This window comes from Streptomyces sp. NPDC059248, from assembly GCF_042753905.1.
Classification (GTDB): Bacteria; Actinomycetota; Actinomycetes; order Streptomycetales; family Streptomycetaceae; genus Streptomyces.
Window position 1 is genome coordinate 1 of the sequence record NZ_JBHYZV010000015.1, and the last position, 56,332, is coordinate 56,332.

Genomic DNA, 56,332 nt, shown 5'->3' on the forward strand with positions numbered 1-56,332 from the left:
CCCGCTACGACAAGACGGCAACGATCTACCGGGCAGCCCTACACCTCGCGGCCATCCACATCTGGGCCGCGAGGTGATCGCTAAGAAACGCCCTAGCCGCGCCGGTGCTGCTCCGGGTCCCACACCCGGGCGCAGGCCCGGCACTCCAGCATGCCGTCAAGCCGGGTCCCGTTGTCCACGGTCGTCACCCGGAAGCCCCCGCACGCCGGACAGTTGCGGCCGTTCCGGTTGATCCACCGGAACTTCGGACGCCACTCCTGCATCGCCCAGACCGCCCCGAGGACCACCACGACCAGGACACCCAGCAGAATCCCCCCGAGCACGGCCCATCCCTTCACGGCCGGCGCGGCATGGAGACGTGCGACGGCCTTCGGTATACATGTGTACGGCATTCGACGCGCCGCATCGTAGCGCCCGGGGTCATGCCTCCCCCCGGCTCTCGTCCGCCCCGGCCTCCGGCGGCCGCGGAGGGTGCCGTACCTCGACCTCGATCCCGTCGGCGAACCGGTACGGGCGGCTGGTCAGCACATGCGGCAGCTGACGGCGCAGCCGGGACAGCTCGGCCCGTACGGTCACCGTCCTGGTGGGGTCGCCGAAGAGGTCCCGCGCGAGCTGGGCCGCGGTCCGCCCCTCGCGGTGGGCCGCCAGCAGCCCCAGCAGCTCCGCGTGCCGGGGGCTCAGCTCCTGCACCCAGCTGCCCGCCGCACCGTGCACGGTCGCCGACGCGTACCGGGGCCGGGTCAGGTCGACGACGATCCGGGCCACCGGACCCGGCCCGCCGGGCTCGGTCACCCGCACCAGCCAGCCGCCGGGCACCGGCTCGACGTCCGCCATCCCGAGGGACGCCAGCCAGAACCGGCCCGCCGACGGGGGCCGGGGCAGCTGGATCCGGCCCGGGGGCGGCGGCATCCCGATCACGGCGGCGGGCCAGCCGTTCCCGTCGGTGATCAGCGCCCGGCCGGTCATCCGGCCGAGCAGCGGCGACGCGACCGCCCGCAGCCGTTCCAGGGCCGTCTGATGGCGCTGCCGCAGCTCCGCCTCGGCGAGCCGGGCCACCGCGGTGACCAGCGGCAGGGTCGTGGGATGCAGGGTGCTCTGCGGTCCGCTGACATTGACCACTCCGAGGAGGCGCCCGTCGCGCGGATCGGTGACCGGGGCTCCGGCGCAGGTCCAGGAGTGGTACGCGGCCACGAAGTGCTCCGCCGCGTGGACGTGCACGGGCCGCCGGGTGACCAGGACCGTACCGACCGCCGTGGTCCCGGCGAGCGGCTCGCTCCAGTCGGAGCCGATGACGAAGCCGTGCGCGTCGCCCTTGCGCAGCACCGCCGTCGTGCCCTCCCGCCACAGCAGCCGGGCATCGGCGTCGGCGACCGTGACGATGTGCTGGGCCGCGTCCGCGATGGTGACCAGCGCCTCGCGCAGAACCGGCAGCACCGCCCGCAGCGGGGACTCGCCGCGCCGCCGCTCGATCTCCTCGCGGGGCAGCAGCCCGGCCCGTACACCGCGTTCCGTATCGAGCCCGGTGTCCAGCAGCCGTCGCCACGACGCGCCGATATCGGCCCGGGGCGCGAGCGCCGGACGACGCCCTTCGAGCGCGGCGTCCCGTACCCCTCTGAGCACCCTCCCGGCCTCCGCCGGATCCATGGCGGCGAGTCTGGCCAGGTCGATCGGGGTGGTCTGCACGACGCGGGGGTCCTCCTCGGCGCGGTACGGGTCAGGTACCGCGATGCGGCGATTTGCGGCAAGCGTTGCAACCCTCTGCAACTCTCGCGAATAGGTGTTCACCTGTACGAAAGTGATCAGCGCGAGGGGTGGTGCCGTGTCGGCGCAGCACCACCCCGACCATGATCATCTTTGCGTCCCGCGCCCGCAACCGCCGGGGCCAAACCCTTTTGACCACGGTACGGCCCCGGGGGCGCGACACCCTGGGCGGGTGCGCCCGCCCGGGAGACCGCGCGCACCGCCCGGCGGCTCCAAGACGCGGCTCGGCAACGGACCGCGCGCCGGCGGCTCGAAGACTCCGGCTCAGACGACCGCCCGCGCCCGCTCCACCACCGCCCCCGTCGCCAGACCGTGCGGCAGCGTGCCGAACGCCGCGCCCCAGTCCCCGCCGAGCCGCGAGGCGCAGAACGCGTCCGACACCTCCGGCGGCGCCCAGCGCACCAGCAGCGACCCCTGGAGCACCAGCGCCATCCGCTCCACCAGCCGCCTCGCCCGGCCCTCGGCACCCGCCAGATCGGCCAGCTCCGTCAGCAGGTCCTTGATCGCCCCGTCCAGCCGGTGGTCCGCGCCCCGGGCCAGTCCCACCTCCCGCAGATAGGCGTCGAGGGCCCCCGGCTCCCGGGTCAGCGCCCGCAGCACATCGAGGGCCTGGACATTGCCCGAGCCCTCCCAGATCGAGTTGAGCGGCGCCTCCCGCAGCAGCCGGGGCAGGCCCGACTCCTCCACATAGCCGTTGCCGCCGAGACACTCCAGGGCCTCGCCGACCATCGGCGTGCACCGCTTCGTCACCCAGTACTTGGCGGCGGGCACCGCGATCCGCAGCAGCGCCCGCTCCGCTTCCGTATCGGCGTCGTACGCGGCCGCGAGACGCATCCCCAGGACCGTCGCCGCCTCCGACTCCAGCGCCAGATCCGCCAGGACGTTCCGCATCAGCGGCTTGTCGATCAGCGGCCCGCCGAAGGCGCTCCGGTACGCCGTATGGTGGATCGCCTGCGCCAGTGCCTGCCGCATCTGCGCCGCCGACCCGAGCACGCAGTCCAGCCGGGTCGCCGCGACCATCCCGATGATGGTGGCGACCCCGCGCCCCTCGTCGCCGACGCGGCGGGCCCAGGTCGTCCCGTCGAACTCGACCTCGGCCGACGCGTTCGAACGGTTGCCCAGCTTGTCCTTCAGACGCTGGATTCCGAAGGTGTTCCGCGTCCCGTCCGCCAGCACCCGCGGCACCAGGAAGCAGGTCAGCCCGTCCGGCGCCTGGGCCAGTACCAGGAACCCGTCCGACATCGGCGCCGAACAGAACCACTTGTGCCCGGTGAGCAGGTACTCGTCCCCGCCGCCCGCAAGCCGTTCGGCCCGGGTGGTGTTCGTCCGGACGTCGCTGCCGCCCTGCTTCTCCGTCATCCCCATGCCGAACAGCACGCCCGGCTTGCGCGCCGCGGGCAGCAGCGCCCCTTCGTAGCCGTGCGACGTCAGCCGGGGCTCCCACTCGGCCGCCAGGTCGGGCTCGGCCCGCAGCGCCGGTACGGCGGCGTGCGTCATCGACAGCGGACAGCCGTGACCGGCCTCCCCTTGCGTCCACACCAGGAACCCCGCGGCCCGTCTGACGTGCCCGTCCGGGCGGTCCCAGGCGTTGGTGAGCCCGGCGCCGACGGCGTGTCCGAGCAGCCGGTGCCAGGCCGGATGGAACTCCACCTCGTCGATCCGGTTGCCGTACCGGTCGTGGGTACGCAGCTTCGGCGGGTTCTCGTTCGCCAGCCGCCCCCACTCCTGCGCCTGGGCCGATCCCGCCGCCGTACCGAGCTCCGTCAGCTCGGTACGGACCGTCTCCGCCAGCTCCGGGGCGACATGCCGGGCGACCGCCTCGCCCAGCGCACGGTCGGACCCGAAGACGTCGTATCCGACCAGGGGCGGAGCCTGGTTGGTCACTGTGTGGGTGCTGGTCTCCATGCCGATACGGTAAGGAGGTGCAGGCAGCAAATGAAACACCGGAACGGCATTCGGGGCGGCTCCATCGCGCCCGGGTCCTCTACCGCAACGTCTCCAAGCGGAAGATGGCCTGGCTGCTGCTGAAAGACACCGTCAACTCGTGCATCGAGTACCGGATCCTCGGCCTCGCGGCGGAGGCGGCGTTCTTCACCCTGCTGTCGCTGCCGCCCCTGATGCTCGGGCTGCTCGGCCTTCTGGGGTACATCGACTCGTGGACCGACACCACCACCGTCGCCTCCATCGAGAAGAACATCCTCAACGCCGTGGGGACCGTGCTGTCGGAGCGGGGCGTCAACGAGATCGCCAAACCCCTGCTGGCCGACGTCACCCACGGCGGCAGGCCCGACCTGATCTCCATCGGGTTCGCGATCGCCCTCTGGTCGGGCTCCCGCGCGGTGAACGTCTTCATCGACACCATCACCGTCATGTACGGGCTCGACGGACACCGGGGCATCGTCGCCACCCGGCTGCTCGCGTTCCTGCTCTATCTCGTCGCCCTGCTCATCGGGGCGGTGGTACTGCCGCTGGCCGCCGTGGGACCCGACCGGGTGGTCGACCTCGTCCCCTGGGGCACGACGCTCGTCATGATCCTCTACTGGCCCGTCGTCATCCTGCTGAGCATCGCCTTCCTGACGACGCTCTACCACGTCTCCGTGCCCGTCCGCTCCCCGTGGATCGAGGACGTCCCGGGCGCGCTGGTGGCGATCGGGATGTGGGTGGTCGGCAGCGCGCTGCTGCGGCTCTACATCACCAGCACGGTCGAGGGCCCGACGATCTACGGATCCCTCGCCGCGCCCATCGCCGTCCTGCTGTGGATCGGGATCTCGGCCTTCGCCGTCCTCGTCGGCGCGGCCGTCAACGCGGCGATCGACCGGGTCTGGCCGTCCGTCGCGACCGCCGCCGCCCGCGCCGCCAACGACCGGCTGCGCGAGGCCCAGGCGGTGGAGGTGCTGGCCAGGGCGCAGGCCGCGCGGCTCTACGACACGTACTCCACGGACGACGAGAGCGACGACGAGGGGGACGACGAGGGCGGCGGGACCGGCGACATGCCGTCGGAGTTCCCGGAGCGCTGGTCCCGCTTCCTGCCCCCGGACGATCTGCGGGCCCGGCTGCACACCGGCCCCAAGCCGCCCCCGGGCGCGGCGAGCCCGGGGCCGAACGACCTCACGGGCGGGCCCGCCCCGGCCGCGTACCCCAAGCCACCCCAGTACCCGCCGCGCCCGCTGCATCCCCCGTACCCCGGCCGCCCCTCCGTACCCAGGAAGGACCGGACCCCCGGGGACCGGCCCGAGACACCCCGCGACGACCGGCGGTAACGTCGGAACCATGGATCCCGTGTACACCGAACGGACCTCGGTGCTCCCGGGCGCGGTCGTCTGGACCAAGGGCCCCGCGCCGGCGGCCGGGATCCGCCCGGTGCTCCCCGACGGCTGTATGGACCTGCTGTGGACGCCCGGCAGGCTGTACGTCGCCGGGCCCGACACCCGGGCATACGTCCCGGCCACCGCGGGCGCGGGCGCCCGGTTCGTGGGCGTACGGTTCGCCCCCGGCACCGCGCCCGCCCTGTTCGGCGTCCCGGCGCACGAACTGCGGGACCGGCGCGTCGAACTGGCCGACCTGTGGGGCGCCGCCGGGGCCCGCCGCCCGACCGACCGGATCGACACGGCCGCCGACCCGGTGGCCGCCCTGGAGGCCCTGGCCCTGCGGACCGCCGCCGCCCGTGACGCCGAGGGCAAGGGCCCCGACCCCCTGGCGGCCCGGATCGTCGGCCTCCTCGACGGCGGCGCCACGATCGCCGCCACGGCGGACGCGGTGGCCCTCGGCCCCCGTCGGCTCCACCGCCGCTCCCTGGAGATCTTCGGCTACGGCCCCAAGACCCTCGCCCGCGTCCTCCGCCTCCAGCGCGCCCTCGCCCTCATCGGCCGGGGCATCCCCTACGCCTCCGCCGCCGCCCGCGCGGGCTACGCCGACCAGGCGCACCTCTCCCGCGAGATGCGCCTGCTGTCGGGCCTGACGCTCCGCGCCTACTGGGCGGGCGCGGAGCCGGTGCCCGTGCCGGTGTCGGCGAACAGGGACACGCCCATGCCGTCCGGATCGAGCACGACGGCGTAACGCTGCCCCCACACGGCGTCCCACGGCTTCAGGTGCGATGCGTACCCTGCCCCGACCAGCTCGTCGTGGAGCGCGTCCACACCGGTTGCCCCGTCGCACCGGAAGGCGAGCCCGATCCGCTCCCCACCGCTCGGCCGGGTCCAGGCCGGGTCGAACGAGCGGATGACCTCCTCGGTGTCCCAGAGCACCCGCACCCCACCGGACGTGGCGGCCTCCACATGCGGGGCCCCGTCGGAGTCGGCGGGAATGTCGAGCCCGAGGCGGCGGTAGAAGGCGAGTGATGCGGCCATGTCGGAGACGACGAGGCTGATGGCGTCGAGTCGTACGTTCATGCCCCTCACGGTAGGTGCCGGGCCCGGCCGGGTCTTGAACCTTTCGGACACGGGCGGGGCGGGGGCACGGACGGGGCGCGCCCCCGCCGGCAGAGTAGGCCGGCGGGGGCGCGGTCGTGGGGGTGACCCCGGGAACGGTCAGAAGGTGAGGGTCACGGGGTCGGCCGTGCCGGGCACCCAAGTGCCGCTGTTGTAGACGTCGAGGCCGCCTTGGGCCGTGTTGGGTCCTGATGCGGCCGGCCCGATGGTTCCGGAGCAGACGGCGCGCTGACCGGAGGAGACAAAGCGGTCCGCGCAGTGCTCCAGGCCACTCCAGGTGGAGTGCGTGGAGGCCCGTACCCGGATGGCGTGGGGGGCGTTGTTCTTGACCACGACTATCGGCCGAAGCTGATTGCCGACACCGACATCGACGCACGTCTGGAACTGGATGGAGGGCGACGTCGGGTGCAAGGTCTGAGGGCCGCACTGGGCGGTTAGCGGGAAGTTGCCCCATTGGCCCGTGCTCGCGGACGCCTGTGGGGCGGCGGCGAGGGTCAGTCCGACGGCGGCCGTGACCGCTGCCAGGGCGCCGGCAGTTCTCGACTTGAGCATACGAATCGTCTCCGATCGGGGCAGGGCGGGGCCGTCCCCTTCGGGGCGGCCTGTGTGGGATGTGCCGAGCGGCCATGAGAGGCTCGCGGGCCGGTGGCCCCCTCCGAAGGTGGTGAGCCGGAGGGGGCCACCGCCGTGGTGATGGAAGTGCCTTTCCAGGCGGACGGGTCTCGGTCAGCCGTTCATGTGAGCGTCTCGAGTCCCATCGCGGTGCCAACCACCGTTGTCCCAGAGATCGAGGAGACCCCAGCCGAAGTTGTCGCCCGGCCGGAGCGCTTCCGTGGTTCCCATGCAGGTGGTGCGCTGTCCTGCGCTGAGGAAGGTGTCGGGGCAGTACACCGGTGTGCCATAGGTGGAAGTGACACTTCCCTTCAGCCGGATGGCGGAGGTGGCGTTGTTCTTGACCACGAGGACCGGCTGGACGTAACTGCCGCTGCCGATGATGAAGCAGGCCTGGAAGCTGGCGTTCGTCGTGAGCCTGTGCGTCTTCGTCGGGCTGCACGTGGTGATCCAGTTGGTATTCCACGGCTTCCACACACCGTCGATCGCGGCGGCGGACGGGGCCGTGACGAGCGTCAGCCCGAACGCGGCCACGGCGGCTGTCAGTACACCGGCGATTCTCGACTTGAGCATACGAATCGTCTCCGATCGGGGCAGGGGTGCCATACCCCTTGGGGGCGGCGTGTGTGGGATGTCGGGTGACCGTCAGAGGGTCGGGGGTGGGGCCCCCTCCGAGGTGTTGACCGGAAGGGGCGCCGCCGTGGGGATAGGGGCCTATGGAGACGAGTGCGCGGTCAGACGCCCTGGATGGGAACGTATGCCGTCCTGTCGCCGTGCCAGGCGCCGTTGCTCATGAGATCGAGATCACCCCAGCCGAGGTTGAGCCCCAATCGGATCCCTTCCGTGGTTCCCATGCAGGTGGTGCGCTGTCCGGCGCTGAGGAAGGTGTCCGGGCAGTTCACCGTTGTGCCGTAGGTGGAGTCGGCACTTCCCTTCAGCCGGATGGCGGAGGTGGTGTTGTTCTTGACCACGAGGACCGGCTGGACGTAACTGCCGCTGCCGATGATGAAGCAGGCCTGGAAGCTGGCGTTCGTCGTGATCCTGTGTGTCTTCGTAGTGCCGCACTCTGTGACCCAGCCGTTGTTCCACGGCTTCCATACACCCTCGATCGCGGATGCGGACGGGGCCGTGACGAGCGTCAGCCCGAATGCGGCCACGGCGGCTGCCAGAACACCGGCGATTCTCGACTTGAGCATGAGAGACCTTCCTGTCGGAGCAGGGCGAAGCCAGCCCCAGACGGGGCGGCTCGTGATGGGTGCGTCGCGCGACCGTCAGAGGCTATGAGCTGTCATGGCCGCGCCGGGATCAACCGGATGGCCGATCCGAACGGGTGATGTACCGACGCGCCAGGCGTGGCCGAGTTCGCACTGTGGCGGGTGGGGCGGTCAATGGGAGGACCACCCGGGGGGACCCACCCCAAGGATCGAGGCTCCACCGATGACCGAACTCCCCACCGAGCCGCCCCCGGGCGCCCGGGACTCCGCCGGGCGGCGGGGGCGGGGGCGTACCGTCGTGGGCGCGCTGTGCGCCCTCGTCGTGCTGCCCGTCTCCCTCGCCGTCGGCTCACCGGCGGCGACCGCGAACCCCGGTGAGGGGCCCGTGCCCCAGGTCACCGGGCCGGCCGTCGCGCAGGGGCCGGGGCCCGTCGAGCCGCCTCCACCGGAGGTGCCGCGCCCCGATATCACCACCGCGGGTGAGCCGGACCCCGCGCCCGTGCGGCCGGTCGCGGTGGTGACCATCGGGGACGGGTTCCTCGCCGGGGAAGGCGCCCGCTGGGCGGGCAACGCGCAGGGGCTCCGGGACAACGGCGGCATCCCGCCGGAGCTGCGCGACGCCACGGACCGGACGCGGACCCCGGGCGTCGCCCCGGAGCGGATCTACACCTCCGACTGCCGCCGCTCCGACGTCCTCACCCTCGGTACGGGCACTCTCCGGCACCACAACATCGCCTGCTCGGGCGCCGGGACCGAGGCGCTGTCCCGGGCCGTCCGCAGCCACGAGGCGCAGTTGGAGCAGTTGCGGAAGCTGGCCGCCGAGTACGACGTACGGGCCGTCGTCGTCTCGATCGGCGGCGACGACGTCCGGCTGACGGACACCATGAAGGCGTGCGCCGAGCAGTGGCGGGCCGACCGTTACTGCTCCACCGACCCCCGGATCACGGACCCCGCCGCCGAACGCGTCGCCGCCGTGGAGGAGAAGGTGGTCACCGCCGTGGCCTCGGTCCGCGAGGCCGTCCGGGGCACCGGATCGGCGCCGCGGGTCGTCGTCCAGTCGTATCCGCTGCCGCTGGCCTCCGGCGAGCCGGGCGTCACGACCGTACTCGACGAGAACGGCTGGGACCGCTGGAGCGTCGCGGGCTGCCCCTTCTACAACCGCGATCTCCGCTGGCTCGCCACCGACGTCGGCGGCGCGCTCAACACCCGGATCAGGGCGGCGGCCCGGCGCTCCGGCGCCGACTTCGTGAACGTCGCCAGGCTCCTCGAAGGCCACCAGGTCTGTGGCGCTCAGCCGCTGCGTACCGCCTTCGCCGCCGACGGGACGATCGCCGCGCCGGCCGCCGACCGGGCCGAATGGGCGCGCTACGTACCCCGGACGGCGGCCGAGCCGCCCGCCGACGAGGCCCGGGAAGTCCTCCACCCGAACTATTACGGCCAGCGCGCGCTGAAGCACTGCCTCCAGGAGGTCGTCGCCCGGCTGGCGGCGGTGCCGGGGGCCGCGCCCGTCGAGGCGGGCTGCCGGGGCGGTGCCGGGAAGGCGCCGGAGCGGATCGCCGTCACCTTCCCGCCCGCTTCCGGCTGACCCGACGGCCGAGACACGTGCCGCGCCCCCGCCGGAAGGACCCGGCGGGGGCGCGGTCGTCGCGCGTCTCAGACGGTCGCCGGAGCGCTCACCGCCTTCCGGGTCAGCAGCCGCTCCGCCAGTTCGCCGAAGACCAGGCCGAACACCGTCCACAGCGCCGCCTGTACGGCGAGCGTCGCCAGCCGGAACTCCCACAGCACACCCGCCGGGAAGCCCTTCGGTACCTCGTCGAACGACGGCAGGAAGGCATAAGCGAGCCCCACGACCAGCACCAGACCGGCCGCCGCGGCGACGGTGGCGTTCCAGGTGCCGATACGGGGCGCCAGCCGGCGGCCCGCGATCACCGCGCCCACCGTGAGCAGCACGCTCAGCACCACCATGAGGAAGTAGAGCACCGTCCGCTGCCCGATCGTGTCGGGGTCGCCGACGGCGGGCGGATTGGGCGGGTACTTCAGATACGGGACCACGTACACGCTCAGCAGTGCGCCGACCGCGACCAGCAGGGCCGTGGCGCGCGGCCCGAAGCGGCCGGACCGGCCGAGGGCGACGCAGTAGGCGAGGGCCGCGATCCCGCCGACGGCGACCCCGAAGAGGAGGACGCCGGTGGCGAGCCCGGCGGTCGACTGCACGGCCCGGCTGACGAGTTCCTCGCCGCCGCCGTGGTCGTGGGCGCCCGCCTCCTCGAACGCGATGGCCGCGTCGACCGGGCCCTCGCCCAGGAAGTACGCGACGGCCAGGGCGCACACCCCGGCGATCAGACCCGCGAGCATGCCCCGGATCAGCAGGGCCCGTACGGTCGCCGAACCGGATGGCCGCGTGTCGGTGGCGGTTGCGGTTGCGGTGTCTGTGTCGGTGTCGGTGTCGGGGGGAGTCATCCGCCGTCTCTCTTCCGTACCGGGGATCAGTGGCACGGGAAGCCGAGCAGATGACGGCCGTCGTGCACCCACTCGTGCACGGTCTCGCCGGACACCAGGGCCACCGCGCCCTGCTCGGCGCCGACGAAGTACAGCAGGATCAGGGCCAGGATCCCGGTGAAGACGGCCCAGGGGGCGATTTCCTTGAGGGAGACGGGGGTGACGGCGACCGGCGCGGACGCCGGGGCCTGTGACAGCGGGGCAGCGGGTATGGCCGACTGGGCCATGACAACCTCCAGGGGGAACGACGCGTCCCGTTCGTGGTGCCGGAGACGAGGATGCCGGGTCTGACTTCCCGCGGGAGTGCGGGTACACAGTGGCGCGACCGTGCCGGATTCACACCGGACTTCCGTTCGCACCCTCGTCATGTACACGTGACCGTACCGCGCGCGAACGCCCGCCGCCATGGCGCGTATTCGACGGACCGGGGCCGGAATCCCCCGCCCCGGGCGGCGGGCGCGGAGGATGAGTCACGAGGGCACGGAAGCGGTACGAGAGGACGGTGTGGCGTGGGAGTGGTACGGGTGACCCTGCTCACGGCCGCGGCGACGGCCGCGGTGCGCGCGGCCCGATTCGACGCGGGCGAGGAACCGGACGAGCCGGGCCGGGCCGCCGCGCGGGCGGCGGCGGGCCGGGTACCGCGCGCCGGACGGATACTGACCGGCCCCTCCGCGCGCTGCCGGGTGACCTGCGCCGAACTGGGCCTCGGGCGGGAGGCCGAAGCCGAGACGGCCCTCGCCGACTGGGACCTGGGCCGCTGGCGGGGGCGGGGCCTCGACGAGACGGCCGAGGCGGAACCGGACGCGATCGCCGCCTGGCTCGGCGACCCCGCCGCCGCCCCGCACGGCGGCGAGACACTGCTCGCCCTGCGCGACCGGGTCGGCGGCTGGCTCGACGGTCTCGCCCACCGGCCCGGGGACCGCGTTCTCGCGATCGCCGAACCGGCGGTCGTCCGCGCGGCCGTGCTCCACGCCCTGGACCTCCCGCCGCGGGTGTTCTGGCGGCTGGACGCGCCCCCGCTGGCCCTCACCCGGCTGTCGGGCGACGGCCGCCGCTGGAACCTGGGGCTCGGCACACCCCCGGCTCCGGGGTGAGCCCGCGCCGGGCCCGCGCCGCGCCCCGGGGCGGGCGCCCGGGCGCGGGCGCCGCAAATCCGTGGCCGTGGCGCGCGTGCCCGTCTACGCTGCGCCGCGTGAACCCACCGAACCGCCTTCCCGAGTTGTACGTCGCCGTGGACGTCGAGGCTGACGGGCCGATCCCGGGGCCGTACAGCATGCTGTCCCTCGGGATGTCGGTCGCGGGCCGCCCCGACCTGGCGTTCTACACCGAACTGCGGCCCATCTCCGACGAGGTGGTCCCCGAGGCGCTCGCCGTCTCCGGACTCGACCGCGACCGGCTGCTGCGCGAGGCGCCGACGGCCTGGGTCGCGATGGCGCTGGCCGCCCGCTGGGTGGAGGGGCTGCGCGAGATCGGCCGCCCCGTCTTCCTCGCCGCGCCCGCCGTCTGGGACGGCATGTTCGTCCACTGGTACTTCGTCCGCTTCACCGGCGCCAGCCCCTTCGGCGCGACCGGCGCGGGGATCGATCTGCGCAGCTACTGGATGGGCCTGACGGGCGGCGAGTACCGCCGCTCCCACAAGAGCACCATCAAGGCGGCGACCGGCCTGAAGGGCCTCCCGCACACCCATCACGCGGGCGAGGACGCCGCCGAGCTGGCCGCGGTCTTCGACGCCGTACTGCGTCAGCGGCACGCCGCGCCGCCCGGCGAGTAGCCGCCGCCCGGGAAGACCCGGGTCCGGACCCCCGGAACGGCCCCGCGTAACGTCGGCGGGGATCCGTATACCGGCGAGGAGAGCTGACGTTTGACCGAGGAGGAGTTCACGGACTTCTACACCCGTTCCGTGCACCGGCTCACCGGCCAGCTGTACGTGATGACCGGCGACTTCCACGAGGCGCAGGACGTGGTGCAGGAGGCGTTCGTCCGGGCCTGGGGGCACCGGCGCGGTCTCGACGGGGATCTCGGGCCCGAGGCGTGGGTGCGGGTCGTGGCGTGGCGGCTCGCCGTCAGCCGGTGGCGGCGGGTGGTACGGGGGCAGCGCGCCTGGCGGCGGCGCGGGGACTCGGCGGTCAGCGACGGGCCGGGCCCCGGCCCGGTCGATCTGGAGCGGGCGCTGCGGGGGATGCCGGCGCGGCAGCGGCAGTGCGCGGCGCTCTACTACGTCTGCGATCTGCCCGTGGAACGGATCGCGGCCGAGACCCGGCTGTCGACGGGAACCGTGAAGACCCACCTCTCCCGGGCCAGGGCCAAGCTCGCCGGACTGCTCGACGACCATCCTGCGGAGACGACGGACGGGGAACGGCCGTGACGACCGACCACGACGAACTGGTGGCGGACCGCCTGCGGACGGCGGCGGACCGGGCCGCCGGGCGGGTGCGACCCGCCGGCGCGGCGGCCATCACGGACCGGGCCCGCGCCCGGGTACGGCGGCGGAGGGCGGTGGCGGGCCTCGTATGCGCCGGGGTGGTGGCGGCGCTGATCGCCGCCTGGCCGACGTCGTCGTCGCCCGGGCCGGCGGTTCCGGTGACGCCCGCGGATTCCCCCGGAACGGCCGGCCCTCCCGCGCCGGGGCCTTCGCCGTCGCGGTCGCTGTTGCCGACGCCGACGCCGACGCCGACGGTCCCGGGCCGCCCGGGGTAGCGGCTTTCCCCACACCCCGGGCGCGTGACCGTTCCCGCAGTTCCACGCCCCCAGCGCCTTGGTTACCCGGGCCGAGCCCGAGACCGGGCCCGTCCGGCGTCCACAGGTGTTCCTCGACCCGCGGCCCGGTGATGGGCTTGTCGCGCAGTTCCGCCCCCTACGCCTGGCGGCGTGGGGGGACCCCCAGCGCCCCTAAAGCCCTGGCTGACCGGTCATGTCATACGTGGATTTGGTGATCCGGGTCACAGGGTGTCAACCCGGTAGGGGCGAACGTACGTATGGGTGTCGAGTAGTCGACCGTACGAGGAGCCCGATGGCCGAGCAGTCCCTGACCGATGCCCGCCCGCCCGCCGCCAGGCCGGCCGTGGCGTCGCCGGTGCCCGGCCCCGGGAAGGCGTCCGGCGGGACGGCCGGCACCGTGCTCGGTGTGTACGCCGCGAGCGTCGCCGTCCATCTCGCCGTCCTCGCCATGATGCTGCCGCCCGGCTGGTCCCTCCGGGACCGGCTGCTCGCCTGGGACGCCGCGCTCTACGTCGACATAGCCACCGACGGCTATCCGTCGGGGTTCCACTACCGCGACGACGGTGAGCTGACCGGCAACAACCTGGCCTTCTTCCCGCTGTTCCCGCTGCTGGTGCGGTCGGTGCACCGGGTCACCGGGCTCGACGCGGGCGGGGTCGCGATCGCGGTGGCCCACCTCTGTCTGCTCGGCGCCCTGTTCGCGGTGCACGCCTTGCTGTGCCGGCTGTACGGCGAACGGATCGCCCTCACCGGGATCGTGCTGCTCGCCGGGGCGCAGCCCATGGCCGTCACCTTCCAGATGGCGTACAGCGAATCCCTTTTCCTCGCCCTGGCCGCCGCCGCCCTGCTCGCGGCGCATCGCGAGGCTTGGCTGACCGCCGGGTTCCTGGGGCTGCTGACCGGACTGACCCGCCCCGCGGCCTTCGCGCTCGCGGTGGCGCTCGTCGTCGCCGTCGTCCTGGCCGTGCGCAGGGACGGGCGGCTCCCGTGGCGCCGGGTCGCCGCGGTCGTCCTGGCGTGCGCGGGCACGCCGCTGTATCTGCTGTGGGTGGGGGAGCGGCTGGGGCAGCTCAACGCCTGGTTCGTGATCCAGGAAGCCGGCTGGGGGACCGGCTGGGACAACGGCGCGGCCTTCCTCTCCTTCCTGGCGGACACCGCCGAACGCGGCGAGGGCTGGGTGCCGGTGAGCACCGCCGTCCTGCTCGTGGCGGCGGTCTGCGCCACTGCGGTCGCCTGGCGGCGCGGCACCTGGCCGCCGCTGCTGGTGTACGGGACGGTGATGGTGGTGCTGACCCTGGCGCAGAGCAACTACTACCACTCCAAGCTGCGGCTCCTGGTGCCCGCGCTGGTGTTCCTGCTGCCGCTCGCGGTGGCGCTGGGCCGGGCCAGGACCCGTACCGCCGTCGTCGTCCTCACCGTCGCCACCCTCTTCGGCAGCTGGTACGGCGCCCATATGCTCACCGTCTGGCAGTACGCGATCTGACCCCCGGCCCCCGGCCCCGCCGCCCGGCGGCGGTCAGCTCTCCAGCGGCGTCACTGACAGATCGTCGCCGAGGGCCGTCGCGATCGCCGCCACCCGCGCGTGGTCGGCGAGCCCCCGCGTCAGATAGGCCACGCCGTGGCCCCGTTCGAAGGACCACCAGCCCGCCGAGCCGCCGATACCCCCCTTGGCGATCTTCGTCCGGTCCCGCAGCAGTCCGAGCGTCCAGGTCAGCTCCGTACCGAAGACCTCGTCATGGCCCGTCACCTGGGGCGCGAGGAACTCCCGGTGGACCTCCGGACCCAGCAGCCGTGCCATCGGACCGTCCTCGCCGGTGAGTCCGGCGAAGAACCGGGCGACGGACGAGGCGTTCGTGTGGAGGTTCACCGCGCCGAACGCCGACCGCCGCCACACGGCCGAGTTGACCGTGTCCGGGTCCAGCGGGCCCGCCGGGATCCGCAGCCACGGCGCCGAGGGCAGCTGCTCGGCCCAGCCGGGGTCGAGGTACTCCAGATCGGCGACCCTGCGCAGCTCCCGCTCGGGTACGCCGAACCAGGCGTCGAGCCCCAGCGCCGGGCGGACGACCTCGTTGAACAGCTCGCCCAGGGTGGTCCCGGCGCCCGCCCGCAGGGCGCCGTCGATCAGATGCCCGTACGTCAGCGCGTGCTCGCCGATCGCGGTACCGGGCTCGTACTCCGGCGCCGCCGCCGCGAGGCTCGCCCGCAGTGCCGCGCCGTCCAGCGGGTCGACGCCCCGCGCGGCTTCCGGGAACCGGGGCTGGCCCGCCCGGTGGGACAGCACCTGGCGCAGGGTCACCCGGTCCTTTCCGGCCCGCCCGTACTCCGGCCAGTAGCCGGCGATCGGACGGTCCAGCTCCAGCGCCCCGTCCCGCACCGCGACCAGGGCGGCGACGGCGGCGAACGGCTTGGAGACCGAATAGGGCTGGACCAGGGTGGCGCCGTCGAAGGGCCGGGTGCGGGCCGAGTCGGCCCAGCCGCCGGAGAGCCGTAGCACCTCGCGCCCCGCGCGCCAGACCGAAAGACCGGCGCCGGGTTCACGTCCGTCGCGGATCAATCCGTCGAAGGCCTCCCGTACCCGGACGTACGCCGTATCGGCGAAATCATCGCTCCGCATGACAACTCGACCTCCCATACCCCTAGGGGGTGTTGATGAAGATCAAAGATACCCCATGGGGGTATGAGGAGGTGGGGTCTTTGCCGGGGACCCTCCGTCGTGAATGATGTTCCCGGCACCTCCGGTCAGGACGGGGACCCGACAGCGCCAGGGGTTCGCCGGGGCGGTCCGACGCGTCACAGCACGGCACACACCAGAGGAGACCCATGAGCAGCTCGCCCCTGTCCCGCCCCGCCGCGACCGCCGCCGCGCTCGTCTGCGGTCTGGCACTCGCGCTCGCGACCGGCTATCCGGCCGCCGCGCACGCCGGAGTCACCGCGTCCGAACCGCGCGCCCTCGCCAAGAACGTGACCCTCACCTTCACCTCCGAGGCCGAGTCGGCGAAGGCGGGTCTCGCCAAGCTCCACATCGTGCTCCCGCAGGGCCTGTCGCCCGGCGCCGTCACCCTGAAGCAGGCCCCTAAGGGCTGGCAGTTCAGTCACGCCCGGGGCGGCTACACGGTCGGCGGCGCGCCCCTGCCGACCGGCACGGACGCGGTCCACAGCATCGTCGTGCAGCAGCTCCCGGACGCGAAGGAGCTGGTCTTCCGGGTCATCGAGACCTACGGGGACGGCTCCGAGGCCCGCTGGATCGAGGATCCCCGGCCCGGCACGAAGCCGGAGAACCCGGCCCCCGTCGTCAAGCTGAAGGCGAAGGCGGCGGGCGCCGTACGGGAGCAGGTCAGTCCGGCGCCCGCCCAGACGACCGCGCCCTCCACGCCGCCGACCGCCGACGCCTCACCGTTCCCCGGGGCGAGCGCCTCGCCGAGCGCGGACCACGGGGACCACGAGGCCCAGGGGCACGGGACGGGCGACGCGTCCGGCAAGGACGGCGGCGGCGACGGCGACGGCGACGGCGGCGGGAACGGGGCGGTGATCGCCGCCGTGGCGGGCGGGGTCGCCGTCCTGGCGGCCGGCGGGGTGTGGGCGTACCGCCGCCGCTCGGCCAACGGCTGATCTCCCGGCGGCCCCGGCGCGGATAGGCGACCGCCGGGGCCGCCGCGTGTCCCGGCCGTACGGGGGCGGCGCCTCCGGCTCCGTACGACCGGTCCTACCAGCCCGAAAGCGGCTGCTCCGTCCAGATGACCTTGCCGTCCGACGTGTAGCGCGTCCCCCAGCGGTCCGCGAACTGCGCGACCAGGAAGAGGCCCCGGCCGCCCTCGTCCGTGCTCGCCGCCTGCCGCAGATGCGGTGAGGTGCTGCTGTGGTCGGAGACCTCGCAGATCAGGGCGCGGTCGCGGATCAGCCGGACCCGGATCGGCCCCACCGCGTACCGGATGGCGTTGGTGACCAGCTCGCTCAGGATCAGCTCCGTCGTGAACGCCTCGTCCTCCAGGTCCCACTCCTTCAGGGTGCGCGCCACCCGGGCCCGGATCTCCGACACCGCGGACGGGTCGGACGGTACGCCCCACTCGGCGACCCGGGACGGGTCGAGTACCCGGGTCCGGCCCACCAGCAGCGCGACGTCGTCCCGCGGGTTCTCCGGCAGCAGGGCGCGCAGGACCGCGTCGCAGGTCTCGTCGGGGGTGCGGTCGCCGTGCCCGGAGAGGGTGTCGCGGAGCAGCGCCAGACCCTCGTCGAGGTCCCGGTCCCGGTCCTCGACCAGACCGTCCGTGTAGAGGACCAGGGTGCTGCCCTCGGGCAGCCGCAGCTCCAGCGTCTCGAAGGGCAGCCCGCCGAGCCCCAGCGGCGGCCCGCCGGGCACCTGCGCGAAGGCGGCGGTGCCGTCCGGATGGACCACCACCGGCGGGACATGGCCCGCCCGGGACATCGAGCACACCCCGGTCGCCGGATCGTAGATCGCGATCAGACAGGTCGCGCCGGTGATCGGGGCCTGTGCCCCGTCGCTGCCCTCCTGGTCGATCCGGCTCACCAGATCGTCCAGATGCCACAACAGCTCGTCCGGTGGCAGATCGAGGGTGGAGAAGTTGTGGACCGCGGTCCGCAGCCGCCCCATCGTCGCGGCGGCGTGCAGCCCGTGGCCGACGACGTCCCCGACCACCAGCGCCACCCGCGAACCCGGCAGCGCGATGATGTCGAACCAGTCGCCGCCGACCCCGCCGAGGCCACCGATGCCCGCCTGCGCCGGGCGATAGCGGTACGCGGCCTCCAGCGCGCTCTGCTCCGGCAGCCCGCCCGGCAGCAGGCTGCGCTGGAGCGTCACCGCCATCGTGTGCTCCCGGGAGTAGCGCCGGGCGTTGTCGATACTGACGGCCGCCCGCGCCACCAGCTCCTCGGCGAGGGAGCGGTCCTCCTCGTCGAAGGGCTCGGGGCGCTCCGAACGCCAGAACATCGCCACCCCGAGGATCGCGCCGCGGGCCCGCAGCGGCACCGCCACCATGGAGTGGAACCCGGCGCCGACCAGCCTGCGGGCCCGGGACTGCGACTGCTGCTCCCAGCCGGTGAAACCGGCCAGATCGGTCTCCAGCACCGCCTCGCCCTTGTTGATGCCCGCGCCCAGCGCCGTCGTCGGCAGGAAGCGGATCGTCGTGCCCAGCGGGAACAGCGCCGTGTCGTCGCGGGGACCGCTGAAGGCGGTACGGCGCATATCGGAGCCCGCGCCCGTGGGAGTCGGCTCGTCACCGCGCAGAACCGCCTCCGACAGGTCCACCGTGGCGTAGTCCGCGAACCGGGCGGCGGCGAACAGGGTCAGCTCCTCGCAGGTGTGCACCACGTCGAGGGTCGTGCCGATCTCCATGCCCGCGTCGTACAGCAGCCGTAGCCGCTGCCGGGTCACATCCACCCGGCCGCTGAGGGCCGCCAGCTCGGTGGTGTCCCGGATGGTGGCGACCGTGCCCGCGGGGCCGCCGTCCCGGTCGGTCGTGCGCTGGTTGACGGCGAGCAGCCGCGGCCCCACCCGGTAGACCTCGTCACTGGCGATCCGGCCCGACGACAGCAGCCGGGCCGTATGCGGGTCGAGATCCAGCTCGTCCACCGTCCGGCCCTCCACCTCGGCGGGCAGGTCCAGCAGTCTGCGGGCCTCGTCGTTGACGAGCAGCAGCCGCCGCTCGCCGTCGAGGATCATGACGCCTTCCCGTACGGCGTGCAGCACCGCGTCGTGGTGTTCGTACATCCGGGTCATCTCCTCGGGCCCCAGCCCGTGGGTCTGGCGCCGCAGCCGCCCGGTCACCAGGGCCGTGCCGACGGTGGCCAGCAGCAGTACGCCCGCGGCGACCCCGAACAGCAGCGGGAACTGCTCCTCGACCACCCCGCTCACATGTTTCAGTGTCACTCCGGCGGAGACCAGGCCGATGATCCTGCCGTCGTCGGCGTGCACCGGGACCGTGGCATGCACCAACTGGCCCAGCGGCCCGTCGACCTGCCCGGTCACCACACCGCCCTTCAGGGCGGGGGAGATATCGCCGACGTACGTCTTCCCGATCAGACCCGGGTCGGGATGGGTGTAGCGCTTGCCGTGGGCGTCGAAGACGACGATGAGGTCCACGCCCGCCAGCTTGCGGGCCGTCTCCGTCCTCGGCTGGAGGATCGCCGTGGGGTCCGGGCTCTCCAGCGCCGCCTGCATCCCCGGGGCGGACGCGAAGGTCTCCGCCACCGCGACGGAGCGCCGTCGCGCCTCCCGTTCGGCGTCCGAGTGCGACTGGAGGACGAGGGCGGCGATACCCGCGGTCACCAACAGGACCACGATCACGACCTGGAGCAGGAAGACCTGGCCCGCCACACTGCGCATCCGCAGGGCCCGCGGGGCCGGACCCGGACGCCGGGACGGGCGCGGGTGCCGGGGCGGGCGACCGGAGCGTGCGGCCATGACCTCTTTCTACACCTCCCGCATACGGTGGGCTATCCGCGCGCGGCGGACGGCGGACGGCGCCGTACGGGACGGCGCGGGGCGGCGGATACCGGCGGCACGGCACGCGGCACAGGACCCGCCGGGCCGTTCGGGTCGTACGGAGCCCGGGGCGGGAGCTGGTCGGACGCCCGGCCGCCGCACCTCCGCCCGCACCGGACGGGACCGTCCTCGCGGAGGAGCGGCGCCGGGCCGGGCGGGGCCCGAAGCCCCGCCCCGCGTCCGCACGGACCCCGGCCCGCCGATCCGTCCCTGAACCGGGGCCGGCCGGTCCGCGCGGCGCCACCCGGACGCGTACCCGGACCCGCGCCCGTCACACCCGGGCCGGTCACACGCGTATCGGTCACACCCGCGCCGGCCGTGTCCGTGCCCGTCAGACCCCCGTCGGGCGGGGATCCCCCGTCTGCGCCGGGCCCTCCGGCGCGACCGGCGCGGCCGGTGCGGCCGGTGCGGCCGGGGCATCCGGGACGTTCGCCGTGCCGACGGCGCCGTCCAGCATCCGGGCCTCCTGGTCGGGGGTACGCGACTCCAGGCTGAGAACCGTGGTCAGCGCCTGGGCCACCGCGGCGCCCGGGGCCGGGACCGGGGTCACCGCCCGCCAGGCCACGAAGCCGTCGGGGCGTACCAGCAGGGCACCGCCCGGCTCCACACCGTGTGTCACCGCCCAGTCCACGCCCTCCTCCGGCACCAGATCCGCGTCCGGGCCCCGGCCGAAGGTGAGGACCTCCAGCGGCACGGAGAGCCGGGCCGCGTCCTGGTGCGCCACCTCCCGCCAGACGGACCCCTCCGCGCACAGCAGCACCGGCACCCGTTCGTACAGATCGATCGTCGAGATCCGCTCGCCCGACCGGGTGACCCACAGATGCGGCGCCCGGGTACCGGGCGCGCCCGTGATCCGCATCGCGTCCGGCACCACCGGGGCGTCCGGGTCCGCGCCCGCCACCGCGCCGCGCGGATAGCCGTACCCCATCGCCACCGTGAGGACGTTCCCCCGGCGGCTGATCGCGGACGGCGCCGGGTCGTACCCGGGGTGGCTGTGCTCCGCCGACCTGGCCGACGCCCGCGCGCCGGTCGCCCGCGCCACCGGCAGCCGCTCATCGCCGTAGGTCTCCAGCAGCCCGGGACCGGCCCAGCCCTTGAGGACCGCCGCCAGCTTCCAGGCCAGATTGTGCGCGTCCTGGATCCCCGTATTGGAGCCGAACGCGCCCGTCGGCGACATCTCGTGCGCCGCGTCGCCCGCCAGGAACACCCGCCCCGACCCGTACCGCTCGGCGACCCGCTCGGCCGCGTGCCACGGCGCCTTCCCGGTGATCTCCACATCCAGGCCCGGAACGCCCACCGCCGCCCTGATGTGGTCCCGGCACCGGTCGTCCGTGAACGCCTCCAGCGGCTCGCCGACCTCGGGGTGCCACGGCGCGTGGAAGACCCACAGCTCCCGGTTGTTCACCGGCAGCAGCGCGCCGTCCGAACCCGGACTGGTCAGATAGCAGACGATGAACCGGCGGTCCCCGACCACCTCGGCCAGTCCGTGCGAGGTGAAGGTGACGCTCACATTGTGGAACAGCTCTCCGTTGCCGCTCTGGCCGATGCCGAGCCGCTCCCGGACCGGGCTGCGCGGCCCGTCGGCGGCGACCAGATAGTCCGCCCTGACCGCGAACCTGCGCCCGGTGGCCCGGTTCTCGACCAGCCCCGTGACCCCCTGCTCGTCCTGCTCGAACGAGCACAGCTCATGGGAGAACCGCAGATCGGCGCCGTACTCCCGGGACCGGGCGTCGAGCACCGGCTCGATGTCGTTCTGACTGCACAGGCACCAGCCGCTGGGACTGATCGCCCGGTGTCCGCCGCCCGGGTCGATCTCCCGGAACAGCCACTGGCCGTCGTCCCCGGCGAGCGATCTGGCCTGGAGGATCCCGTGGTTGCCCGCCAGCACCGCCGACGCCTCGCGGATCTCCCGCTCCACCCCCGCCACCCGGAACAGCTCCATCGTGCGGAGGTTCATCCCCCGGCCGCGCGGATGGGTGGACGTGCCGCCGTGCTTCTCGACCAGCAGATGCGGAATGCCGTGACGGCTGAGGAACAAGGAGGTGGACAGGCCCACCAGGGACCCGCCCACGACGAGGACCGGGACCCGGAGCGCCGGTGCCCCGGGGTGCTGTGCGGCGGCTGCGGTTGCGGGGTGCTTCGTGGGCTCTTCCATGCGTTCTGTGTGCCCGTTGCAGGAACGGTTCCCCCGCTCATTCACCCGCATGGTGCCCATCTCTCGCGCCACCTGTGACACCGGATCACGATCGGACCACGGGGAGCGTCCCGTCCCTTCGCGGCGGAGGGCGAGCGCGCCCGCGCGACCGGGCCGGCCCCGGGACCCGCGGACCGCCGCCCGCCGGTAAGGCCGGGAACGCCCGGCACGCCGGGAACACCGGGAACGGCGGCAACGGCGGGCGACGCCCGGGACGCGGCCCCGAACGGAACATCAGCACAGGTACAGGCGACGGACGTGACGACGGACGGACGGGCACCGGGCCCGCTGCCGCGGGACGTGGTCGCGAAGGAGTGTGAACACCGATGACCACCGTGTCGGAACGCATATCGCAGTCCGTCTTCGACGGCTCCAGGCTCCGCGTGATCCTCCTGCTCGACCTCTACGAAGGAGCCCAGAAGGAGTTCCTGGAGGCGTACGAGCACATGCGGAACAGTGTGGCCTCGGTACCCGGTCACATCAGCGACCAGCTCTGCCAGTCCATCGAGAACCCCTCGCAGTGGCTGATCACCAGTGAGTGGGAGAGCGCGCCGCCGTTCCTGGCCTGGGTCAACAGCGAAGAGCACGTGGAGACCGTGCAGCCGCTGCACAGTTGCGTACGCGACACCCGGTCCCTGAAGTTCAACGTCCTGCGCGAGACCGGACAGGCGTTCAGCGCGCATCCCGAACCACGCAGGCCCGCGGATGCCAGGGCCTCCGTCCGGGTCGGCGACGGAGTCGTCCGCCACGCCCTCACCTTCACCGTGAAACCGGGCAGCGAACAGACCGTCGCCAAGATCCTGGCCGGCTACAGCTCGCCCGCCGCCCGGGTCGACGACCACACCCGGCTGCGCCGTACGTCCCTGTTCATGCACGGCAACCGGGTCGTCCGGGCCATCGAGGTGCAGGGCGACCTGATGGCGGCCCTGCGGCATGTGGCCAAGCAGCCCGAGGTACGGGCAGTGGAGGAGGCCATCAACCCGTATCTCGAACAGGACCGCGACCTCGACGACGCCAACTCGGCCCGGGTCTTCTTCACCCGGGCGGCGCTGCCCGCCGTCCACCATGTCTCGGCCGAGTCCCGCCCGCCCGGCGAGGTCAACCGGCACGCCCTCTTCTACCAGGCGAAGGAGGGCTGCGGACTGGCCGTCGCCCGGCTCCTCGCCCAGCAGGACGAGCAGGCGGCGGCGCACGACCAGGACCCCATCGTCTCCTCCACCGTCTTCCACCGCGACGACATCGTGGTCCGGCTGATCGACGTCAGCGGGCCCATCGCGGACCACAGCGTCCTGGCGCTCGGCGTCCAGGGCGCCCGGAAGACCGCCACCCTCGCCAAGCTCCTCACCGACGGCGCGGAGCTCCCGCACACGGCCGCCGACATCGCCGAGGGCGACCCGGGCGTCGCCCGCTTCGTCACCCGCGCCGATATGCAGCTCATCACCGACCGGTTCGCCCCGGACGAGAACTGAACCCCCCGACGCACAGCCCGGGACCGGCCCGGCCGGGCCGCCCGCGGACCCACCGCACACCCGGCCGGACCGGTACCCCCATCTGGAGGAAGCCAGCATGACCACGGACAGCCCACGCATCGTGGACCTCAGCGACACGCAGCCCAACACCCGGCGGGGCGGCGATCTGCGCGCCCTGCTCACGCCCACCGCGGTGGGTGCCACGAGCGGGTTCATGGGCGTCGCCATCGTGCAGCCGGGTGAGTTCATCGCCGAGCACTACCACCCGTACTCGGAGGAGTTCCTGTACGTCGTCAGCGGGCTCCTCGAAGTCGACCTCGACGGCGAACCGCACGCCCTGCGGCCCGACCAGGGCCTGCTCATCCCCAAGGACATGCGGCACCGGTTCCGCAACGTCGGCAATGTCGAGGCCCGGATGGTCTTCCACCTCGGCCCGCTGGCACCCCGCCCCGACCTCGGCCATGTGGACACCGAGGTCAATCCGGCGGGCGCCCCCGCCGGACCCCCGGAACGGTCCGGAGCGGTGTCATGACCCGGCGGGTGGCGATCACCGGGGTCGGCGTCGTCGCCCCCGGCGGGGTCGGCGCCCCGGCGTTCTGGGACCTGCTGGCCGACGGGCGCACCGCGACCCGGGGCATCACCCTCTTCGACGCCACGGGGTTCCGCTCCCGGATCGCCGCCGAGGTCGACTTCGACGCCGAAGCGCTCGGCCTCGGCCGCGACGAACGGGCCCGGCAGGACCGCTATATCCAGTTCGCCCTGGTCGCGTCCGACGAGGCGATACGCGACGCGGGGCTCGACCCCGACCGTGAGGACCCCTGGCGGATCGGTGTCTCCCTCGGCAGCGCCGTCGGCGGCACCACCCGGCTGGAGCACGACTACGTCGCCGTCTCCTCGTCCGGCACCCGCTGGGCCGTCGACCACCGGCCCGCCGAAGCCCATCTCCACCGGGCTTTCTCCCCCAGCACCCTGGCATCGGCCGTCGCCGAACGGTGCGGCGCCAAGGGCCCGGTACAGACCGTCTCCACGGGCTGCACCTCCGGGCTCGACGCCGTCGGCTACGCCTTCCACGCCATCGAGGACGGCCGCGCCGACGTCGTCATCGCGGGCGCCTCGGACTCCCCGATATCGCCGATCACCGTGGCTTGCTTCGACGCCATCAAGGCGACCTCCGCCAACAACGACGACCCGGTGCACGCGTCCCGCCCCTTCGACGCCGACCGCGACGGATTCGTCATGGGCGAGGGCGGCGCCGTACTCGTCCTCGAAGAACTCGAACACGCCCGCGCCCGCGGCGCCCGGGTGTACTGCGAACTCAGCGGCTACGCCACCTTCGGCAACGCCTACCACATGACCGGGCTCACCCCCGAGGGCATCGAGATGGCCCGCGCCATCGACGTCGCCCTCGACCACGCCCGGGTCGACCGGACCGCCGTCGACTACGTCAACGCCCACGGCTCCGGCACCAAACAGAACGACCGTCACGAGACGGCCGCCGTCAAGCGGTCCCTCGGCGACCACGCCTACCAGACGCCCATGAGCTCCATCAAATCCATGGTGGGGCACTCCCTCGGGGCGATCGGCGCGATCGAACTGGTGGCCTGCGTCCTGGCGATGGACCGCCAGGTCGTCCCGCCGACGGCCAACTACGAGACCCCCGACCCCGAGTGCGACCTCGACTACGTGCCCCGTACCGCCCGCCCCCGGAAACTGCGCACCGTGCTCTCCGTCGGCAGCGGCTTCGGCGGCTTCCAGTCCGCGGTCGTCATGACCCGTTCCGGCGGCCCGACCCGTGCCGGGACCAGTGGGAGGACCTGATGGCCAGCGCGCACAGTTCGACGTCCCGGCGCCGCGGTGACCCGGCCCGCCGTACCGTCGTCACCGGTATCGGGGTCATCGCCCCCAACGGCATCGGGGCCGACGTCTTCTGGAAGTCGACCCAGGAGGGCATCAGCGTCCTCGACCGGGTGAGCCGGGAGGGCTGCGAGCAACTGCCGCTCAAGGTCGGCGGCGAGGTGCGCGACTTCGAACCCGGGGCGATGGTCGAGGACCGCTTCCTGGTCCAGACCGACCGCTTCACCCACTTCGGGATGGCCGCCGCCGATCTCGCCCTCGCCGACGCCCGGCTCGGCCGCGCCGACTACGAGAAGTTCCCGTTCGGCGTCGGCGTGGTCACCGCGTCCGGCTCCGGCGGCGGCGAGTTCGGCCAGCGCGAGCTCCAGCGGCTGTGGGGCAAGGGCTCCCGCTTCGTCGGTCCTTACCAGTCCATCGCCTGGTTCTACGCGGCCAGCACCGGCCAGATCTCCATCCGCGGCGGCTTCAAGGGCCCCTGCGGGGTGGTGTGCAGCGACGAGGCCGGCGGGCTCGACGCCCTCGCGCTCGCCGCCGGGGCCGTGATCCGCGGCACCGACGCCGTGGTCGTCGGCTCCGCCGAGGCCCCCCTCGCCCCCTACTCCGGCGTCTGCCAGCTCGGCTACCCGGACCTCAGCCACAGCGACGACCCCGACCGGGCCTACCGCCCCTTCACCTCGGAGGCCTGCGGCTTCGTCCCCGCCGAAGGCGGCGCCATGCTGGTCGTCGAGGACGAGCAGGCCGCGCTGCGCCGGGGGGTGAGGCCCCGGGCGTATCTCGCCGGACACGCCGCCACCTTCACAGGACCTTCCCGGTGGGCGGAGTCCCGGGAGGGGCTCGCCCGGGCGATCCGCGGCGCGCTGGACGCCTCCGGCGCCGCCCCGGAGGAGATCGACGTGGTCTTCGCCGACGCCATCGGCACCCCCGAGGCCGACCGGGCCGAGGCCCTCGCCATCGCCGACGCGCTCGGCGCCCACGGCAAGCGGGTCCCCGTCACCGCCCCCAAGACGGGGATCGGCCGGGCCTACTGCGGCGGCCCGGTCCTGGACGCCGCCGCCGCCGTGATGGCCATGGAGCACGGCCTCGTACCGCCCACGCCGAACGTCTTCGACGTCTGCCACGACATCGACGTCGTCACCGGCAAGGCCCGGCGGATGCCGCTGCGGACGGCGCTGGTGCTCAGCCGGGGCCTGATGGGGTCCAACGCGGCCCTGGTCCTGCGCAGTGCCGCGCCCGACTGAGCCCGTCCGGTACGGGACCGGGCCCGGGCAACAGCAAGGGCCCCGGCCCCGTACCGGACACCACGATCACCGGCCACCGGCCACCGGAGTCGGCCGGCCGGCCGAAGCACGACGAAGGAGTACCCCCATGAGCAGCCTGACCTCCGGCGCACTCGCCGAACTGATGCGCAAGAACGCCGGTGTCAACGTCGACCCCGGCGCCTTCGCCGACCGTCCCGACACCCCGTTCGAGGACTACGGCCTCGACTCGCTCGGCCTTCTCGGCATCGTCGCCACCCTGGAGAACCAGTACGGCCACCCGATGCCCCAGGACGCGGAGCGCTGCAAGACCCCCCGCGAGTTCCTCGCACTCGTCAACGACACCCTTCTCAAGAGCGGAGCCTGAAGTGCCCGGACATACCGAGAACGAGATCATCGTCGCCGCGCCCCTGGACCTGGTCTGGGACATCACCAACGACCTGGAGCACTGGCCGGAGCTGTTCAGCGAATACGCCTCGGTCGAGGTGCTCGAACGCAGCGGCGACACCACCACCTTCCGGCTGACCATGCACCCCGACGAGAACGGGAAGGTGTGGAGCTGGGTCTCGGAGCGCACCCCCGACCGGGCCAACCGGCAGGTCCGCGCCCGCCGGGTGGAGACCGGGCCGTTCCAGCACATGGACATCGAGTGGGAGTACTCGGAAGTCCCCGGCGGCACCAGGCTCTACTGGCGCCAGGACTTCGCGATGAAGCCGGACGCCCCCGTCGACGACGAGTGGATGACCGAGAACATCAACCGCAACTCCAAGATCCAGATGGCGCTGATCCGGGACAAGATCGAAGCGCGTGCCCGGGCGGGGGTGCGGCGATGAGCGCCGACTCCAGGGCCGCGACCACGGCGACCCCGTCGACCGACGCCGCCGGATCCGGTGCCCACCGGGCGCTGATCGTGGCGCGGATGGCCCCCGGCTCGGCCTCCGGGATCGCCGAACTCTTCGCCCGCTCCGACCGTGGTGAACTGCCCCACCTGGTGGGGGTGTCCCGGCGCAGCCTCTTCAGCTTCGGCCCCGATCTGTATCTCCATCTGATCGAGGCGGACCGCCCGCCCGGCCCGGCGATCGCGGCGGTCACCGAGCACCCCGAGTTCCGGGAGCTGAGCCGGGGGCTCAGCTCCTACGTCAGTCCGTACGACCCGGAGACCTGGCGGTCGCCGAAGGACGCGATGGCCCGGCAGTTCTACCGCTGGGAACGCGACTGACACGACCGGCGCGGCGCCTGCCGCACGGTGGCACGGACCGGCCCCGGGAACCCGTTCACAACGGGTTCCCGGGGCCGGTTCCGTACCGTCCCGCACTGCTCCACGGGCTACCCCACGGGCACGGGCTCGCGTTCGCGCTCCGGGACGACGGACTCGAAGGCGTGCAGATACGCGTTGACGGGGCGGATCTCGCCGAGGACGAGACCGGCCTGGGTGATCCGCTCCACCATGCTGTCGCGGGTGTGCTTGGCGCCGCCCACATTCATCAGCAGCAGCAGGTCCATGGCGGTGGTGAACTTCATCGACGGGGTGTCGTCCACGAGATTCTCGATGACCACGACCCGGGCGCCGGGCCGGGCCGCAGCGATCACGTTCCCCAGGGTCGCCAGGGTGCTGTGGTCGTCCCACTCCAGGATGTTCTTGATGATGTAGAGGTCGGCGGCGACCGGGATGTCCCGCCGGCAGTCACCGGGCACGATCTCCACCCGGTGCGCGAGATCGCCGCCTTCGCGCAGCCGGGGATCCGCCTTGGCGACGACGTCCGGCAGGTCCAGCAGGGTGCCCCTGACCTCGGGGTGCTTCTCCAGCAGGCTCGCCAGGACATGGCCCTGGCCGCCGCCGATATCGGCGACGGAGGAGACACCGGTGAGGTCGAGCAGATCGGCGACCTCCAGCGCGGACTGCCGGCTGGAGGTCGTCATGGCCCGGTTGAAGACATGCGCGGACTCGTGGGCGTCCTGGTGCAGATACTCGAAGAAGCCCTTGCCGAACAGCTCGTCGAAGACCGTGTCCCCGCTGCGGACGGCGTCGTCGAGACGGGGCCAGGCGGCCCAGGTCCACGGCTCCGTGCACCACAGGGCGATGTACTTCAGCGACTGCGGGTCGTCCTCGCGCAGCATCCGCGACATCGCGGTGTGGACGAAGGTGCCGTCGGGACGCTCGGCGAAGATGCCGTAGCAGGACAGGGCCCGCAGCAGCCTTCGCAGCGGACGGGGTTCGGCGGTGACGACGGCGGCGAGCTTGTCGACGGAGGTGGGCGCGTCGCCGAGGGCGTCTGCGACGCCCAGGCGGGCGGCGGCGCGGACGGCCGCCGCGCAGGCCGCCCCGAAGACGAGTTCGCGCAGCCGCATCGCCGGGGGCGGGGCGTTGTCGGCTCCGGCGATCTCGCCGGGCGTGGGTCTGGTGCCGAGGGTTGTCATGGTGTGTGCTCGTTCTCCTGCTCTCCCGGCGCCGGGCACCGGGTGGGGGCTGGACGGGTGGAGGCTTGACGGGTCGGGTCCTGATGGGGCAGGGCTCGACGGGTCAGCACAGTCCGGCGGGCTTGGACGACGCGCACTCGTTACGGGCGAAGGTGTTGCCCGAGCCGTTGCCGCGGTCGACGAGGTCGGCCGCCACATTGCCGGTCACCGTGTTGTGTTCGATGACGTTGTCGGTGTTGACGGCGCCGACATAGCTCTCGGCCAGCACGATGCCTCCGGCGAGGAGGGTGTCGCTCTGGTGCCCGCGGACCGAGTTGCCCTTGATGACGCTGGCGTCGGAGCCGGTCAGGACGATCCCGGAGCCCTGGATGGCGGGCAGTCGCGGAGTGGCCGGACAGAACTTGTTGTTCTCGTGGATGGTGTTGGAGCGGATGGTGATGTCCCCGGAGCCCGGTCGTGACTCGTCGCTGACGACGAAGATCCCGGCGCAGTTGGCGGTGATCTCGTTGGAGTGCGTGGAGACGTTCCGGATCCGCTTGAGCATCACCCCGAGGCGGTTGTCGGTCAGGGTGTTGTCCGCGACGACGGTGCCGCGGCTGTCGATGGCCGCCGCCTCGTGCCCGACGATATTCGTCAGCATGATGCCCGCGTCCCCGTTGCCGCGGGCGGTGTTGCCGCGGAAGACGGCCCGGGTGGACTTCTCCTGGCCGAGGCCCCAGGTCCCGTTCTTCTCGGCGGTCACGTCCCGGACGGTGAGTCCTTCGGTACGGGACGCCCAGAGACCGCCCTTGGTGAAGCCGGAGATCGTCAGGGACCGGATGGTCACCCCGGTGACGTCGGCGTCGTCCGTGCCGGTGACACAGATCCCGTTGCCCGCCTTCGCACAGGCGCTCACGGCCCGCTGCTCGGCGTCGGCGGGGGGCGCGATGACGGTCCCGGGGCCCGAGCCCCGCAGGGTGACGCCGGAGGTGGTGATCTCCACACTCTCGCGGTACGTCCCCGGGGCCACCACGATCGTGTCACCGGGACGCGCGGCGGCGACCGCGGCCGAGATCGACTCACCCGGCTGGACCGAGTGACGTCCGCCGTGGTGGGCTGGCGCGGCGGCGACCCCGGAGGCGACCGCGACGACGGCGACAGCGACGACACCCGCGCGCCGCCGGCCCCGAAGGGGTGATAGGTGGTTTTTGTGGCGTTTCGTCATACCGCCGAAGCTAGGGTCGTTTCGGAACGCCCGCCACATGGAGTGACCAGATGGCGGCTCGGTGTGCTGCGACCGGGTGTTTCGGGGGTGACGGGGTTCGGCGGTACGGGCGAACGCGGGAACAGTCGAGAACGCGCGACCGGTGCCGGGCCGGCCGGGTAGGGGAGTCCTCCGGCTCCCGCACGGGCCGCGCCGCGCCGGACGCGAGTACGTCGAGCGCCCCATGGCACCCGCGTGCCCAGGCCCTAGCCTGGGGTGCGTGGACATGACCGGATTACTTCTCAGTGCGGTCGGTGCGATCGCCGGGGTCGCCAGCTCCTACTTCGCCTATGTGGCGGTGCGCCATCAGCTCTCCCGGCGCCGGCGCCGTACCGGTCCGCCACCCGGTCCGCCCCCTGTTCCGCCGCCGCCCGGGGATCCCGGGCAGCCGCCGCGCTACGACGTGTTCATCTCGTACGGCTCCGAGGACGCCGACTGGGTGCGGTCGTTCGCGGAACGGCTGAGCGGCCGAGGGCTCCGGGTGGCCTACGACGAAGTCGTGGCCAGGCCGGGAGGGCTCCGGGTGCATACGGTCGAGGCGGCGATCCGCGCGGCGGCCCATGGGGTGCTGGTGTTCAGCCGGGCGTCGGTCGACGGCGGCTGGACCGGGCAGGAGTACGCCGCGCTGATGCAGCGGTCGATGGAGTCCGGGCGGCTCTTCATCCCCGTCGTCGTGGGGGACGTCGAGTTGCCCGAGTTCGCCGCCACCCGCTACTGCGTGGACTTCCGCGGAGGCGGCGACGACGAGTACGCCCGCGGCGTCGACGCGATCGCGTCGGCTCTGCGCGGCGCGTGAGCGACGGGGACCGTGCCGCCGGCCGCGGCGGACACCTCTCAGGCCGGTTCGTGAGGGGCTTCGGGAACAGCGCCGTCCTGCTCCGCCGCGGGAGGTGTGAGCGATGTCTGCCCGGCACGCTGCTTCGCCCCGTCGATCAACTCCAGGGCGCGCTGCATCGGCAGATACTGCAGAAGGGAACCGGCGTCTCCGCTGACGACCTGCGGCACATTCATATGCTTGAGCTCCGCCAGGAAGATCTGCATGGCGATCGCGTCCCGGCCGAGGAGTTCGATCCTGCGCTCCAGCTCGGTGACGTTCAGCAGCCTGTGGTCACGCTCGCTCTCGTTCTCCAGCCTGTTGATATCCCGTTGGATAAGGGCGTTCTTCCGCTGCTCCTCCAGTTCCTGGGTGCGTATCTGTTCCGCCGATACCCGCTTTCGGGCATTGTCGAGGTCTGCGTCCAGGGATTCGAATTCACCCAGATTGGTGCTCGCGGCTTCCACTCCCCACGCGGCGAGGGCGTTGCGGACCTGGGCCGCCAGATCCGTACGGATACTGGCGTACAGGGTGAGGAATTCCTCCACGGTGGACTCGGCGGCGATGCCGTTGAAATAGGTGTCGACGGCCCCGCCGAGTACCCGTTCGACGAAGCGCTGTACGGGCGCCGGATTGTTCACCAGGCCGCCCACCCCGGACGTCGAGGGATCGCCGAACTCGCTGACGAGCCGGGGAGCCGCCGTCTCCGGGATGTTCAGCGTCTGGCGGAGTTCCACCTGGAGCCGGTGTCCCTGGACGTTCACCATGATGCGGTCGAGCGCGGCGTCGTAGTTGTCCGCCTGGGAGCTCGCCTTCTTGCTCCAGTCGAGGATGAGCAGCCGGGTCGGGATGACGACGACACGGACGAACCAGGGATTGAGGGCGAAGACGGGGCCTTCGCCGAGGGTCTGCTCCTGGACTCCCCGCCAGCCACCTCCGGCGAGGAACACCCAGGGCAGCCGGAAGCTGCTGTGGCCCTCCACCAGCGGGCCGACACGGTGCTTGCCCCGTTCCGGCTCGGCCCCGTCGAGGGCGATCACCACTCCGGTGCAGCCGACGGGGATCAGGATGTCCTTGAGGTGGGCGGGGGTGAGACCCCCGGTGTCCTGGCCGGTCCTGCCCACGTTCTTCGCGGTGAGCACCTCGAAGAGATAGGGGTTGATGTTGTAGTGCGTGCCGCCGTTGAGGATGGCGAGCTGCCGGCCCTGTTCGCCGCCGCCGAGGAGGAAGGCCCCACCGTCCTGGAAGCTGTCGCACTCCACATGTCTCCCGAAGGGGCGGTCCGGCGGCCGGATGGCACCGTCCTTGGCGACGACCAGACCGATGGTGCCCGGTTCGATATAGGTCCGGGGCACGATCTCGACCTGGAACAGCTCGGGATTGATGTAGTACGCGCTGTCGCCGTTGAGGACGGCGAGCTGCCGGCCCTGTTCGCCGCCGCCGAGGAGGAAGGCCGCGCCGTCCTGGAAGTTGTCGCACTCCACGAACTGCCCGAGGGCGCGGTGCGGAGTCCGTCTGGCTCCCTCGGTCGCGGTGACCAGTCCGATGCTTCCCGCCGCGACACGGGTCAGCGGGACGAACTTCACCCGGTGCAGAAAGGGGGTGAGCCAGTACGGGCGGCCGGGAAGGAGCGTACGGGCCTGGATGCCCCGGGCCGGGTAGGGAGTGACCTTCTTGAACCGCTGATCCGACTGGGCGCGCCCGATACGCCGGTAGACGACGCCGAGATGGTCGGCGGGCACCACGCACCAGCCCGTCCAGGACCCCAGCTTGCCGGCCCCGTATCCGGCGATTGCCCCCGGCCGCTGGGGCCGGCGCCGTCGTCCGCGGCGCAGCGCCGGTGTACGTGCTCTCACGGCGGCCAGACCGATCACGACCCCACCGGTCACCACCAGGACCATCAGCAACTGGATCACCGAGCCCCTCCCCCTTCACGAAGCCGCAGATGTACCGCGAGTACCGTCGCCGACCACTGGTCGTACCAGTCCACGTACCGTTCGTTCTGCGGGTTGCGCAGCGTCGGGAAGAAGCCGGGACCGTCGGCCCGGTCCGTGAAGCGCTGGTACGTGGGCACGGTGACGTCGGGCGAGAGGCGCCAGCCGTATGCCAGGGACAGGGCCATGAAGTCGGTGTGGCGGCCGCCGCCCACCCTGGCGCGCCGGGCCTGTGCGCCGAAGCCGTGTCTGCCGCCCGAATGCCGCGACCAGAGGCGGTCGATACCGGACAGCAGCTCAGGAGGCAGCCGCCGCCCGTCCGGGCGGCGCATCCATCCGCTGCCGAGTCTGCCGACCGCCTCCAGGAGCACCGTGGTCGTGAGCAGGTCGGCGTGTTCCGTCTCCCGCTCGGCGAGGAGCGCCGCCAGCCTGCCCAGCGCGTCAGGGACGGAGAAGCGGGCCGTTGCCGGAGGCGGCGCGGGGGGAGGGGCCTGGAGAGGCGCGGGCGGCGGTGGCGGGGAGCCGGCGGGCCGGTGGAGCCGGCGCAGCAGCCGTAACTCCTCAGGGCCGGGCAGCGAGCCGTTCCGGGCATCGAAGTACCAGCTGCTGGCGAGCAGGTAGTTGCGTTCCCCGCGTAACAGGATCGGGAAGAACTCCCGGCTGTGACGCTGCCCTTCGAGGATCTCGCGGGTGACGTCCTCGGAATCCTCGGCCTCCGGCGACATCAGGACGACCATCGCCAGGGCTTGTCCGATCCGCGCCCTGATCGTGGCCAGATAGTCGTCGCCCCAGGTGAGATGCCCCAGCGACCAGACGGGCAGACCGGCGCCCGACAACTGGCCCAGCAGCCGTTCGCCGTAGTCCGTGTCCGGGCGGGCATAGCAGACCACCACCGACGGCGGCGCGGGATCGTCCGTGGGCCGGTGCGCGCGGGAGCGCGTGATGTCCAGCACTTCGCCCGGAGCGCGAACGGCGCTCTCCGGTGCCTCGCCGCGCAGGACACGGGCCAGTTCCGCCGCCTTCTCGTCGAACGCGGGCCCGCTGAGTCTCCGGAAGTCCATCCAGACGCGCGTGGCGGCGAACGGCGGAATGCAGGCGTCGCCGCAGAGCACGGGGATCAGCCTCATGCCGCGCTCGCCCGACGCGTGCACCAGGGCCGCGTACTCCTGCCGTGCCCAGTGCTCGGTCATGGTGCGCGGGCCGACGACCTGGATGCCGTGGGTGGAGCTGCGGATCGCGGCTTCCAGCTCGTGGACCACCACATCGCCCGGTCGCAGGCTGCATCTGTCGAAGAAGACCCGTACGCCGTCGTTCCGCAGCCGATGGGCGAGCAAACCGGCCCAGTCCGCGTCGTCCTCGGCGTAAGAGATGAACACGTCGTACACCGTGTTACCCCCGTCAAAGCGCGGAGATTGCGCTCCAGTCGGACAAGGATAGCGATCGGGGCGTACGACGACAGCGGATCGCGGCAACGGCCCCCACCGGGTGCCCTCGTCACCGGGTGGGACCGATCCGCCTATGCCTCAGTAGCGCAGACCGTTCCGGGCGGCCTGTGCCTCCAGCGCCCCGACCAGTGCGGGCTCCGCGCCCAGCGCGATCAGGACCAGGGGCCGGCGGCCGTGCCGCCCTATCTCGAACCGGTGTATGGCCAGGAACAGCGACACATGGGTCATCCGCCTCAGCGTGGCGGCCTCCCGCCAGGGCACCGCGTCCCGGACGCCGCCGAACGGGCCGGTGACGGCCACGCCGTCGGCGTGGAGCAGGCATCTCCCGCCCCCGCGACGGGACATGACGGCACGCCACGCCAGGCGCAGCCCGTACAGGACGAGTACCACGGCGATCATCACGGCGCCCTTGAGCAACGCGGCATTGGGCCGGATGAAGATCAGCGCCGTCACCAGGGCCGCGACCGCGAACGTGACGAAGCGCAGGGCGAACTGGGTGAGGGCGCCCACCACACCCACGACGGGGAATCCGGCGGGCGGTGCACCGGTACCGTTCGGGTTCGGCCGGCCGGCCGTCGCGGCTCCGCCGGACCCCCGCGGTGACGGCCTCGTTCTCCGGAACATACGTCCCCCTGGGATCTCATGGGTCGGTGGTACGGCCGCTCGCCGCCGGGCGCGTTCTCCGCTCACGGAAGGAAGCGTCGCCTTGGCAGCGACACTAGGGCGAGCCCAGGTATGACACCAGCGATGGGATCGCATGCGATCTATGTGCTGATGGAATGTGTCGCACGGCGGCGGGCTGCGGCCGGGCGGCCGGGCGGCCGGTCCGGGCGAACGGGAACGGGAACGGGAACGGAAGGGGTCCGTATGGATACCGAGGCACTGCGCCTCCTGGTGGCCGTCGCCGAAACAGGGTCGTTCACCAAGGCGGCCGTCCGGCTCGACTACACCCAGTCCGCGGTGTCACGGCGCATCGCCGCACTGGAACAGAGTGTGGGCGGCCCGCTGTTCGAGCGGTTACCGAGGGGCGTACGGCTCAGTCCGGCCGGACGGGTGCTGCACCGGCACGCCCTGAAGGTGCTCGACCGGCTGGCGCGGGCCGATCGGGAACTCGCCGTACTCCACGCCGGAAGCGGCGGGCTGTTGCATGTGGGCGGGTTCGCCACGGCCCATATCTCCTTGCTGCCGGCGGCCCTGCGGGCGCTGGGCGAGTCCCGGCCGGACGTCGAGACCGTCGTGGTCGAGGCCCCGAGCGCGGTCCTGATGGAGCGCCTCGCCGACGGGGCGCTCGACCTCGCCGTCATCAGCGACTATCCCTACGGGCTGCCGTCCGCCGACGGGGTCACGACCACCCCGCTGTGCGAGGACGAACTGTTCGTCGCCCTCCCGCGCGGACACCCGCTCGCCTCGGCGGGACCGGTCGACCTGCGCGATCTGAGTGACGAGGCATGGGTCCAGCATGCGTACGGCGACCGGCCCACGCTGCTCGCCGACGCCTGGGCGCGGATCGGCGGCGCCCCCGGGAAGATCATCAGGATCGCCGAGTGGACCGGGAAGTTCGGCTATGTGGCCGCCGGGCTCGCGGTGGCCCTGGTGCCCTCACTCGCCGCGTGGGCCGTCCCGGCCGATATCGCGCTGTGCCGCCTCACCGACCCGGCCCTGCGGCGGACCGTCCATGTGGCCCGGCCCACCACCCCGCTCCCGGCCGCACGGGAGCTGGAGGAGCTGCTGCGCGTCGCCGCCGCGCGGTGAGGCCCGCCGAGCGCCGGGACGGCCGGGCACCCGCCCCGGCGCGCGGGCGGGACCGGTGACGGTGGTGTGACGGGCCGTCCGCCGGTAAATGGCTGGTGCGGGATCGCGCGGCGGGTCTACTCTTCATTCCGTTCCGCCGGCCGGTTCGGTCGGTTGGTTGGTTCGGTTGGTTTCGGTCGTTTCGAGCAAGCAGGAGGTGAGGACCATGACGACGGTCACGGTGACGGGCTCCGCCCGTGTTCAGGAGTTCCTCGTTCCCACCCCTGTGGTCTCCGGCTGACACCCATCTCCGTGCGCCGAGCGCGCCGCCGGGACCGCCCTTCGAAGGGTCCCCCTTGAATCTCTCCACCACCGGTATGTCCTCCCACGCCTCCACCCTGGCCGACTACGGCTGGGACACCTCGTGGGAGACCGCGTTCGCCCCGTACGCCGCCGAAGGGCTGCTGCCCGGGCGGGTGCTCCGGGTCGATCGCGGACAGTGCGACGTCGTCACCGCCGACGGCACGGTCGTGCGCGCCGATACGGCCTTCGTGACGCCCCACGACCCGCTGCGGGTGATCTGCACCGGCGACTGGGCCGTCCTCGAACCCGCCGGCGGCGACCCGCGGTACGTGCGGACGTATCTCCCGCGCCGTACCGCCTTCGTCCGCTCCACATCCTCCAAGCGGTCCGAGGGACAGATCCTCGCCGCCAACGTCGACACGGCGATCATCGCGGTCTCCCTCGCCGGGGAACTCGACCTCGGCCGGGTCGAACGCTTCCTCGCCCTGGCGTGGGAGAGCGGGGCGGTACCCGTCGTCGTCCTCACCAAGGCCGATCTCGTACCGGACGCGACGGGGCTCTCGTACCTCGTCGCCGATGTCGAGAGCGTCGCCCCGGGCGTCGAGGTCCTGCCCGTCAGCTCGCACACCGGCGGCGGCATGGACGTGCTGCGCGCGGTCGTCGCGGGCGGTACCAGTGTGCTGCTCGGCGTCTCCGGCGCCGGGAAGTCCACCCTCGCCAACGCGCTCACCGGCGAGGACGCCATGGACGTCGAGGCGATCCGCGACGTCGACGGCAAGGGCCGCCACACCACGACCACCCGCAACCTGCTCCCGCTGACCGGCGGGGGAGTCCTCATCGACACCCCCGGCCTGCGGGGTGTCGGCATGTGGGACGCGACGACCGGCGTGAACCAGGTCTTCGCGGAGATCGAGGCGCTGGCCGCCGACTGCCGCTTCCACGACTGCGCCCACGGCAGCGAGCCCGGCTGCGCGGTACTCGCCGCGGTCGAGTCCGGCGCGCTGCCCGAACGACGTCTGGAGAGCTTCCGCAAGCTGCTGCGGGAGAACCAGTACATCGTGGCCAAGACCGACGCCCGGGTACGCGCCGAACTGCGCCGCGAGTGGCGTATCAAGGGCGCGCAGGGACGCGCCGCGATGGAGGCCAAACGCGGGCGTCACACCCGCTGACGCCGCGGGGCCGGTGACGGGGCCCGCCCGTCACCGGCCCGGCCGACCGGCCCTACTCCGACTCCTGCTCCAGACCCCAGCTGTGGATCTTCCTCGGGTGGATCCGGATCAGTTCCTGGCTGAAGTGCGGCCCCAGGTCGTGGGGCCCCGTCAGCAACTCGGCCTCGCCCCGGACCTCGACCCCGCGCACCCGCCACGGCCGCAGACTCAGGATGTCGTCCACCACCAGCGCGACCTTCGGATTCGACTGGAGGTTGCGCCACTTCTTGGTGGTCGCCAGGGCATAGCCCCCGATCAGGATCGTCCCGTCCTCCTGGGGAAAGAAACCGACGGGATTCGCCTGCGGCTGCCCCTTCGGGTCGACGGTCGCGAGCCGCCCCAGCCGCTGGGTCGCGAGATAGGCACGCTCGGTCTCGGTGAAATCGGTCATGATCACACCCTCACACGCCCGGACACCTCCCCGGTATCGGCCCCCGGATGTAGGCCCTGCCCGTACGAGCGCCGTTACCCCGCGATCACCGCGCCCAGCCAGGCACCGGCGATCAGCAGACAGGCGAACAGCTCGACCAGGATGCTCGTCCCGGCGGCGCGCATCATCTGGCGGGTCGCCGACACGGCCTGGCCGTGGCCGCCGAGACGGTGGCGTTCGCGGAGGTAGACGCCGCCGACGAAGCCGGGGATCGCACCCACCACCGGGACCACCACGAAGCCCACGACCGCGCCGACGCCCGCCCAGGCCGCCGTCCGGCCGGTGGCGCCGGAGTCCCGGATCCGCCGGGTGGGCATCAGCCACAGCACCACCTGGACCAGGAGCAGCAGGGCCGTCGACGCGACCAGCAGCCCCCAGGCGAGACCGGTCTGCTCGTGCAGGGCCCACCAGAGCATCGCGGCCCATACGAGCCAGCGGCCCGGTACCCCGGGCACCAGGACCCCGGCGAGCCCGAACGCGATGACACCCCCCAGGAGCACCTCCTGCCACACACCACCCACGCACCCAGGTTCCCCCACACCGGCCACCCCCGCCTCTCGTGGCTCGATCCGGACTCCGGTCCTCCGGGCGGAGCAGATCGGCGGCGGAGCCGTCGGACGGGCTCCGGCGCAGGTCGGGCCCGCCTTTCCCGGACGAGGCCGACGGGGACCGGCGGGACCGGGGTGACGAAAGGCCGACAGCTTTGAAAGGGCCCGTTTTACCGGCCGGTTCCCGGTGGACTATTAAGGACATGAGTCAGCAGGGGGAGACGTCCACCGCCGCGGTCGACGACTGGTGGAACCGGCTCTACGACGAACCGGTGTCCGCGCCGGGACGGGACCCCGTTCACCCGGAGAGACCGCCGGGGGACGCGAGCCTCGACGACCACTTCGCCTCCGCCGCGGCGGCGACGGCGCCGACCACGGACCCGCCCGCGCCCGAAAGACCCCGGGCCTGGTGGGAGCCCGATGACGACTCCGTACCCGACGATCCCCCGGCCGGCCCCGACCCCGGATCCGCCACGGACCGGCCGGCTCCCGAGGACGGCGACCCGTGGTCGCCCGACGACGTGACCGACGACGGCCCGCCGGAGGCGGCGCCCGTCGCCGGGGAGTGCATACCGTCCGCTCCGGCTCCCGGCGTACCCGATCCCAGGACCCCGGCCGACACCGACGTACCGAACATGCTGGACATACCGGATGCGCCGGAGTCGGTGGCCGACGGGCATCCCGGATTCATCGGCGACCGGCCGCCGACCTACGACGCCGAACCCACCGCCCTGCCCGCCGCCGACCCCGAGCGGTTGGGCGAGCCCATCACCGACACCGTCGTCGACGGCGCCCGGTACGGCACCTGGACGCTGCGCGCCGCCTCCGTCCGCGGCGACTCCGCTCGCTATCGGGGCGACCCCCGCAAGGACGCCCTGCTCACGGCCCGGTTCGGCACCGGGGACGGCGCCCTGGTGCTGATCGCCGTCGCCACCGGCCCCCGCGTCGCACCCGACGCCCACCGCACGGCGGCCGACGCCTGCCGGCTCATCGGCGGCGCGGTCGGCCGCAGCCACGCCCGGCTCTCCGACGACATCAGGGCCGACCGCCGCGAGGACCTCGGAGCCGGACTGCACCGGCTCACCGACAGGGTCGTCGGCCGGCTCCGCGCCGACGCCGCCGAACGCGGCGCCGACGACCCCGCCGTCGGCCTGCGCTGCCTGCTGCTGACCGCGGACCCCCGCTGCCGCAACCGGATCTTCTTCGGGATCGGCCCCGGCGGACTCTTCCGGCTCCGGGACGGCTCCTGGGAGGACATCGAACCGGCCGTCCCGCCCGCCGGACCCCGCGACGACGACGGGCCCGCCGACCCGCCGGCACCCCCTTACGAGCCGTTCCGCTTCCGGGCCTGCGCCGCCCGCCCCGGTGACACCCTGCTCCTCTGCGGCCCCGGATTCGCCGACCCGCTGCGCGAGGCGCCCGGCCTCGGCGACGAACTGGCCCGGCGCTGGCACCCCGGCGGACCTCCCGGCCTGGCCGGATTCCTCGCCGACGTCCAGCTGAGAGTCAAGGGGTACGCGGACGACCGCACCGCCGTCGCCGTCCACGACACCCCCGGCTGACCCCGCGCCCCCGGGCCGACCGGGGCCGCCGAGGAGGCGGGAATCCCCGTGCCGTGGGTTGATGGACCTTCAGGCGGTCACCGCGAGGAAGGATGCCCATTTCCATGGCCAAGCAGAACGTGGCGGAACAGTTCGTCGACATTCTCGTCCGCGCGGGCGTCCAGCGCCTCTACGGAGTCGTCGGCGACAGCCTCAACCCCGTCGTCGACGCCATCCGCCGCACCCCCGACATCGAATGGATCCAGGTCCGCCACGAGGAGACCGCCGCCTTCGCGGCCGGGGCCGAGGCCCAGATCACCGGCAAGCTGGCCGCCTGTGCCGGCTCCTGCGGCCCCGGCAATCTCCACCTCATCAACGGCCTCTACGACGCCCACCGCTCGATGGCGCCCGTTCTCGCCCTCGCCTCGCACATCCCGTCCGGCGAGATCGGCCTCGGCTACTTCCAGGAGACCCATCCGGACCAGCTCTTCCGCGAGTGCTCCCACTACAGTGAGCTGATCTCCAACCCCCGGCAGATGCCCCGGCTGCTGCACACCGCGATCCAGCACGCCATCGGCCGCAGCGGGGTGAGCGTCGTCTCCCTCCCCGGCGACATCGCCGCCCGGCAGGCACCGGAGAAGACCGCCGAGAGCGCGCTGGTCACCGCCCGCCCCTCGGTACGCCCCGGCGACGGCGAGATCGACAAGCTCGTCCGCATGATCGACGAGGCCGACCGGGTCACCCTCTTCTGCGGCAGCGGCACCGCGGGCGCCCATACCGAGGTGATGGAGTTCGCCGAACGGGTGAAGTCCCCGGTCGGCCACGCCCTGCGCGGCAAGGAGTGGATCCAGTACGACAACCCCTTTGATGTGGGCATGAGCGGACTCCTCGGCTACGGCGCCGCCTACGAGGCCACCCACGAGTGCGATCTGCTGATCCTGCTCGGTACCGACTTCCCGTACAACGCCTTCCTTCCCGACGATGTGAAGATCGCCCAGGTCGACATCCGCCCGGAACACCTGGGCCGCCGCTCCAAGCTCGACCTCGCCGTCTGGGGCGACGTCCGGGAGACCCTGCGCTGTCTCAACTCCCGCGTCCGGGTCAAGAACGACCGCCGCTTCCTCGACAAGATGCTGAAGAAGCACGCCGACGCGCTGGAAGGCGCCATCAAGGCGTACACGCGGAAGGTCGACAAGCACATCCCGATCCATCCCGAGTACGTCGCGTCCGTCCTCGACGAGCTCGCCGACGACGACGCGGTCTTCACCGTCGACACCGGGATGTGCAACGTCTGGGCCGCCCGCTACATCTCCCCCAACGGCCGCCGCCGGATCATCGGCTCGTTCAGCCACGGCTCCATGGCCAACGCCCTGCCGCAGGCGATCGGCGCCCAGTTCACCGACCCCGGCCGCCAAGTCGTCTCGATGTCGGGCGACGGCGGATTCACCATGCTGATGGGCGACTTCCTCACCCTCGTCCAGTACGACCTGCCGGTGAAGGTCGTCCTCTTCAACAACTCGTCCCTCGGCATGGTCGATCTGGAGATGCTCGTCGCCGGGCTCCCGTCCTACGGCACCCACAACCAGAACCCCGACTTCGCGGCGATCGCCCGCGCGTCGGGCGCGTACGGCATCCGGGTCGAGAAGCCGCGCCAGCTCGCGGGCGCGCTCAAGGAGGCGTTCAAGCACCGGGGGCCCGCCCTGATCGATGTGGTCACCGACCCCAACGCCCTCTCCATCCCGCCCAGGATCAGCGCCGAGATGGTGACCGGCTTCGCGCTGTCGGCGAGCAGGATGGTCCTCGACGGCGGGGTCGGGAGGATGGTCCAGATGGCCCGTTCCAATCTGCGCCATGTGCCCAGGCCCTGACCGGATCGGCTCCCGCAGAAGGCGTAGACCACATCCGTCCGCTGTGGGAAAAAACCCCCTCCCCGGGCGTCTTGACCATTTCGTCATGCGTGGCCCACCGCCGAACAGGGCAGGGCTCTCGTGGAATGGTCGGTACGCACCGTCGTGACGAGGAGTCCGGCGTTCAACGGGTGGGGATGATGACAGGGCGTCAGGGAGGGGCCGGTTCCGCCTCGGGCGGATCCGGCCGGTACGGGGGACGACAGCCCGGACGGGACCATGGAGGGGAGCGACTGCACCGGCGGATGGGGTGCGGGGATCTGAAGTCCGTCCCGGAGGTCCGGCACGGACTGCGGGAACTGCTCGGACAGTGGGGCGACGGCGGTACCGCGGACGTCGCCGAACTGCTCGCGAGTGAACTGGTCACCAACGCGCTGATCCATACGGATCACGGCGCGGTCGTCACGGCCACGGTCGGACCGGAGACGGTCGGCACCTCCACCCTGCGGGTGGAGGTCCGCGACTTCGTGGAGGGCTTCCCGGAGCCGCCGTCCGCCCGCTCCGTGCCGCGCCACGAGCAGCCGGACCTCCTCGACACCCACGGCCGCGGCCTGGCACTGGTCCAGAGTCTGGCGGACTCGTGGGGGGTCAGGACCCAGCACGCGGGCAAGGTCGTCTGGTTCGAACTCAACGCCGCCTGCTGAGACCGGGGCCACCGGGCCGAGCGGTCCGACGGCGCGACGGAACGTGAGGAGGCCGGCCCCGGAATCCGGGGCCGGCCTCCTCACGTGACACATCGGGGACGGGAACGGCTCGCGGTCTAACCGAACTGCTGCTCCAAGTCCTTCAGCTTCCGCTCCAGGGAATCCAGCCTGGGCAGGGTCATCGTGTCGTCCTCCGCCGTCAGGTCGACGACCTTAGGCTCGGGGGCGGCCGATGCCGCGGGCTCCAGGGAGTGCATGGATCGAGGCGGCAGCTGTCCCGTTGCTATGGCAGGCTCCGCTACGGTGGCCGAACTCTCCGTCAGCGCCTGCGCGCCGCCACCGCCGGACTGGCTCGAACCGGACCCGCCCGCCGGGCTGGCGGTCAGCGCCGGAAGGTTCGGGTCGGGCATCACCCGGCCGCGGCCCCAGGCACGGTGCTGCCGGTTGAGCGCCTTTATGCGGGCGCGGTCCAGCTTCGCCTGGTCCCGGGTGCGCATCTTGTGCTGCTTCTTCTTGACCTCTTCCTCACGGACCTCCTCGACCGCCTCGTCCAGCGTGCGGACACCCTCAAGGAGCATCAGCGACCAGGCGTTGAAGGTCTCACGAGGCGCCCGCAGCCAGCGGACGACGCGGATCTGCGGCAGCGGGCGGGGCACCAGACCCTGCTCGCGCAGGGCGGCCCGGCGGGTCTGCTTCAGGGCGCGGTCGAAGAGGACCGCGGCCGAGAGGGACATCCCGGCGAAGAAGTGCGGCGCGCCCGCGTGGTCCACACCCCGGGGAGCGTGCACCCAGTTGAACCAGGCCGCGGCGCCCGCGAACGTCCACACCAGCAGGCGGGAGCCGAGGGCCGCGTCACCGTGGCTGGCCTCGCGGACGGCGAGCACCGAGCAGAACATCGCCGCGCCGTCGAGACCGAAGGGCACGAGGTACTCCCAGCCCCCCGACAGGTTCAGGTTCTGCCGGCCGAAGCCGACCAGACCGTGGAAGGAGAGCGCGGCGGCCACCGCGGCACAGCAGAAGAGGAGTACATAGGAAGCCGAGGCGTACATGGCTTCCTTGCGCCTGCGGCGCTCCTCACTCCGTTCCCAGGAATCTTCCGGTTGCGTCTTGGTGGCGGCCTTCTTGCCGCGCTGGACCACGACGATCGCGACCAGGACTCCCACGAGCATCACGCCGCCGGGAAGCAGCCAGGATAGCGATATGTCTCTCATGTTGTTGGCGTCCCTTTACATCTGCGTCGCGGTAGGCGGTCGGCCGCCATACTGACCGAAGTCCGGGCGATCCCAGGAGAGTTTGGTGGCAAGAGAACGCCAATGGGGCCATACGGCATACGGATAGATACGAATTCCTCGAACTGCCGTACGGGCAGTGGGAGTTGCGTACGATTTATATCACCCGGAGGGGGGGTGTGACATCCGGAGCGTGACAACGGTTCAGGCTCTTCCGACGAGGCGTCAGCAGCTGTCCGTACGCCTCTCCGGGCCGTCCGCCCGCCCGGGTTCAGACGTTCGGCAGCAGCCGGGCCACCCGGTCCGCGTCACAGGTCCGCGGGCAGGTGACACAGGTGTCGTCCGGGCGCAGTGTATAGAACATGCAGCAGCTCGCGCGGTCCCGGGTGGAGAGTCGCTCGCCCGAAGGGCCGGACAGGGTACGGAAGCCGGGTGTGCCGACGTACGGCTTCACGGTGCCGGGCAGCAGCTCCTGAAGCTCCGTCATGGCCCGCTGCTGCTCGCCCAGGCGCTCGCCGACGAACCAGAGACCCTCGACGACCTCGTCCGTCACCATGCCCCACAGTGCGCGGCGACCGCGCCGCATCCGCGGCGCGAAGCCCTCCAGCAGCGGGCTCATGTGATCGGCGACGGCGGTCCTGACCTCGTCGCGCAGCGCCGCCTCGTCCCGGACGACCCGGGCGCCGGGCAGCCGGGCGGCCGGATCGCCCGGCAGGCAGGCGAAGTCGGTCACCCGGACCGCCAGCCGGCCGAGGGCCCGCTGATACGCCACTCCGGCCGGGTCGACGCGCGGTACGCGGCGGCCGAGGAACCAGGGGACGGTGATCAGCAGCAGGGCGGGCCAGGCGTAGCGGTGCAGCCCGAAGCTCGCGACCACGTCGGGGCGGGCCTCCTCGCCGTAGTCGCGGCGGATCTGGTCGGCGTCCCAGGCGAGGAAGCCGTCGAGCGCGGCGCCGCCGGCGGCCAGTTCGTCGGCCCGGAACCAGCCGTCGCCGGCCGGTACGGGGTCCCCGGGCGACAGCTCGCGGAAGGCCAGGCCCGGATACGCCTCGCCGAGGCGCGCGTAGGCGTCCGCCAGGGGTGAGGCGGGGGCGGGCAGCAGCGCGGGCAGGGTCATGCGGGACCGCCGTATCCACGATCGACTTCAGGTAAGGCTTACCTTACCCGAGCCCGCCGCTGTTTGAACGGGGCGCCCGGCCGTTATGGTGCACCACGGGAGGCCGGGCGGTCGGCGACCGGGCCCCGGCCGGCCGGAGGAGGACCCGAGTGGAGCAGGCCCCGACGCGGGACGCGGGTGTGACCCGACCCGGATCCGTACCTTCCGGAGCCGCCGCGCCGACGGGGTCGCCGCCGGCCGTGAGCGGGGACAGGAGCGGGGGCGGGGTACCACGCCCGCGCACGCCGCCGGCCGTACCGTCGCCGCGGGGCGAGGCGCGCGGATCGGCATGGCCCGAGGGCGGCCCGCCCCGGCGCGGCCCGGTGGTGGCCGACGCCCCCGAGGACGGGTATCCGTACGGCGGGACCGCCGTTCCGTTCGGGCACCGCGAGATCCGCCGCCATTCCGTACGGGAACAGATCCTCCAGGCCCTGCGTACGGCCCTCGTCGACGGGGATCTCGCCCCGGGGGAGGTCTACTCGGCACCGGCGCTCGGCCTGCGGTTCGGGGTCTCGGCGACGCCCGTACGGGAGGCCATGCAGCAACTCGCCAGTGAGGGCGCGGTCGAGGTCGTCCCCAACCGGGGCTTCCGTGTCGCCGTCCGCAGCCCCCGCGAGCGCGCCGAACTGGCCGAGGTCCGGGCCCTGATCGAGGCGCCCGTCGTCCTGCGGCTGGCCCGCACGCTCCCGGCCGGCCGATGGGCCGGACTGCGGCCCTACGCCGAAGCGACGGCCGTCGTCGCGGCCAGCGGCGACCGCGCCGGGTACGCGGAGGCGGACCGCGCCTTCCACCGCGCGATCCTGGAACTCGCGGGCAACGGCCAGTTGGTGGCCGTGGCGGAGGATCTCCACCGGCGGTCCCAGTGGCCGCCGAAGGGCACATGCCTGGTCGCGGACGCGGCCCAGCACATGCGTCTGCTGAACGCGCTGGAGACGGGCAACGGAACGGCGGCGCGGACGGAGATCCTGAACCACTTCGGTGACGGCACCGCCACGGAATAGCCCGGAGCGGGCCCTCGTGGAAGTGCGGCCCTCGGGCCGGGGTCTCGGCGTTGCCGAGGCTCAGGCTGCGGGTTCCGGGGACTGGTGGGGGACGCGGTCCGCCAGCCAGACCGGGACGCCGCCCAGCAGGCGGTACAGGCGGCCCGCCTCGGAGCGCAGGCGGTGTGCCTCCGGCTCCGGTTCGCAGTCCGCGAGGGCCGCGAGCGCCGGGGCCGCACCGATCAGATAGCCCAGCTCCACCCGGAGCCGCAGCGCCTCCGAGAAGCCGTGCCGGGCCTCCGCGGTCTCGCCCTCCCGGAGGGCGATCCGGGCCAGGTGGTGGAAGGTGAACGACATCAGCAGCCGGTCGCCGCCCGCGGCGGCACCCTCGTGCGCCCTGCGGTACGCCGCCCGCGCGGCCTGTGGTGAATCCGCGATGTGCTCGGCGAGCAGCCCCCGCCGGAAGTCCAGCAGCGGTCGCGCGGGCGAGGTCGGCGAGAGCAGGGCCGCGGCCCTGCCGAGCGCCGTCCTGGCCTCGTCGGCCCGGTCGCGTACCCCGAGGACGGTGGCCGCGTACGCCAGCCTGCCGCGTTCGCACGCCGCGCCCCCGCGCTCCTCGTCGTCCCGGGCCCCCGCCTCGGCGGTCCGCAGGGCGTCCTCCGCGTCGGCCCAGCCGTCCCCCGTGTACATGCACCGCTCCACCAGGAGCCCGACCCGTTCCAGCGCGGCGGCGGGATCCGCCGCGTGCGGCGCGAGCAGGGCCGCCGCGTCCGTCCAGCAGCCGCGCGAACGCAGCCGCCACACCGCGGTCCGGAGTGGATCGTCACCCGCTGTGGTCCCGAAACCAGACATGGCGGTGTGCGCCACTACGCCCTCCCCGAGCACGCCGTCGAGCTGTTGAGTATGGGGAATCTCAGCATGGATCGGCCCGCCGGGCCAAGGGGTTGAGTGAATCAATTCACAATCTTTGGCCCCGAGGTGCGTGACGATCCGTGATATTGATCCACAAGACGCCCTCGATGCGCGTCAACAGCGACGATTCATCCGAGGCCCATGATCGTCGGGGAGTTGGCGATCTTGGCCCGCTCGATGCGCCGAACTGTCAGCAAGGCGGGCCCCGTTCATCCCCGGGACCGGCGCCGCCGCGCTCCCGCGCCGGGTCGCGCCGGCCCTCGCCCGCCGGGCCCGGCGAGAGGTGCGTGGTATAGGCATGTTCACGCGCCCTCACCGGGATCCGGTCGCCTGAAAGAGGTGAAGGAGACGGTCGTGTACAAGTCGCCGGGGCGCGGCGGACGGAGCCATGAACGGGTGACGAAGCTGTGCAGCGGCCCGTCGAGCAGGGCGGCGCGCGGCAGGGTCAGCCCCAGGGCCCGCTCCAGGGCTCCCAGGGCGTCGCGCGCCCCCGACAGCCCCCGGTGGGGCGCGCACGGGTCCTCGTCGCCCCGCCATTCCCCGGTCGTCCCGGGGAAGCCGTCGAGCGCCAGCCACGGCGGTATCTCCCCGGTCCAGCGCGGCTCGACGTCCCCGGCCGTCACATCGAACGCGCATACCTCCTCTCCGTCGATCCCGACGGAGAGATGGAAGCGGGTCCGGGTCCGGTCGTAGCTGTTGACGCTGTGCCAGACGACCACCGCCCGGGTCCCGGTGGACGCGGCGGCGGCCGGGGAGGCGAACCGCTCCTCGCCGAAGCTCTTGGGGTCGCCGTCGAAGGCGAAGCTCCACCCGGGGGCCGCCTGCCCGACCCGGGCCAGGGCCCGGTCGCCGTACGAGGTACTCCCGAGCGCCAGGTCCAGCCCGCGTCTCGCGTCCCACCTGCTGAGGAGCGGATACAACCCGTCCGGCCCGGGAAGCACCTCCCGCCGCGGGCCGCCGCCGGGTCCGGGGCCGCCTCCGCCCGGGTCCTTGAGCCGCGCCGGCAGCCCCGCCGGATCGGGGTCGGCGACGAACACGACCCGATAGCCGTCGCGGAACCGTTCCGGCGCCTCGTCCTCCAGCCAGGAGAGACCCACCGGATCGTCCCCGGGCGTCTCTCCGGACCGGTCCCGCTCCGGCCCCGCGAACTCGCCCCGGGGCAGGGCCAGCAGCAGCCGGGCCCGCTCCGGGGTGATCACCGGACCCAGTACCGGATCCGCGAGCAGTCCCAGCGGTGCCAGATGGTCGGGGCCCAGGGGCCGCCAGTGGGGGAGCGCGGCCCACAGCAGCCGCCACGCCTCGTTCCACCGGCCCCAGCGGGCCGACGCCCGTGCCTCGTCGGCCGCGTCGCCGAGCGGCCCGTCGGCCGTGAAGCGATACGTCCCCTCCCGCGCCACCCGCAGTGCCTCCTCCGCAGTCTCCCGCGCCTCGCGCGTCGTACAGCGGGCGAGCAGCATCCACGTCCTGCCGGTGGGGCCGTAGTGCCGTGCGGTGGCCGCGAAGCCCGCCGCGGCCACCGGGAGCAGATCGGGGGCGTACACCGGATCGACCGCGAGGGCGTCCGCCGAGAACCCCGAGTGCGCCGAGAACCCCGAGGCCTGTGCCGAGAGCAGACACTCCAACTGTCCCCGCAGCGCCCCGGCCCTCGGTCTGCCGTACTCCCCGGCTTCCCGCAGCAGGGTCAGGGCCTCCTCGTACTCTCCGCGCAGCGCCGCCCGCCGGGCCCGCTCCACCGCGGCGTCCTGTGCCCGCGTCGTGTCGTTGACGAGCGGCGGGCGCTCGCCCCGCTCGGCCTTGTAGGCGGCCGAGCGGTGGAAGGACCGGTGCAGATGCTCCATGTAATGGCGGAAGGACGGATAGCGGTCGGGCGGCGCGGCCCGCCAGGACGCGTACTCGTACACCGCCCACTCGCCGTCCGCGTCCCGGTCCAACGGATCGATCAGGATCAGCGTCATATCCGTCTCCGCGTGCAGACCGAACGACCGGTGCCACATCCCGGCCTCCAGCAGCTCCTCCGGCGACGCGTCCTCGTCCGGCACTCCGAAGACCTCGGCGAGGCCCCACTCGTCCTCGTACAGCCGGATCTCCCGGGTCCCGGCCAGCCGGTAGACGGGATGGGCGGCCGGCCGCCAGCCGTCGCTGATCCGCAGGAACGTGTCGAGCGACGGCGGCAGCCGATGGCCGATCCGCTCCTCCAGGGCGGCGATGTCCGCGTCCGACGCCCCCGGAAGGCCGAGCCACCGGGCCGCGATCAGCTCCTGATCCGACTCGTCCTGCTCGTCCTCCCCACCCGCCTCGCCGGGGACCCGCGCGTCCGCCCACTCCCCGCTCCACCGGGTCAGGAACTCCCGCCAGTCGAACGGGGATCCGATCGTCGTCTCGCCTGTCGAGGTCATACGGCGATGGTGGCACCCGCCACTGACAACGGAGCCGGCCGTGGCCCCCGCCGCAGGTCAGCTCATCCGCAGGGCCAGGAAGAAGTCCAGCTTGTCCTCCAGGCGCGACAGATCACGGCCCGTCAGCTGCTCGATCCGCCCCACCCGGTAGCGCAGGGTGTTGACATGCAGATGGAGCCGTGTCGCGCACCGGGTCCACGAGCCGTCGCTGTCGAGGAACGCCTCCAGGGTCGGGATCAGCTCCGCGCGGTGGCGCCGGTCGTACTCCCGCAGCGGGTCCAGCAGCCGGGCGGTGAAGGCCCGGCGGACGTCGTCGGGGACGAACGGCAGCAGCAGGACGTGCGACGCGAGTTCGTGGTGGCCCGCCGCGCACACCCGGCCCGGGCGGGCGGCGGCGACCCGGCGGGCGTGCCGCGCCTCCTCCAGCGCGCCGCGCAGCCCCTCCGCCGACGAGACCGCGGCGCTCACCCCGATGGTGAGCCGCCCGTCGCCGTCGAGACCGGCCGTCAGGGGTTCGCGCACCGCCGCCAGCAGGGCGTCCGCGTGCAGGGACTCCTCGGTGGCTGGGGTGTCCCCGGTGGGCGGCAGCGCCGACAGCGGTACGAGGGCGATCGCCTCGCCACCCGTATGGGCGACGGCGATCCGCTCGCCCGGTTCGGCACCGACGGCCGACGGGTCGACGAGGATCTCCTCCAGCAGGGCGCGGGCGAGCGGGCCCGATCCGCCGGAGTCCGCGGCGTCCTCCGCGGTGCCCTCCTGGCCCCGGTCGACCCGGGCCACCACGACCTGCCAGTGCGGCGCGGTCTCCGCGCCCGGGAGCAGGACCGGGGCCGCCACCCGCAGCCGGGCCGCGACCTCGGCGGGCGCCGCGCCCGTCCGGACCAGCTCCAGCACCTCCTGGGCCAGTCGGCGGCGTACCGTACGGGCCGCGTCCCTGCGGTCCCGCTCCACGGCGATCAGCTGGGTCACGCCCTGGAGCAGATCGAGCCGGGCGGCGGGCCAGTCGGCGGCGTCCGCCTCGACGGCGAGCAGCCAGTCGGAGAGCGCGTCGTCCCCGCGGGCCGGGCTCCGGACGTCCCCCGCGGCGGCCGGGGTCCGGTCGGCGGGACCGACGGGAAACAGGGAGTACGTCGTCCCCGCCACGGTCACCCGGTGCGGCGCCCGGCGGCCGGCGCGCTCGGCCGCCTGGTGCTCGGTGGCCAGCGCCGTCCGTACGGCGGTGGACGGCGCCGCGGCCTCCGGGGTGTCCCCGGGCCCCGCGATCCGCCGTCCGGTGGGGGAGAGCAGCCAGGCCCGCAGGTCCAGATCGGAGCCCAGGAGACCGAGGACGACCTCGGGGCCGCCGCCCGCCGGGCCCGCGGTCATCATCCGCCGGTGCCGGTCCACGACCGCCGCGAGATCGTCCGCCCGCTCGCCCGACACCTGCCGCACCACGTACTCGGTGATCGTCGCGAAGGCCACCGCCTCGTTGACGGCGAACAGCGGCAGCCGGTGCCGGGCGCAGGCCGCGGCCAGATCCTCCGGTACGGCCCCCAGCTCAGCCTCCCCGGCCGCGAGACCCGCCACCCCGGCCCTGGCCAGGATCCGGACGAAGGGCTCCGAGTCCGCCGGGGCGTGCCGCCACGCGAGGCCGGTGAGCACCAGCTCACCGCCCGACAGATAGCGGCTGGGGTCCCGCAGGTCCGTGGTCATCACCCCGCGTACCGCGCGGTCCAGCTCGTCGTCCCCGCCGAGCAGCCGCAGCCCCAGCGCGTCGTTCTCCAGCAGTGCGCGCAGCCGCATTCCGTAGCCGCCGATCCGTTTCTCGTAGCCCGTGGTGTGCATGGTGTACGGGGGTGTTTCCGGGGCTCCGCTGTGACGTCCCGGTCACCGGCGGTACCGGCCCACCGCGCCCAGGTTCCCGTCTTTCCCTTGTCTGAATCTACAAGAAGTCCGTACGGACCAGCCAACTCCTTCAGGGGTTCGGTGACTGCACCGGGTGGAGCACGGCTCTGTGTACTGAAGCTGCGCCGTGTGCATCACCAGGACGACCGCCCGCACGACCGGGACGACCGCCCGCGCGCCTCGCCGAGGCCGGGACAGCCACAGAAGAGAGCCAGCGCATGGAATTCCTCCGGCCCGCCACCTGGGACGAGGCCCTCGCCGCCAAGGCCGCGCACCCCACCGCCGTCCCCGTCGCGGGGGGTACGGACATCATGGTGGAGATCAACTTCGACCACCGCAGACCCAGCCACCTGATGGACCTCACCAGGATCGGTGAACTGGGCCGGTGGGAGGTGGGCGAGGACTCCGTGCGGCTCGGCGCGTCCGTCCCGTACACCCGCATCATCGAACACCTGGGGACCGAGCTGCCCGGACTGGCGCTCGCCGCCCGTACCGTCGCCTCCCCCCAGATCCGCAACCGGGGCGGCGTCGGCGGCAACCTGGGCACCGCGTCCCCGGCCGGGGACGCCCATCCGGCGCTGCTCGCCGCGGGCGCCGAGGTGGAGGCCGCCTCCGTACGGGGGACCCGGCTCATCCCGATCGACGACTTCTACACCGGCGTCAAACGCAACGCCCTCGCCCCCGACGAACTGATCCGGGCCGTCCGGATCGCCCGCGCCGACGGGCCCCAGCAGTTCGCCAAGGTCGGCACCCGCAACGCGATGGTGATCGCGGTCTGCGCCTTCGGCCTCGCCCTCCACCCCGCCACCCGGACGGTCCGTACCGGTATCGGATCCGCCGCCCCCACCCCCGTCCGGGCGAAGACGGCCGAGGAGTTCCTCGGCGCGGCGCTGGAAGAGGGCGGATTCTGGGAGAACGGGAAGGTCGTCACCCCCTCCGTGGCCCGTGAGTTCGCCGGCCTCGCCGCCGGGGCCTGCGACCCCATCGACGACGTCCGAGGCACCGCGGCCTACCGGCGCCACGCCGTCGGCGTCCTGGCCCGCCGCACCCTGACCTGGGCCTGGGAGGAGTACCGGACCGGGACCGGACCCGGGAACACGCACACCACGACCGAGGGAGCGGCCTGATGCGGATCAGTCTCACCGTCAACGGACGGCGCGAAGTGGCCGACGATGTCTGGGAGGGCGAGAGCCTGCTGTACGTCCTCCGGGAACGGCTGGGCCTCCCCGGCTCCAAGAACGCCTGTGAACAGGGCGAATGCGGATCCTGCACGGTCCGGCTCGACAATGTCCCCGTCTGCTCCTGTCTCGTCGCCGCGGGCCAGGCCGAGGGCCGGGACGTCGTCACCGTCGAAGGGCTCGCCGACCACGCCCGCCGCCGAACCGAACACGCCCGCCGCCGCGCCGGGCACCCCGCCGAAGACACGGCGACAGCCCCCGGCGACGACCTGGCCCCGATCCAGCGGGCGTTCGTCGAAGCCGGCGCCGTCCAGTGCGGCTTCTGCACCCCCGGCCTCCTCGTCGCCGCCGACGAACTGCTGGAACGCCGGCCCGAACCCTCCGACGCCGATATCCGCGAGGCGCTCTCCGGCAATCTCTGCCGCTGTACCGGCTACGAGAAGATCCTCGACGCCGTCCGGCTCGCCGCCGCCCGCCGGCCGGCCGAGGAGGGCACCGCGCGATGACCGTCACCGGCACCCCCACCGGACTCACCCAGGGCTCCCGCACCCGTGGCGGTATCGGCGAGTCCACCCTCCGCCCCGACGGCACCCTCAAGGTCACCGGCGAGTTCGCCTACTCCTCCGACCTGTGGCACGAGGACATGCTGTGGGGCCACACCCTGCGCTCCACCACCGCCCACGCCGAGATCCGTTCCATCGACATCTCCCGGGCCCTCGCCGTCCCCGGGGTGTACGCCGTCCTCACCTACGAGGACCTGCCCACCGCCGTCACCCACTACGGCCTGGAGATCAAGGACACCCCCGTCCTCGCCCACGGCAAGGTCCGCCACCACGGCGAACCCGTCGCCCTGGTCGCCGCCGACCACCCCGAGACCGCCCGCAGGGCCGCCGCGAAGATCCGGGTCGACTACGCGGAACTGCCCGTCGTCACCGACGAGGCGTCCGCCACCGCGCCCGGCGCCGTACTCGTCCACGAACACCGCGCCGACGGCCACAGCCGGCACGTCCCCCACCCCAATATCGTCCACCGGCAGCCCGTCGTCCGCGGCGACGCCGCCGCCGCGGCCCGCCGCGCCGATACCGTCGTCACCGGCGAATACGTCTTCGGCATGCAGGACCAGGCCTTCCTCGGCCCCGAGTCAGGACTCGCCGTACCCGGCGACGACGGCGGCGTCGACCTGTACGTCGCCACCCAGTGGCTCCACTCCGACCTCGGCCAGATCGCACCCGTCATCGGACTGCCCGAGGACAAGGTACGGATGATGCTCTCCGGCGTCGGCGGCGCCTTCGGCGGCCGCGAGGACCTGTCCATGCAGATCCACGCCTGTCTGCTGGCCCTGCGGACCGGCAAGCCCGTCAAGATGGTCTACAACCGCTTCGAGTCCTTCTTCGGACACGTCCACCGCCACCCCGCGAAGCTGCGGTACGAACACGGCGCCACCCGCGACGGAAAGCTCACCCACATCCGCTGCCGGATCGTTCTCGACGGCGGCGCCTACGCCTCCTCGTCCCCGGCGGTCGTCGGCAACGCGGCGTCCCTCGGCATCGGCCCGTACGTCGTCGGCGACGTCGAGATCGAGGTCCTCGCGCTCTACACCAACAACCCGCCGTGCGGTGCCATGCGCGGCTTCGGCGCCGTCCAGGCGTGCTTCGCCTACGAGGCGCAGATGGACAAGCTGGCCGCCGCCCTCGGCATGGACCCGGTCGAACTGCGGCGGCTCAACGCCATGGAGCAGGGCGCCACCATGCCCACCGGCCAGATCGTGGACTCCCCGGCGCCCGTCGCCGAACTGCTGCGCCGCGTCAAGGCCCGGCCGCTGCCGCCGGAACGCCAGTGGGAGGTCGCGGGCGGCGCCCCCGACGTCCGCGCCCTGCCCGGCGGACTCTCCAACACCACCCACGGCGAGGGCGTCGTCCGCGGTGTGGGCTACGCCGTCGGCATCAAGAACGTCGGCTTCTCGGAGGGCTTCGACGACTACTCCACCGCCCGGGTCCGCCTGGAGGTCGTCGGCGGGGTCCCCGTCGCCACCGTCCACACCGCGATGGCCGAGGTCGGCCAGGGCGGCATCACCGTCCACGCCCAGATCGCCCGGACCGAACTGGGCGTCGCCCAGGTCACCATCAGCCCCGCCGACACCCGCGTCGGCTCGGCCGGCTCCACCTCCGCGTCCCGGCAGACGTACGTCACCGGGGGCGCCGTCAAACACGCCTGCGAGACCGTCCGGGAACGCGTCCTCGACCTGGGGCGGCGCCGGCTCGGCTCGTACCACCCCGCCTGGGCGCACGCCGAACTCCTCCTGGAGGGCGGCAAGGTCGTCACCGACGCGGGCGAGGTCCTCGCCGACCTGGCCGACGTCCTGGAGGACGAGATCGTCGAGGTCGAACAGGAGTGGCGGCATCGGCCCACCCAGGCCTTCGACCTCGTCACCGGACAGGGCGACGGCCATGTGCAGTACTCCTTCGCCGCCCATCGCGCCGTCGTCGAGGTCGACACCGAACTCGGCCTGGTGAAGGTGGTCGAACTGGCCTGCGCCCAGGACGTCGGAAAGGCCCTCAACCCGCTCTCCGTCGTCGGCCAGATCCAGGGCGGCTCCACCCAGGGCCTGGGCGTCGCGGTGATGGAGGAGATCCTCGTCGACCCCGTGACGGCGAAGGTCCGCAACCCCTCCTTCACCGACTATCTGATCCCCACCATCCTCGACACCCCCACCATGCCCGTCGACGTCCTCGAACTCGCCGACAGCCACGCGCCGTACGGGCTGCGCGGGGTCGGCGAGGCCCCGACCCTCTCCTCCACCCCGGCGGTCCTGGCGGCGATCCGGGCCGCCACCGGTCTCGAACTGAACCGGGTCCCCGTCCGCCCGGAACATCTCACCGGTACGGCCTGAGCCGTGACCGGCCCGGCGCCCGGACCGCGCCGGAACCCCGCGAGGAAAGGAGCGGCCCGTGCTCGACATCGCCGAGGAGCTGCACCGCTGGATCCGGCGGGGGCGGACCATCGCGGTCGCCACCGTCGTCGCCGTCAGCGGCAGCGCGCCCCGTCTCCCCGGCGCCGCCCTCGCCGTCGACACCGAGGGGCGAGTCCTCGGATCCGTCTCCGGCGGCTGTGTCGAGGGCGCGGTGTACGAACTGTGCGCCCAGGCCCTGCGGGACGGGCGGCCCGTACGCGAACGCTTCGGATACCGCGACGACGACGCCTTCGCCACCGGGCTCACCTGCGGCGGCGAGATCGAGGTCCTGGTCGTACCGGTCGCCCCGGACGGACCCGAGGCGGCGGCCGTCGCCCGGGCCGCCGCGGGCGGGACCACGGCGCTGGTACGGATCGTCGACGGTCCCGGCGACCTGCTCGGCCGGGCCCTCGCCGTCGCGCCGGACGGCTCGTACGAGGGCACCCTGGGCGGACCCCCGGAGCGTGACCTGACCGCCGTCGCCGAGGCCCGCGCCCTGCTCGCGGCGGGCCGGACCGGCACGATCGCCGTCGGCGCCGAAGGCGGGCGCTGCGGCGACCCCCTCACCCTGCTGGTGGAGGCCGGGGCCCCGCCCCCGCGCATGATCGTCTTCGGGGCGGTCGACTTCGCCGCCGCGCTGGTACGGGTCGGCAAGTTCCTCGGCCACCACGTCACCGTCTGCGACGCCCGTCCGGTCTTCGCCACCGCCGAGCGCTTCCCCGAGGCCGACGAGGTCGTCGTGGACTGGCCCCACCGCTATCTGCGGACCACCGAGACCGACGCCAGGACGGTGCTCTGTGTGCTGACGCACGACGCCAAGTTCGATGTTCCGCTGCTGGAGTACGCGCTGAGGCTGCCGGTCGCGTACATCGGCGCGATGGGCTCGCGGCGGACGCACACCGACCGGGAACGGCGCCTGCGGGCCGCCGGGGTGACGGACGGGCAATTGGCCCGGCTGCGCAGCCCCATCGGGCTCGA

Annotated in this window: 51 protein-coding genes (1 of these 51 cut by a window edge); 27 read left to right on the forward strand and 24 right to left on the reverse strand. The window is 73.0% G+C overall.

Annotation, left to right across the window (positions count from 1 at the left end; translation table 11 throughout):
• Positions 1-92 precede the first annotated feature (92 nt).
• The 3 genes from ACFXG1_RS08690 to ACFXG1_RS08700 all read right to left on the reverse strand — a co-directional run bounded on the left by ACFXG1_RS08690 (position 93) and on the right by ACFXG1_RS08700 (position 3,666).
• Entirely contained in the window at positions 93-323 is a 231-nt protein-coding gene (locus ACFXG1_RS08690; protein WP_384741778.1) for a hypothetical protein, read from the reverse strand.
• 97 nt (positions 324-420) lie between these two features.
• Entirely contained in the window at positions 421-1,683 is a 1,263-nt protein-coding gene (locus ACFXG1_RS08695) for a GAF domain-containing protein (protein WP_384741780.1), read from the reverse strand.
• 342 nt (positions 1,684-2,025) lie between these two features.
• A complete protein-coding gene (locus tag ACFXG1_RS08700; RefSeq protein WP_384741782.1) occupies positions 2,026-3,666 on the reverse strand; it encodes an acyl-CoA dehydrogenase family protein in 1,641 nt (546 codons plus the stop codon).
• A 17-nt stretch (positions 3,667-3,683) separates the two neighbouring features.
• On the opposite strand from ACFXG1_RS08700, the gene ACFXG1_RS08705 reads away from it, so the two are divergent.
• Together ACFXG1_RS08705 and ACFXG1_RS08710 are read left to right on the forward strand one after the other, a co-directional pair.
• The gene (locus ACFXG1_RS08705; RefSeq protein ID WP_384719809.1) at positions 3,684-5,021 is read left to right on the forward strand and encodes a YihY/virulence factor BrkB family protein; all 1,338 of its coding nucleotides are present in this window, start codon (positions 3,684-3,686) and stop codon (positions 5,019-5,021) included.
• Positions 5,022-5,031: 10 nt separating this feature from the next.
• Positions 5,032-5,817 (forward strand): DUF6597 domain-containing transcriptional factor, encoded by a 786-nt coding sequence (locus ACFXG1_RS08710; RefSeq protein WP_384719805.1) that lies wholly within the window; start codon positions 5,032-5,034, stop codon positions 5,815-5,817.
• Here ACFXG1_RS08710 and ACFXG1_RS08715 read toward each other — a convergent pair.
• The 4 genes from ACFXG1_RS08715 to ACFXG1_RS08730 form a co-directional block, all read right to left on the reverse strand.
• Entirely contained in the window at positions 5,730-6,149 is a 420-nt protein-coding gene (locus tag ACFXG1_RS08715; protein WP_384719807.1) for a VOC family protein, read from the reverse strand. The genes ACFXG1_RS08710 and ACFXG1_RS08715 overlap by 88 nt on opposite strands.
• A 138-nt stretch (positions 6,150-6,287) precedes the next feature.
• Entirely contained in the window at positions 6,288-6,740 is a 453-nt protein-coding gene (locus ACFXG1_RS08720) for a hypothetical protein (protein WP_384722365.1), read from the reverse strand.
• Between the two features lie 174 nt (positions 6,741-6,914).
• Positions 6,915-7,373, reverse strand: a complete 459-nt coding sequence (locus ACFXG1_RS08725; RefSeq protein WP_384741785.1) for a hypothetical protein — start codon at positions 7,371-7,373, stop codon at positions 6,915-6,917.
• Between the two features lie 161 nt (positions 7,374-7,534).
• Positions 7,535-7,996, reverse strand: a complete 462-nt coding sequence (locus tag ACFXG1_RS08730; RefSeq protein ID WP_384741787.1) for a hypothetical protein — start codon at positions 7,994-7,996, stop codon at positions 7,535-7,537.
• 241 nt (positions 7,997-8,237) lie between these two features.
• Between ACFXG1_RS08730 and ACFXG1_RS08735 the strand changes: the two genes are divergently transcribed.
• Complete coding sequence (locus ACFXG1_RS08735) at positions 8,238-9,599, forward strand: GDSL-type esterase/lipase family protein (RefSeq protein WP_384741789.1); 1,362 nt, start codon at positions 8,238-8,240, stop codon at positions 9,597-9,599.
• 68 nt (positions 9,600-9,667) lie between these two features.
• Here ACFXG1_RS08735 and ACFXG1_RS08740 read toward each other — a convergent pair whose 3' ends face one another.
• The gene (locus ACFXG1_RS08740) at positions 9,668-10,474 is read right to left on the reverse strand and encodes a CbtA family protein (RefSeq protein WP_384741791.1); all 807 of its coding nucleotides are present in this window, start codon (positions 10,472-10,474) and stop codon (positions 9,668-9,670) included.
• 26 nt (positions 10,475-10,500) lie between these two features.
• Complete coding sequence (locus ACFXG1_RS08745) at positions 10,501-10,740, reverse strand: CbtB-domain containing protein (protein ID WP_384724092.1); 240 nt, start codon at positions 10,738-10,740, stop codon at positions 10,501-10,503.
• Between the two features lie 282 nt (positions 10,741-11,022).
• On the opposite strand from ACFXG1_RS08745, the gene ACFXG1_RS08750 reads away from it, so the two are divergent.
• The 5 genes from ACFXG1_RS08750 (at position 11,023) to ACFXG1_RS08770 (ending at position 14,714) form a co-directional block, all read left to right on the forward strand.
• Positions 11,023-11,607 (forward strand): histidine phosphatase family protein, encoded by a 585-nt coding sequence (locus ACFXG1_RS08750; protein WP_384741794.1) that lies wholly within the window; start codon positions 11,023-11,025, stop codon positions 11,605-11,607.
• A 98-nt stretch (positions 11,608-11,705) separates the two neighbouring features.
• Positions 11,706-12,284: an exonuclease gene (locus ACFXG1_RS08755; RefSeq protein ID WP_384719117.1), complete on the forward strand. Its 579-nt coding sequence runs from the start codon at positions 11,706-11,708 to the stop codon at positions 12,282-12,284.
• 90 nt (positions 12,285-12,374) lie between these two features.
• On the forward strand, positions 12,375-12,878 hold the full coding sequence (locus ACFXG1_RS08760; protein ID WP_384719115.1) for a SigE family RNA polymerase sigma factor: 504 nt from the start codon (positions 12,375-12,377) through the stop codon (positions 12,876-12,878).
• Complete coding sequence (locus tag ACFXG1_RS08765) at positions 12,875-13,210, forward strand: hypothetical protein (protein ID WP_384719113.1); 336 nt, start codon at positions 12,875-12,877, stop codon at positions 13,208-13,210. Before ACFXG1_RS08760 ends, ACFXG1_RS08765 begins: the two co-directional genes overlap by 4 nt.
• Before the next feature lie 313 nt (positions 13,211-13,523).
• A complete protein-coding gene (locus tag ACFXG1_RS08770; protein ID WP_384719111.1) occupies positions 13,524-14,714 on the forward strand; it encodes a hypothetical protein in 1,191 nt (396 codons plus the stop codon).
• Between the two features lie 33 nt (positions 14,715-14,747).
• Here ACFXG1_RS08770 and ACFXG1_RS08775 read toward each other — a convergent pair whose 3' ends face one another.
• Positions 14,748-15,845: a serine hydrolase domain-containing protein gene (locus tag ACFXG1_RS08775; RefSeq protein ID WP_384741797.1), complete on the reverse strand. Its 1,098-nt coding sequence runs from the start codon at positions 15,843-15,845 to the stop codon at positions 14,748-14,750.
• 206 nt (positions 15,846-16,051) lie between these two features.
• Between ACFXG1_RS08775 and ACFXG1_RS08780 the strand changes: the two genes are divergently transcribed.
• Positions 16,052-16,840, forward strand: a complete 789-nt coding sequence (locus ACFXG1_RS08780; RefSeq protein ID WP_384741799.1) for a DUF1775 domain-containing protein — start codon at positions 16,052-16,054, stop codon at positions 16,838-16,840.
• Positions 16,841-16,934: 94 nt separating this feature from the next.
• Here the strand turns inward: ACFXG1_RS08780 and ACFXG1_RS08785 are convergent, their stop codons facing one another.
• Both ACFXG1_RS08785 and ACFXG1_RS08790 read right to left on the reverse strand, forming a co-directional pair.
• Positions 16,935-19,649: a SpoIIE family protein phosphatase gene (locus ACFXG1_RS08785; protein WP_384721643.1), complete on the reverse strand. Its 2,715-nt coding sequence runs from the start codon at positions 19,647-19,649 to the stop codon at positions 16,935-16,937.
• A gap of 412 nt (positions 19,650-20,061) precedes the next feature.
• Positions 20,062-21,885 (reverse strand): FAD-dependent oxidoreductase, encoded by a 1,824-nt coding sequence (locus tag ACFXG1_RS08790; protein ID WP_384717238.1) that lies wholly within the window; start codon positions 21,883-21,885, stop codon positions 20,062-20,064.
• A gap of 365 nt (positions 21,886-22,250) precedes the next feature.
• On the opposite strand from ACFXG1_RS08790, the gene ACFXG1_RS08795 reads away from it, so the two are divergent.
• The 7 genes from ACFXG1_RS08795 to ACFXG1_RS08825 all read left to right on the forward strand — a co-directional run bounded on the left by ACFXG1_RS08795 (position 22,251) and on the right by ACFXG1_RS08825 (position 27,722).
• Positions 22,251-23,393 carry a SchA/CurD-like domain-containing protein gene (locus tag ACFXG1_RS08795; RefSeq protein WP_384717241.1) on the forward strand — a complete coding sequence of 381 codons (1,143 nt, stop codon included), beginning with the start codon at positions 22,251-22,253 and terminating at the stop codon, positions 23,391-23,393.
• A gap of 97 nt (positions 23,394-23,490) precedes the next feature.
• Positions 23,491-23,925 carry a cupin domain-containing protein gene (locus ACFXG1_RS08800; protein WP_384717244.1) on the forward strand — a complete coding sequence of 145 codons (435 nt, stop codon included), beginning with the start codon at positions 23,491-23,493 and terminating at the stop codon, positions 23,923-23,925.
• Positions 23,922-25,211, forward strand: coding sequence for a beta-ketoacyl-[acyl-carrier-protein] synthase family protein (locus tag ACFXG1_RS08805; protein WP_384741802.1), 1,290 nt, complete (start codon positions 23,922-23,924; stop codon positions 25,209-25,211). The genes ACFXG1_RS08800 and ACFXG1_RS08805 overlap by 4 nt, the downstream gene beginning before the upstream one ends.
• The gene (locus ACFXG1_RS08810) at positions 25,211-26,485 is read left to right on the forward strand and encodes a beta-ketoacyl synthase N-terminal-like domain-containing protein (RefSeq protein WP_384717250.1); all 1,275 of its coding nucleotides are present in this window, start codon (positions 25,211-25,213) and stop codon (positions 26,483-26,485) included. Before ACFXG1_RS08805 ends, ACFXG1_RS08810 begins: the two co-directional genes overlap by 1 nt.
• Before the next feature lie 127 nt (positions 26,486-26,612).
• The gene (locus ACFXG1_RS08815) at positions 26,613-26,870 is read left to right on the forward strand and encodes an acyl carrier protein (protein ID WP_384724394.1); all 258 of its coding nucleotides are present in this window, start codon (positions 26,613-26,615) and stop codon (positions 26,868-26,870) included.
• 1 nt (position 26,871) lies between these two features.
• The gene (locus ACFXG1_RS08820; RefSeq protein ID WP_384724392.1) at positions 26,872-27,336 is read left to right on the forward strand and encodes an SRPBCC family protein; all 465 of its coding nucleotides are present in this window, start codon (positions 26,872-26,874) and stop codon (positions 27,334-27,336) included.
• A complete protein-coding gene (locus ACFXG1_RS08825; protein WP_384741805.1) occupies positions 27,333-27,722 on the forward strand; it encodes a TcmI family type II polyketide cyclase in 390 nt (129 codons plus the stop codon). Before ACFXG1_RS08820 ends, ACFXG1_RS08825 begins: the two co-directional genes overlap by 4 nt.
• Before the next feature lie 107 nt (positions 27,723-27,829).
• On the opposite strand, the gene ACFXG1_RS08830 is transcribed toward ACFXG1_RS08825, so the two are convergent.
• Together ACFXG1_RS08830 and ACFXG1_RS08835 are read right to left on the reverse strand one after the other, a co-directional pair.
• Complete coding sequence (locus ACFXG1_RS08830; protein ID WP_384713075.1) at positions 27,830-28,921, reverse strand: methyltransferase; 1,092 nt, start codon at positions 28,919-28,921, stop codon at positions 27,830-27,832.
• 103 nt (positions 28,922-29,024) lie between these two features.
• A complete protein-coding gene (locus ACFXG1_RS08835; RefSeq protein WP_384713078.1) occupies positions 29,025-30,125 on the reverse strand; it encodes a nitrous oxide reductase family maturation protein NosD in 1,101 nt (366 codons plus the stop codon).
• Between the two features lie 265 nt (positions 30,126-30,390).
• Between ACFXG1_RS08835 and ACFXG1_RS08840 the strand changes: the two genes are divergently transcribed.
• On the forward strand, positions 30,391-30,960 hold the full coding sequence (locus tag ACFXG1_RS08840) for a toll/interleukin-1 receptor domain-containing protein (protein WP_384713081.1): 570 nt from the start codon (positions 30,391-30,393) through the stop codon (positions 30,958-30,960).
• A gap of 38 nt (positions 30,961-30,998) precedes the next feature.
• On the opposite strand, the gene ACFXG1_RS08845 is transcribed toward ACFXG1_RS08840, so the two are convergent.
• The 3 genes from ACFXG1_RS08845 to ACFXG1_RS08855 all read right to left on the reverse strand — a co-directional run bounded on the left by ACFXG1_RS08845 (position 30,999) and on the right by ACFXG1_RS08855 (position 34,876).
• Positions 30,999-32,894: an SPFH domain-containing protein gene (locus ACFXG1_RS08845; protein WP_384713084.1), complete on the reverse strand. Its 1,896-nt coding sequence runs from the start codon at positions 32,892-32,894 to the stop codon at positions 30,999-31,001.
• A complete protein-coding gene (locus ACFXG1_RS08850) occupies positions 32,891-34,288 on the reverse strand; it encodes a TIR domain-containing protein (RefSeq protein ID WP_384713087.1) in 1,398 nt (465 codons plus the stop codon). Before ACFXG1_RS08850 ends, ACFXG1_RS08845 begins: the two co-directional genes overlap by 4 nt.
• Positions 34,289-34,435: 147 nt before the next feature.
• The gene (locus ACFXG1_RS08855; protein ID WP_384713090.1) at positions 34,436-34,876 is read right to left on the reverse strand and encodes a hypothetical protein; all 441 of its coding nucleotides are present in this window, start codon (positions 34,874-34,876) and stop codon (positions 34,436-34,438) included.
• Between the two features lie 348 nt (positions 34,877-35,224).
• Between ACFXG1_RS08855 and ACFXG1_RS08860 the strand changes: the two genes are divergently transcribed.
• Both ACFXG1_RS08860 and rsgA read left to right on the forward strand, forming a co-directional pair.
• A complete protein-coding gene (locus tag ACFXG1_RS08860; RefSeq protein ID WP_384713093.1) occupies positions 35,225-36,109 on the forward strand; it encodes a LysR family transcriptional regulator in 885 nt (294 codons plus the stop codon).
• Between the two features lie 356 nt (positions 36,110-36,465).
• The gene (rsgA, locus tag ACFXG1_RS08865; protein WP_384713099.1) at positions 36,466-37,560 is read left to right on the forward strand and encodes a ribosome small subunit-dependent GTPase A; all 1,095 of its coding nucleotides are present in this window, start codon (positions 36,466-36,468) and stop codon (positions 37,558-37,560) included.
• A 52-nt stretch (positions 37,561-37,612) separates the two neighbouring features.
• Here the strand turns inward: rsgA and ACFXG1_RS08870 are convergent, their stop codons facing one another.
• Positions 37,613-37,990, reverse strand: a complete 378-nt coding sequence (locus ACFXG1_RS08870) for a PPOX class F420-dependent oxidoreductase (protein ID WP_384713096.1) — start codon at positions 37,988-37,990, stop codon at positions 37,613-37,615.
• Between the two features lie 74 nt (positions 37,991-38,064).
• Positions 38,065-38,541 carry a DUF456 domain-containing protein gene (locus tag ACFXG1_RS08875; RefSeq protein WP_384713102.1) on the reverse strand — a complete coding sequence of 159 codons (477 nt, stop codon included), beginning with the start codon at positions 38,539-38,541 and terminating at the stop codon, positions 38,065-38,067.
• Positions 38,542-38,780: 239 nt separating this feature from the next.
• On the opposite strand from ACFXG1_RS08875, the gene ACFXG1_RS08880 reads away from it, so the two are divergent.
• The 3 genes from ACFXG1_RS08880 (at position 38,781) to ACFXG1_RS08890 (ending at position 42,669) form a co-directional block, all read left to right on the forward strand.
• Positions 38,781-40,139 carry a protein phosphatase 2C domain-containing protein gene (locus ACFXG1_RS08880; protein WP_384741809.1) on the forward strand — a complete coding sequence of 453 codons (1,359 nt, stop codon included), beginning with the start codon at positions 38,781-38,783 and terminating at the stop codon, positions 40,137-40,139.
• A gap of 104 nt (positions 40,140-40,243) precedes the next feature.
• Positions 40,244-41,986, forward strand: coding sequence for a pyruvate dehydrogenase (locus ACFXG1_RS08885; protein WP_384721398.1), 1,743 nt, complete (start codon positions 40,244-40,246; stop codon positions 41,984-41,986).
• Positions 41,987-42,270: 284 nt separating this feature from the next.
• Positions 42,271-42,669 carry an ATP-binding protein gene (locus ACFXG1_RS08890; protein ID WP_384741811.1) on the forward strand — a complete coding sequence of 133 codons (399 nt, stop codon included), beginning with the start codon at positions 42,271-42,273 and terminating at the stop codon, positions 42,667-42,669.
• A 116-nt stretch (positions 42,670-42,785) separates the two neighbouring features.
• Here the strand turns inward: ACFXG1_RS08890 and ACFXG1_RS08895 are convergent, their stop codons facing one another.
• The gene (locus ACFXG1_RS08895; protein WP_384723497.1) at positions 42,786-43,880 is read right to left on the reverse strand and encodes a DUF2637 domain-containing protein; all 1,095 of its coding nucleotides are present in this window, start codon (positions 43,878-43,880) and stop codon (positions 42,786-42,788) included.
• A 289-nt stretch (positions 43,881-44,169) separates the two neighbouring features.
• Positions 44,170-45,015: a (2Fe-2S)-binding protein gene (locus ACFXG1_RS08900; RefSeq protein ID WP_384741813.1), complete on the reverse strand. Its 846-nt coding sequence runs from the start codon at positions 45,013-45,015 to the stop codon at positions 44,170-44,172.
• 365 nt (positions 45,016-45,380) lie between these two features.
• Here ACFXG1_RS08900 and ACFXG1_RS08905 point away from each other — a divergent pair, with 365 nt between their 5' ends.
• A complete protein-coding gene (locus ACFXG1_RS08905; protein ID WP_384741815.1) occupies positions 45,381-46,055 on the forward strand; it encodes a GntR family transcriptional regulator in 675 nt (224 codons plus the stop codon).
• 60 nt (positions 46,056-46,115) lie between these two features.
• Here ACFXG1_RS08905 and ACFXG1_RS08910 read toward each other — a convergent pair whose 3' ends face one another.
• From ACFXG1_RS08910 to ACFXG1_RS08920, 3 genes are all read right to left on the reverse strand, one after another.
• Positions 46,116-46,886: a hypothetical protein gene (locus tag ACFXG1_RS08910; RefSeq protein WP_384741817.1), complete on the reverse strand. Its 771-nt coding sequence runs from the start codon at positions 46,884-46,886 to the stop codon at positions 46,116-46,118.
• A 362-nt stretch (positions 46,887-47,248) separates the two neighbouring features.
• A complete protein-coding gene (locus ACFXG1_RS08915) occupies positions 47,249-49,342 on the reverse strand; it encodes an SMI1/KNR4 family protein (RefSeq protein WP_384741819.1) in 2,094 nt (697 codons plus the stop codon).
• 57 nt (positions 49,343-49,399) lie between these two features.
• Positions 49,400-51,124 carry a PucR family transcriptional regulator gene (locus ACFXG1_RS08920; protein ID WP_384741873.1) on the reverse strand — a complete coding sequence of 575 codons (1,725 nt, stop codon included), beginning with the start codon at positions 51,122-51,124 and terminating at the stop codon, positions 49,400-49,402.
• Positions 51,125-51,444: 320 nt separating this feature from the next.
• Here ACFXG1_RS08920 and ACFXG1_RS08925 point away from each other — a divergent pair, with 320 nt between their 5' ends.
• The 4 genes in view from ACFXG1_RS08925 to ACFXG1_RS08940 are tightly spaced (at most 58 nt apart) and all read left to right on the forward strand, a layout consistent with a single transcriptional unit that may run on beyond the window.
• Positions 51,445-52,353, forward strand: coding sequence for an FAD binding domain-containing protein (locus ACFXG1_RS08925; protein WP_384712057.1), 909 nt, complete (start codon positions 51,445-51,447; stop codon positions 52,351-52,353).
• On the forward strand, positions 52,353-52,910 hold the full coding sequence (locus ACFXG1_RS08930) for a (2Fe-2S)-binding protein (protein WP_384712060.1): 558 nt from the start codon (positions 52,353-52,355) through the stop codon (positions 52,908-52,910). Before ACFXG1_RS08925 ends, ACFXG1_RS08930 begins: the two co-directional genes overlap by 1 nt.
• Complete coding sequence (locus ACFXG1_RS08935; RefSeq protein ID WP_384741821.1) at positions 52,907-55,294, forward strand: xanthine dehydrogenase family protein molybdopterin-binding subunit; 2,388 nt, start codon at positions 52,907-52,909, stop codon at positions 55,292-55,294. Before ACFXG1_RS08930 ends, ACFXG1_RS08935 begins: the two co-directional genes overlap by 4 nt.
• Positions 55,295-55,352: 58 nt before the next feature.
• A protein-coding gene (locus ACFXG1_RS08940; protein WP_384741823.1) for an XdhC family protein crosses the window boundary here: on the forward strand, positions 55,353-56,332 show its 5' portion. The gene runs 184 nt beyond the window's last position; the window shows 980 of its 1,164 coding nt (coding positions 1-980); its start codon is at positions 55,353-55,355; its stop codon lies off the right edge, out of view.

Coding starts and splice junctions, on each gene's coding strand:
- ACFXG1_RS08700 (WP_384741782.1), bottom strand. CDS start 3,666: ATGGAGACCAGCACCCACACAGTGACCAACCAGGCTCCGCCCCTGGTC.
- ACFXG1_RS08710 (WP_384719805.1), top strand. CDS start 5,032: ATGGATCCCGTGTACACCGAACGGACCTCGGTGCTCCCGGGCGCGGTC.
- ACFXG1_RS08715 (WP_384719807.1), bottom strand. CDS start 6,149: ATGAACGTACGACTCGACGCCATCAGCCTCGTCGTCTCCGACATGGCC.
- ACFXG1_RS08720 (WP_384722365.1), bottom strand. CDS start 6,740: ATGCTCAAGTCGAGAACTGCCGGCGCCCTGGCAGCGGTCACGGCCGCC.
- ACFXG1_RS08725 (WP_384741785.1), bottom strand. CDS start 7,373: ATGCTCAAGTCGAGAATCGCCGGTGTACTGACAGCCGCCGTGGCCGCG.
- ACFXG1_RS08730 (WP_384741787.1), bottom strand. CDS start 7,996: ATGCTCAAGTCGAGAATCGCCGGTGTTCTGGCAGCCGCCGTGGCCGCA.
- ACFXG1_RS08735 (WP_384741789.1), top strand. CDS start 8,238: ATGACCGAACTCCCCACCGAGCCGCCCCCGGGCGCCCGGGACTCCGCC.
- ACFXG1_RS08740 (WP_384741791.1), bottom strand. CDS start 10,474: ATGACTCCCCCCGACACCGACACCGACACAGACACCGCAACCGCAACC.
- ACFXG1_RS08745 (WP_384724092.1), bottom strand. CDS start 10,740: ATGGCCCAGTCGGCCATACCCGCTGCCCCGCTGTCACAGGCCCCGGCG.
- ACFXG1_RS08770 (WP_384719111.1), top strand. CDS start 13,524: ATGGCCGAGCAGTCCCTGACCGATGCCCGCCCGCCCGCCGCCAGGCCG.
- ACFXG1_RS08775 (WP_384741797.1), bottom strand. CDS start 15,845: ATGCGGAGCGATGATTTCGCCGATACGGCGTACGTCCGGGTACGGGAG.
- ACFXG1_RS08780 (WP_384741799.1), top strand. CDS start 16,052: ATGAGCAGCTCGCCCCTGTCCCGCCCCGCCGCGACCGCCGCCGCGCTC.
- ACFXG1_RS08785 (WP_384721643.1), bottom strand. CDS start 19,649: ATGGCCGCACGCTCCGGTCGCCCGCCCCGGCACCCGCGCCCGTCCCGG.
- ACFXG1_RS08790 (WP_384717238.1), bottom strand. CDS start 21,885: ATGGAAGAGCCCACGAAGCACCCCGCAACCGCAGCCGCCGCACAGCAC.
- ACFXG1_RS08795 (WP_384717241.1), top strand. CDS start 22,251: ATGACCACCGTGTCGGAACGCATATCGCAGTCCGTCTTCGACGGCTCC.
- ACFXG1_RS08800 (WP_384717244.1), top strand. CDS start 23,491: ATGACCACGGACAGCCCACGCATCGTGGACCTCAGCGACACGCAGCCC.
- ACFXG1_RS08805 (WP_384741802.1), top strand. CDS start 23,922: ATGACCCGGCGGGTGGCGATCACCGGGGTCGGCGTCGTCGCCCCCGGC.
- ACFXG1_RS08810 (WP_384717250.1), top strand. CDS start 25,211: ATGGCCAGCGCGCACAGTTCGACGTCCCGGCGCCGCGGTGACCCGGCC.
- ACFXG1_RS08815 (WP_384724394.1), top strand. CDS start 26,613: ATGAGCAGCCTGACCTCCGGCGCACTCGCCGAACTGATGCGCAAGAAC.
- ACFXG1_RS08825 (WP_384741805.1), top strand. CDS start 27,333: ATGAGCGCCGACTCCAGGGCCGCGACCACGGCGACCCCGTCGACCGAC.
- ACFXG1_RS08830 (WP_384713075.1), bottom strand. CDS start 28,921: ATGACAACCCTCGGCACCAGACCCACGCCCGGCGAGATCGCCGGAGCC.
- ACFXG1_RS08835 (WP_384713078.1), bottom strand. CDS start 30,125: ATGACGAAACGCCACAAAAACCACCTATCACCCCTTCGGGGCCGGCGG.
- ACFXG1_RS08840 (WP_384713081.1), top strand. CDS start 30,391: ATGACCGGATTACTTCTCAGTGCGGTCGGTGCGATCGCCGGGGTCGCC.
- ACFXG1_RS08860 (WP_384713093.1), top strand. CDS start 35,225: ATGGATACCGAGGCACTGCGCCTCCTGGTGGCCGTCGCCGAAACAGGG.
- rsgA (WP_384713099.1), top strand. CDS start 36,466: ATGTCCTCCCACGCCTCCACCCTGGCCGACTACGGCTGGGACACCTCG.
- ACFXG1_RS08870 (WP_384713096.1), bottom strand. CDS start 37,990: ATGACCGATTTCACCGAGACCGAGCGTGCCTATCTCGCGACCCAGCGG.
- ACFXG1_RS08880 (WP_384741809.1), top strand. CDS start 38,781: ATGAGTCAGCAGGGGGAGACGTCCACCGCCGCGGTCGACGACTGGTGG.
- ACFXG1_RS08885 (WP_384721398.1), top strand. CDS start 40,244: ATGGCCAAGCAGAACGTGGCGGAACAGTTCGTCGACATTCTCGTCCGC.
- ACFXG1_RS08890 (WP_384741811.1), top strand. CDS start 42,271: ATGGGGTGCGGGGATCTGAAGTCCGTCCCGGAGGTCCGGCACGGACTG.
- ACFXG1_RS08895 (WP_384723497.1), bottom strand. CDS start 43,880: ATGAGAGACATATCGCTATCCTGGCTGCTTCCCGGCGGCGTGATGCTC.
- ACFXG1_RS08900 (WP_384741813.1), bottom strand. CDS start 45,015: ATGACCCTGCCCGCGCTGCTGCCCGCCCCCGCCTCACCCCTGGCGGAC.
- ACFXG1_RS08910 (WP_384741817.1), bottom strand. CDS start 46,886: ATGTCTGGTTTCGGGACCACAGCGGGTGACGATCCACTCCGGACCGCG.
- ACFXG1_RS08915 (WP_384741819.1), bottom strand. CDS start 49,342: ATGACCTCGACAGGCGAGACGACGATCGGATCCCCGTTCGACTGGCGG.
- ACFXG1_RS08920 (WP_384741873.1), bottom strand. CDS start 51,124: ATGCGGCTGCGCGCACTGCTGGAGAACGACGCGCTGGGGCTGCGGCTG.
- ACFXG1_RS08925 (WP_384712057.1), top strand. CDS start 51,445: ATGGAATTCCTCCGGCCCGCCACCTGGGACGAGGCCCTCGCCGCCAAG.
- ACFXG1_RS08930 (WP_384712060.1), top strand. CDS start 52,353: ATGCGGATCAGTCTCACCGTCAACGGACGGCGCGAAGTGGCCGACGAT.
- ACFXG1_RS08935 (WP_384741821.1), top strand. CDS start 52,907: ATGACCGTCACCGGCACCCCCACCGGACTCACCCAGGGCTCCCGCACC.